At 54.0% G+C, this 57,547-nt stretch carries 53 protein-coding genes and 2 tRNA genes (2 of these 55 cut by a window edge); 33 read left to right on the top strand and 22 right to left on the bottom strand.

What is annotated here, in order from left to right; translation table 11 throughout:
• From Q4544_RS09605 to Q4544_RS09595, 3 genes are all read right to left on the bottom strand, one after another.
• Positions 1-557: the 5' portion of a hypothetical protein gene (locus tag Q4544_RS09605; protein WP_303505702.1), read on the bottom strand. The gene continues 55 nt to the left of window position 1, outside the view; only the first 557 of its 612 coding nucleotides appear in the window; it begins with the start codon at positions 555-557; the stop codon falls past the left edge of the window.
• Between the two features lie 95 nt (positions 558-652).
• Positions 653-2,248, bottom strand: coding sequence for a phosphoglycerate dehydrogenase (gene serA / locus Q4544_RS09600; protein WP_303505699.1), 1,596 nt, complete (start codon positions 2,246-2,248; stop codon positions 653-655).
• 95 nt (positions 2,249-2,343) lie between these two features.
• Entirely contained in the window at positions 2,344-3,489 is a 1,146-nt protein-coding gene (locus Q4544_RS09595; protein ID WP_303505697.1) for a phosphoserine transaminase, read from the bottom strand.
• A gap of 228 nt (positions 3,490-3,717) precedes the next feature.
• Between Q4544_RS09595 and serB the strand changes: the two genes are divergently transcribed.
• From serB to Q4544_RS09570, 5 genes are all read left to right on the top strand, one after another.
• Positions 3,718-4,593, top strand: a complete 876-nt coding sequence (gene serB / locus Q4544_RS09590) for a phosphoserine phosphatase SerB (RefSeq protein ID WP_303505695.1) — start codon at positions 3,718-3,720, stop codon at positions 4,591-4,593.
• Between the two features lie 3 nt (positions 4,594-4,596).
• Complete coding sequence (locus tag Q4544_RS09585; protein WP_303505694.1) at positions 4,597-5,355, top strand: TSUP family transporter; 759 nt, start codon at positions 4,597-4,599, stop codon at positions 5,353-5,355.
• Positions 5,356-5,464: 109 nt separating this feature from the next.
• Positions 5,465-6,529, top strand: coding sequence for a bifunctional transcriptional activator/DNA repair enzyme AdaA (locus Q4544_RS09580; RefSeq protein ID WP_303505692.1), 1,065 nt, complete (start codon positions 5,465-5,467; stop codon positions 6,527-6,529).
• The gene (locus Q4544_RS09575) at positions 6,526-7,290 is read left to right on the top strand and encodes an isocitrate lyase/phosphoenolpyruvate mutase family protein (protein ID WP_303505691.1); all 765 of its coding nucleotides are present in this window, start codon (positions 6,526-6,528) and stop codon (positions 7,288-7,290) included. The genes Q4544_RS09580 and Q4544_RS09575 overlap by 4 nt, the downstream gene beginning before the upstream one ends.
• Before the next feature lie 60 nt (positions 7,291-7,350).
• Positions 7,351-7,845, top strand: a complete 495-nt coding sequence (locus Q4544_RS09570; protein ID WP_303505690.1) for a DUF2478 domain-containing protein — start codon at positions 7,351-7,353, stop codon at positions 7,843-7,845.
• On the opposite strand, the gene Q4544_RS09565 is transcribed toward Q4544_RS09570, so the two are convergent.
• From Q4544_RS09565 to Q4544_RS09555, 3 genes are read right to left on the bottom strand one after another with little or no spacing between them, the layout of a single operon-like run.
• Positions 7,835-8,632, bottom strand: coding sequence for an iron chelate uptake ABC transporter family permease subunit (locus tag Q4544_RS09565; protein ID WP_303505689.1), 798 nt, complete (start codon positions 8,630-8,632; stop codon positions 7,835-7,837). The genes Q4544_RS09570 and Q4544_RS09565 overlap by 11 nt on opposite strands.
• Complete coding sequence (locus tag Q4544_RS09560; RefSeq protein WP_303505687.1) at positions 8,625-9,365, bottom strand: metal ABC transporter ATP-binding protein; 741 nt, start codon at positions 9,363-9,365, stop codon at positions 8,625-8,627. The genes Q4544_RS09565 and Q4544_RS09560 overlap by 8 nt, the downstream gene beginning before the upstream one ends.
• Positions 9,362-9,838, bottom strand: a complete 477-nt coding sequence (locus tag Q4544_RS09555; RefSeq protein WP_303505686.1) for a transcriptional repressor — start codon at positions 9,836-9,838, stop codon at positions 9,362-9,364. Before Q4544_RS09555 ends, Q4544_RS09560 begins: the two co-directional genes overlap by 4 nt.
• 87 nt (positions 9,839-9,925) lie before the next feature.
• Here Q4544_RS09555 and Q4544_RS09550 point away from each other — a divergent pair, with 87 nt between their 5' ends.
• The 5 genes from Q4544_RS09550 to Q4544_RS09530 all read left to right on the top strand — a co-directional run bounded on the left by Q4544_RS09550 (position 9,926) and on the right by Q4544_RS09530 (position 17,026).
• The gene (locus Q4544_RS09550) at positions 9,926-10,852 is read left to right on the top strand and encodes a zinc ABC transporter substrate-binding protein (RefSeq protein WP_303505684.1); all 927 of its coding nucleotides are present in this window, start codon (positions 9,926-9,928) and stop codon (positions 10,850-10,852) included.
• 126 nt (positions 10,853-10,978) lie between these two features.
• Positions 10,979-12,016, top strand: coding sequence for a glycosyltransferase family 2 protein (locus Q4544_RS09545; protein WP_303505682.1), 1,038 nt, complete (start codon positions 10,979-10,981; stop codon positions 12,014-12,016).
• Between the two features lie 33 nt (positions 12,017-12,049).
• Complete coding sequence (locus Q4544_RS09540) at positions 12,050-14,284, top strand: glycosyltransferase family 2 protein (protein ID WP_303505680.1); 2,235 nt, start codon at positions 12,050-12,052, stop codon at positions 14,282-14,284.
• Between the two features lie 85 nt (positions 14,285-14,369).
• Positions 14,370-15,368, top strand: a complete 999-nt coding sequence (locus Q4544_RS09535) for a hypothetical protein (RefSeq protein ID WP_303505678.1) — start codon at positions 14,370-14,372, stop codon at positions 15,366-15,368.
• 14 nt (positions 15,369-15,382) lie between these two features.
• On the top strand, positions 15,383-17,026 hold the full coding sequence (locus tag Q4544_RS09530; RefSeq protein WP_303505675.1) for a cyclopropane-fatty-acyl-phospholipid synthase family protein: 1,644 nt from the start codon (positions 15,383-15,385) through the stop codon (positions 17,024-17,026).
• Here the strand turns inward: Q4544_RS09530 and Q4544_RS09525 are convergent.
• Together Q4544_RS09525 and Q4544_RS09520 are read right to left on the bottom strand one after the other, a co-directional pair.
• Positions 17,023-18,042, bottom strand: a complete 1,020-nt coding sequence (locus Q4544_RS09525) for a LacI family DNA-binding transcriptional regulator (RefSeq protein WP_303505673.1) — start codon at positions 18,040-18,042, stop codon at positions 17,023-17,025. The two genes, Q4544_RS09530 and Q4544_RS09525, sit on opposite strands and share 4 nt — an antisense overlap.
• Before the next feature lie 92 nt (positions 18,043-18,134).
• A tRNA-Arg gene (locus tag Q4544_RS09520) sits at positions 18,135-18,211 on the bottom strand.
• 187 nt (positions 18,212-18,398) lie between these two features.
• Here Q4544_RS09520 and Q4544_RS09515 point away from each other — a divergent pair.
• The 4 genes from Q4544_RS09515 to Q4544_RS09500 all read left to right on the top strand — a co-directional run bounded on the left by Q4544_RS09515 (position 18,399) and on the right by Q4544_RS09500 (position 21,541).
• On the top strand, positions 18,399-18,695 hold the full coding sequence (locus Q4544_RS09515) for a hypothetical protein (RefSeq protein WP_303505671.1): 297 nt from the start codon (positions 18,399-18,401) through the stop codon (positions 18,693-18,695).
• A gap of 146 nt (positions 18,696-18,841) precedes the next feature.
• Entirely contained in the window at positions 18,842-19,624 is a 783-nt protein-coding gene (locus tag Q4544_RS09510) for a porin (protein WP_303505669.1), read from the top strand.
• Positions 19,625-19,769: 145 nt separating this feature from the next.
• Entirely contained in the window at positions 19,770-20,876 is a 1,107-nt protein-coding gene (gene aroC / locus Q4544_RS09505) for a chorismate synthase (RefSeq protein WP_303505667.1), read from the top strand.
• Positions 20,876-21,541, top strand: a complete 666-nt coding sequence (locus tag Q4544_RS09500; protein ID WP_303505666.1) for an HD domain-containing protein — start codon at positions 20,876-20,878, stop codon at positions 21,539-21,541. The genes aroC and Q4544_RS09500 overlap by 1 nt, the downstream gene beginning before the upstream one ends.
• Here the strand turns inward: Q4544_RS09500 and Q4544_RS09495 are convergent.
• Positions 21,530-23,023: an AMP-binding protein gene (locus tag Q4544_RS09495; RefSeq protein ID WP_303505664.1), complete on the bottom strand. Its 1,494-nt coding sequence runs from the start codon at positions 23,021-23,023 to the stop codon at positions 21,530-21,532. The genes Q4544_RS09500 and Q4544_RS09495 overlap by 12 nt on opposite strands.
• 124 nt (positions 23,024-23,147) lie before the next feature.
• On the opposite strand from Q4544_RS09495, the gene Q4544_RS09490 reads away from it, so the two are divergent.
• Positions 23,148-24,071, top strand: a complete 924-nt coding sequence (locus Q4544_RS09490) for a DMT family transporter (protein ID WP_303505662.1) — start codon at positions 23,148-23,150, stop codon at positions 24,069-24,071.
• A 75-nt stretch (positions 24,072-24,146) separates the two neighbouring features.
• On the opposite strand, the gene Q4544_RS09485 is transcribed toward Q4544_RS09490, so the two are convergent.
• The gene (locus Q4544_RS09485; RefSeq protein WP_303505660.1) at positions 24,147-25,016 is read right to left on the bottom strand and encodes a branched-chain amino acid aminotransferase; all 870 of its coding nucleotides are present in this window, start codon (positions 25,014-25,016) and stop codon (positions 24,147-24,149) included.
• A 173-nt stretch (positions 25,017-25,189) separates the two neighbouring features.
• Between Q4544_RS09485 and Q4544_RS09480 the strand changes: the two genes are divergently transcribed.
• The 6 genes from Q4544_RS09480 (at position 25,190) to dxs (ending at position 30,440) form a co-directional block, all read left to right on the top strand.
• The gene (locus Q4544_RS09480) at positions 25,190-25,687 is read left to right on the top strand and encodes a MarR family winged helix-turn-helix transcriptional regulator (RefSeq protein WP_303505658.1); all 498 of its coding nucleotides are present in this window, start codon (positions 25,190-25,192) and stop codon (positions 25,685-25,687) included.
• Entirely contained in the window at positions 25,684-26,385 is a 702-nt protein-coding gene (locus Q4544_RS09475) for a response regulator (protein ID WP_303505656.1), read from the top strand. The genes Q4544_RS09480 and Q4544_RS09475 overlap by 4 nt, the downstream gene beginning before the upstream one ends.
• Positions 26,386-26,455: 70 nt before the next feature.
• Positions 26,456-27,385 (top strand): histone deacetylase family protein, encoded by a 930-nt coding sequence (locus Q4544_RS09470; protein WP_303505654.1) that lies wholly within the window; start codon positions 26,456-26,458, stop codon positions 27,383-27,385.
• Entirely contained in the window at positions 27,382-27,624 is a 243-nt protein-coding gene (locus Q4544_RS09465) for an exodeoxyribonuclease VII small subunit (protein WP_303505652.1), read from the top strand. Before Q4544_RS09470 ends, Q4544_RS09465 begins: the two co-directional genes overlap by 4 nt.
• 1 nt (position 27,625) lies before the next feature.
• Complete coding sequence (locus Q4544_RS09460) at positions 27,626-28,495, top strand: polyprenyl synthetase family protein (RefSeq protein WP_303505650.1); 870 nt, start codon at positions 27,626-27,628, stop codon at positions 28,493-28,495.
• A 16-nt stretch (positions 28,496-28,511) separates the two neighbouring features.
• A complete protein-coding gene (gene dxs / locus Q4544_RS09455) occupies positions 28,512-30,440 on the top strand; it encodes a 1-deoxy-D-xylulose-5-phosphate synthase (RefSeq protein WP_303505648.1) in 1,929 nt (642 codons plus the stop codon).
• A gap of 53 nt (positions 30,441-30,493) precedes the next feature.
• Here dxs and Q4544_RS09450 read toward each other — a convergent pair whose 3' ends face one another.
• The 3 genes from Q4544_RS09450 to Q4544_RS09440 all read right to left on the bottom strand — a co-directional run bounded on the left by Q4544_RS09450 (position 30,494) and on the right by Q4544_RS09440 (position 32,188).
• Positions 30,494-31,348: an SDR family oxidoreductase gene (locus Q4544_RS09450; protein ID WP_303505646.1), complete on the bottom strand. Its 855-nt coding sequence runs from the start codon at positions 31,346-31,348 to the stop codon at positions 30,494-30,496.
• A 91-nt stretch (positions 31,349-31,439) separates the two neighbouring features.
• A complete protein-coding gene (locus tag Q4544_RS09445) occupies positions 31,440-31,874 on the bottom strand; it encodes a DUF1810 domain-containing protein (protein WP_303505644.1) in 435 nt (144 codons plus the stop codon).
• A 20-nt stretch (positions 31,875-31,894) separates the two neighbouring features.
• Positions 31,895-32,188, bottom strand: coding sequence for a SelT/SelW/SelH family protein (locus Q4544_RS09440; RefSeq protein WP_368411265.1), 294 nt, complete (start codon positions 32,186-32,188; stop codon positions 31,895-31,897).
• Between the two features lie 170 nt (positions 32,189-32,358).
• On the opposite strand from Q4544_RS09440, the gene ade reads away from it, so the two are divergent.
• The 3 genes from ade to Q4544_RS09425 all read left to right on the top strand — a co-directional run bounded on the left by ade (position 32,359) and on the right by Q4544_RS09425 (position 36,060).
• Positions 32,359-34,167: an adenine deaminase gene (gene ade, locus Q4544_RS09435; protein ID WP_303505742.1), complete on the top strand. Its 1,809-nt coding sequence runs from the start codon at positions 32,359-32,361 to the stop codon at positions 34,165-34,167.
• Positions 34,164-35,642, top strand: a complete 1,479-nt coding sequence (locus Q4544_RS09430; protein WP_303505641.1) for an AMP nucleosidase — start codon at positions 34,164-34,166, stop codon at positions 35,640-35,642. Before ade ends, Q4544_RS09430 begins: the two co-directional genes overlap by 4 nt.
• A gap of 130 nt (positions 35,643-35,772) precedes the next feature.
• Complete coding sequence (locus Q4544_RS09425; RefSeq protein ID WP_303505639.1) at positions 35,773-36,060, top strand: HU family DNA-binding protein; 288 nt, start codon at positions 35,773-35,775, stop codon at positions 36,058-36,060.
• 66 nt (positions 36,061-36,126) lie between these two features.
• On the opposite strand, the gene Q4544_RS09420 is transcribed toward Q4544_RS09425, so the two are convergent.
• Both Q4544_RS09420 and Q4544_RS09415 read right to left on the bottom strand, forming a co-directional pair.
• On the bottom strand, positions 36,127-37,518 hold the full coding sequence (locus tag Q4544_RS09420; protein WP_303505637.1) for a PLP-dependent aminotransferase family protein: 1,392 nt from the start codon (positions 37,516-37,518) through the stop codon (positions 36,127-36,129).
• Positions 37,519-37,568: 50 nt separating this feature from the next.
• A complete protein-coding gene (locus tag Q4544_RS09415) occupies positions 37,569-39,578 on the bottom strand; it encodes a molybdopterin-dependent oxidoreductase (RefSeq protein ID WP_303505635.1) in 2,010 nt (669 codons plus the stop codon).
• Between the two features lie 247 nt (positions 39,579-39,825).
• Between Q4544_RS09415 and Q4544_RS09410 the strand changes: the two genes are divergently transcribed.
• The 5 genes from Q4544_RS09410 to msrA all read left to right on the top strand — a co-directional run bounded on the left by Q4544_RS09410 (position 39,826) and on the right by msrA (position 42,803).
• Complete coding sequence (locus Q4544_RS09410; protein WP_303505633.1) at positions 39,826-40,539, top strand: cytochrome c biogenesis CcdA family protein; 714 nt, start codon at positions 39,826-39,828, stop codon at positions 40,537-40,539.
• A gap of 12 nt (positions 40,540-40,551) precedes the next feature.
• Positions 40,552-40,956: a thioredoxin family protein gene (locus tag Q4544_RS09405; protein WP_303505631.1), complete on the top strand. Its 405-nt coding sequence runs from the start codon at positions 40,552-40,554 to the stop codon at positions 40,954-40,956.
• A 57-nt stretch (positions 40,957-41,013) separates the two neighbouring features.
• Positions 41,014-41,766 (top strand): SDR family NAD(P)-dependent oxidoreductase, encoded by a 753-nt coding sequence (locus Q4544_RS09400; RefSeq protein WP_303505629.1) that lies wholly within the window; start codon positions 41,014-41,016, stop codon positions 41,764-41,766.
• A gap of 96 nt (positions 41,767-41,862) precedes the next feature.
• Complete coding sequence (msrB, locus tag Q4544_RS09395) at positions 41,863-42,306, top strand: peptide-methionine (R)-S-oxide reductase MsrB (protein ID WP_303505628.1); 444 nt, start codon at positions 41,863-41,865, stop codon at positions 42,304-42,306.
• Complete coding sequence (gene msrA / locus Q4544_RS09390; RefSeq protein WP_303505627.1) at positions 42,303-42,803, top strand: peptide-methionine (S)-S-oxide reductase MsrA; 501 nt, start codon at positions 42,303-42,305, stop codon at positions 42,801-42,803. Before msrB ends, msrA begins: the two co-directional genes overlap by 4 nt.
• A 4-nt stretch (positions 42,804-42,807) precedes the next feature.
• Here msrA and queG read toward each other — a convergent pair whose 3' ends face one another.
• From queG to mtgA, 3 genes are all read right to left on the bottom strand, one after another.
• A complete protein-coding gene (queG, locus tag Q4544_RS09385; protein WP_303505626.1) occupies positions 42,808-43,875 on the bottom strand; it encodes a tRNA epoxyqueuosine(34) reductase QueG in 1,068 nt (355 codons plus the stop codon).
• Positions 43,876-43,941: 66 nt separating this feature from the next.
• Positions 43,942-44,607, bottom strand: coding sequence for a glutathione S-transferase family protein (locus Q4544_RS09380; RefSeq protein WP_303505625.1), 666 nt, complete (start codon positions 44,605-44,607; stop codon positions 43,942-43,944).
• A gap of 89 nt (positions 44,608-44,696) precedes the next feature.
• Positions 44,697-45,422: a monofunctional biosynthetic peptidoglycan transglycosylase gene (mtgA, locus tag Q4544_RS09375; protein ID WP_303505624.1), complete on the bottom strand. Its 726-nt coding sequence runs from the start codon at positions 45,420-45,422 to the stop codon at positions 44,697-44,699.
• Between the two features lie 347 nt (positions 45,423-45,769).
• Here mtgA and Q4544_RS09370 point away from each other — a divergent pair, with 347 nt between their 5' ends.
• The gene (locus Q4544_RS09370; RefSeq protein ID WP_303505623.1) at positions 45,770-47,200 is read left to right on the top strand and encodes a uracil-xanthine permease family protein; all 1,431 of its coding nucleotides are present in this window, start codon (positions 45,770-45,772) and stop codon (positions 47,198-47,200) included.
• Positions 47,201-47,274: 74 nt separating this feature from the next.
• Here the strand turns inward: Q4544_RS09370 and gltB are convergent, their stop codons facing one another.
• Entirely contained in the window at positions 47,275-51,813 is a 4,539-nt protein-coding gene (gene gltB / locus Q4544_RS09365) for a glutamate synthase large subunit (protein ID WP_303505622.1), read from the bottom strand.
• Positions 51,814-51,958: 145 nt separating this feature from the next.
• Complete coding sequence (locus Q4544_RS09360) at positions 51,959-53,392, bottom strand: NAD(P)-dependent oxidoreductase (protein WP_303505620.1); 1,434 nt, start codon at positions 53,390-53,392, stop codon at positions 51,959-51,961.
• Between the two features lie 216 nt (positions 53,393-53,608).
• On the opposite strand from Q4544_RS09360, the gene Q4544_RS09355 reads away from it, so the two are divergent.
• The gene (locus Q4544_RS09355; protein WP_303505619.1) at positions 53,609-54,412 is read left to right on the top strand and encodes an undecaprenyl-diphosphate phosphatase; all 804 of its coding nucleotides are present in this window, start codon (positions 53,609-53,611) and stop codon (positions 54,410-54,412) included.
• 39 nt (positions 54,413-54,451) lie between these two features.
• Here the strand turns inward: Q4544_RS09355 and Q4544_RS09350 are convergent, their stop codons facing one another.
• A complete protein-coding gene (locus tag Q4544_RS09350) occupies positions 54,452-55,432 on the bottom strand; it encodes a complex I NDUFA9 subunit family protein (protein WP_303505618.1) in 981 nt (326 codons plus the stop codon).
• Between the two features lie 328 nt (positions 55,433-55,760).
• Between Q4544_RS09350 and Q4544_RS09345 the strand changes: the two genes are divergently transcribed.
• Positions 55,761-55,846, top strand: a tRNA-Leu gene (locus Q4544_RS09345).
• Between the two features lie 54 nt (positions 55,847-55,900).
• Here Q4544_RS09345 and Q4544_RS09340 read toward each other — a convergent pair.
• Positions 55,901-56,869, bottom strand: a complete 969-nt coding sequence (locus Q4544_RS09340) for a carbohydrate kinase (protein WP_368411263.1) — start codon at positions 56,867-56,869, stop codon at positions 55,901-55,903.
• A 225-nt stretch (positions 56,870-57,094) separates the two neighbouring features.
• Here Q4544_RS09340 and Q4544_RS09335 point away from each other — a divergent pair, with 225 nt between their 5' ends.
• Positions 57,095-57,547: the beginning of an asparaginase gene (locus Q4544_RS09335; RefSeq protein ID WP_303505616.1), read on the top strand. 492 nt of this gene lie beyond the right edge of the window; the window shows 453 of its 945 coding nt (coding positions 1-453); the start codon lies at positions 57,095-57,097; the stop codon falls past the right edge of the window.

The raw sequence follows: 57,547 nt of genomic DNA, 5'->3' as shown, positions 1-57,547 counted from the left end.
TGCAGGGCATCATAATTCTTTTTAGGACTATCTTTGAATGCATATGCCATACCCGCAAAAGCAAGGAACGCAGGAAACAAGCCTTTTAACTGATTTTGAGCCCCAAAAATATTTAGGTAAACAACAAAATGGCAAAGGACGAGCATTAGGATCGCTCCTCGGATCGATCTGTCGGTCAGTTCTTTCGTGATGCTCTTTGATCTATAAAAAATCGACAGGGCTCCTCCGAAAATCGTAGAGCCAACTGCGAATTGTTTGGCCGTCACCTGCGGTGCGCCGCCCTCAGTCATGAGCAATACAACTGCACCAAAGTAAAACCCAAGCATCAGAAATATCAGTAAACGATATTGCCACGGCTGGCCTTTGACACTTGGGAAACAGCCAAAGTGCCACATGCCAAGCCCCAACAACACGGAAAACGTAAGACGAATATTCATGTCAGGAAAACTGGTCGGGTTTTCGTAGCGCGTTATCCAAATCACAATGAACATGGCGAATGGCGGAATAAGTATAGTTTTCGCTTTCGCCAGCGGAATTACGTGAAGTGGGCTTGCCATTAAAAATCTCATTCATTCAATGCCCGCACCCTACAACGCAAAATGCCGCCCCGAAAGGGCGGCATTCCGTAGGTTTAGTAAGGTGTTAACCGAAATTAGACGTCAAAACGCAGGGTTTTGATTTGGCGGAATTTGCCGGTGTCTTTCAGTTTGCCCTGAACGTCCGCAGGGACTTCGGCGTCAACGTATAGCAGGGCGATTGCGCCGCCGCCGACTTCGGAACGACCCAATGTGAAGTTCGCGATGTTTACACCGTTTTCACCCAAAGTCTGACCCAGAGTACCGATGATGCCCGGAACGTCTTCGTTGGTGGTGTAGAGCATGTGCTCGCCGATCTCGGCGTCAACGTTGATGCCTTTGATCTGGATGAAGCGTGGCTTGCCATCAGAGAAGACAGTACCCGCAACCGAACGCTCGCGATCAGCCGTGACAACAGTCACTTTGATGTAGCCATCAAATGCGCCTGCTTTGTCTTGGTTGGTTGTGGAAATCTGAATGCCGCGTTCCTTGGCGATCACAGGTGCAGAGACCATGTTCACGTCAGGGTTTGCTTTCTTCATGATACCCGCGATGACAGAGCAGTTCAGTGCTTCGAGGTTCATTTCAGAAACAACACCGTCGTATAGGATGTTGATTGCTGTGATTGGCTCGTCTGTCATCTGACCGGCGAAGGCACCAAGGTGATCCGCCAGTTTGATCCATGGACCCATGATTTTCGCTTCTTCGGCGGTCACGGATGGCATGTTCAGCGCGTTTTCAACGGCACCGGTCAGCAGGTAGTTGGACATCTGCTCTGCGACTTGCAGGGCGACGTTTTCTTGTGCTTCGGTTGTTGCGGCACCGAGGTGCGGTGTGCAGACAACGTTTGGCAGGTTGAAGAGTGCGTTTTCTTTTGCAGGCTCTTCGGCGAAAACGTCGAATGCCGCGCCAGCCACGTGGCCGGATTTTAGCAGTTCTGCGAGTGCCGCTTCGTCAACCAGACCACCGCGGGCACAGTTGATGATGCGCACGCCTTTTTTGGTTTTCGCAAGGTTCTCTGCGGACAAGATGTTTTCTGTCACGCCTGCGATGAATGGGACGTGCAGAGTGATGAAGTCAGAGCGCGCGAGCAGATCATCTAGTTCAACCTTTTCAACGCCCATTTTGTCTGCTTTTTCTTCAGACAAGAACGGGTCAAACGCGATGACTTTCATTTTCAGGCCACGGGCACGGTCGCACACGATGCCACCGATGTTGCCTGCGCCGATCACGCCAAGGGTTTTGTTGGTCAGCTCAACGCCCATGAATTTGGACTTTTCCCATTTGCCAGCGTGTGTGGATTCAGACGCTTCTGGGATTTGACGTGCCACTGCGAACATCATTGCAATCGCGTGTTCTGCGGTTGTGATCATGTTGCCGAATGGCGTGTTCATAACGATCACGCCTTTTTTGGAAGACGCTTCTTTGTCGACGTTGTCAGTACCGATACCCGCGCGGCCAACAACCTTTAGGTTTGTTGCTGCTTCTAGGATGGTCGGTGTGACTTTGGTCGCAGAGCGGATTGCAAGACCATCGTATTGGCCGATGATTTCAGCCAGTTTCTCTTTGTCTTTGCCAAGCTCTGGCATGAAGTCCACGTCGATGCCACGATCGCGGAAGATTTGAACCGCGGTTTCAGACAGTTTGTCGGATACAAGTACTTTAGGGGCCATGGTTTTGGTCCTTTATTTGGGGTCGGGGCGGTGGGGTAAAACCCCACCCTACGATTGTGGAATTTGGTAGGGTGGGGTTCTACCCCACCACCACGTTAAGCTTGTGCTTCGATTTCAGCTTCGAAGGCCCATGCGAGCCATGGCAGCATGGCTTGGATGTCAGCAGTTTCGACAGTACCACCACACCAGATGCGCAGACCTGCTGGCGCGTCACGGTATGCACCGATGTCTAGCGCGATGTTCTCTGCCTCTAGGCGTTTTGCAACGGCTTTGGCGAAGGCTGCACCGTCTTGGATGCGGTCATCTGTGAACTTGAGGCAAACAGAGGTGTTAGAGCGATTTGCATCGTCTTCGGCCAGGTTTGCGATCCAGTCGTTGGCGTCGCAGAAATCAAATACGGCTTGTGCGTTTGCATCGGCGCGGGCGATCAGACCTTTTAGGCCGCCCTCGGAGCGTGCCCAATCCAGAGCGAATAGGTAATCTTCGACAGCCAGCATAGATGGCGTATTGATTGTGGCGCCGGTAAAGATGCCTTCGATCAACTTGCCGCCTTTGGTCATGCGGAAGATTTTTGGCAGAGGCCATGCTGGTGTGTAGCTTTCCAGACGCTCAACAGCGCGTGGAGACAGAACGATCACACCGTGGGCCGCTTCGCCGCCCAGAACTTTTTGCCAAGAGAATGTGGTGACATCCAGTTTGTCCCAATCCAGATCCATCGCGAAGGCCGCTGATGTCGCGTCGCAGATGGTTAGGCCAGTGCGGTTGGCGTCAATCCAATCCGCATTCGGAACGCGAACGCCGGATGTTGTGCCGTTCCAAGTGAAGACAACGTCGTTGTTGAAATCAACAGAAGCAAGATCAACGATCTGGCCATAGTCTGCGATTTTCGCTTCGGCCTCGATTTTCAGCTGTTTGACAACATCTGTCACCCAGCCTGCGCCAAAGGATTCCCATGCCAGCATTTCAACTTTGCGTTCACCCAATAGGGACCACAGAGCCATTTCAACCGCGCCAGTGTCAGACGCAGGAACGATGCCGATTTTGTAATCTGCGGGGATGCCCAGAACTTCGCGGGTGCCTTCGATGGCATCCTTCAGCTTGGCTTTGCCAACAGCTGCGCGGTGGCTGCGACCCAATGGGGCGTCAGCGAGTTTGGACAATTCGAATGTAGGGGGTTTGGCACATGGGCCAGAGGAAAAACGCGGGTTTGCCGGGCGCGCTGCCGGTTGCTGAGTAGCCATTTCTGGTATCCTTACAGATAAATGCCCTTCGTTGGGGAAGGGTGTCCCGCCGCTGCTCTTAGAGAGGTTGGCTGACTCGGGCAACAGGGAAAATGTGGGGATGCGGCGGTTTAACGCTAAAATGCGACGGTGCAGGTTTACGATCGGAAACACGGCCTCAGACTGGTATTTCTGATTTGCCTGCGATAATGGGCCATGGAATTATCGGTCTTTTAGGGAAATCACCCCATGTTTATCGCCACGCTTCTGACCTCTCCTTCCGCACCGTCTTTGGACGCTGCGATTGTTGAAAACCTGCGCAATGCGTGGGGTGGCGGCGAGGCGCAGTGGTTGGCCACTGGCGAAGCGGCGGAGTTTTCTTTGGCGGGCAAGCCTGACAACCAGTGGGATGTCTGGGCAGACCTGCAAAAGCTGGGTGTTGATCTGATCATCCTGCCTGCTGAGGGTCGTAAGAAAAAGATGCTGCTGGCCGACATGGACAGTACGATGATTCAACAGGAATGCATTGATGAGCTGGCGGCAGAGGCAGGCGTTGGGGAGCGTGTGTCAGAGATCACCGCCAAAGCGATGAACGGTGAGCTGGATTTTGAAGGCGCTATTGATGAACGCGTTGGTCTGTTAAAAGACCTGCCCGAAGGCATCATCGACCATGTTCTAAAGACACGGATCGACTTTATGCCGGGCGGCAAGGCTTTGGTGCAAACCATGAAAGCCAATGGCGGTTATGGTGCGCTTGTGTCAGGTGGGTTCACCGCTTTCACAGCGAAGGTTGCGTCAGAACTTGGCTTTGATGAAAACCGCGCGAATACATTGGAAATTGCTAACGGCACCCTGACAGGCAAGGTCGTGCGCCCCATCCTTGGCCGTGAAGCCAAGCTAGAAGCGTTGGATGAGATCACCGCAAAGCTGGGCATCTCTCGCGAAGACGTTCTGGCGGTCGGCGATGGAATGAACGATCTGCTGATGCTGCAAAATGCCGGAGTTGGTGTTGCGCTTCATGGCAAACCAGCGCTGCAAGCGGAATGCGATGTGCGCATCAATCACGGCGACCTGACAGCGCTGCTGTATCTCCAAGGCTACGCCAAAAACGAATTCGCGGCCTAAGTCGTGTTTGAGGTTTCGCTCGACATTCTGCTGATGCTGCTGGCCGCTGGTTTTGCAGCTGGTTTTGTCGACGCGATTGCCGGTGGTGGTGGGTTGATCACGGTTCCGGTTTTGCTGCTGACGGGTGCAAATCCAGTCACGGCCCTGGCCACAAACAAAGTGCAGGGCGTCTTTGGTGCGGCGACGGCGGCGCTATCATATGCGCGCGGCGGGCATGTTGATTTGCGCAGCCAAGCGGTCCCGGCGGTGATTTCATTCTTTGCCTCAATCGCAGGCGCGCTGCTGGTCACGAAACTGCCGACCAATCTGATCATGATCGTTCTGCCGATTGTGCTCGTAGCGATCGCGGTGTTCTTTGCCACCAAGAAGGGGTTGGACGACCGCGACCGCATACGCCGGATGGCCCCGGTTGTGTTTATGGCGACGATGGTGCCTTTGATCGCGGCCTACGATGGGTTGCTTGGCCCCGGGACCGGCAGCTTTTTCATGTTGGCTTTTGTGTCATTGGGCGGCTACGGCATCCTAAAGGCTACGGCCCATACGAAATTGCTGAACTTCGCTTCCAACGCAGGGGCGCTATTGGCTTTTGCTGTGGTGGCCACACCTTGGTGGATGACCGGACTGGCGATGGGTGTCGCGCAAATCTTTGGAGCGCGGCTTGGGGCGAAACTGGCACAACGCATTGGATCGAAACTGATCAAACCGTTGCTTGTGATCACCTCCCTCGCTCTCGCCATAAAGCTGCTGTGGGATATGGTGTAAAACATCCCTGCTTCACCTTTCTAAAAATACTCAAATTCTGATCCATCAAATTTACATCCACGCCCGATTTTAGGCGGCTCGTTACAGCGACTCAGTCTAAGCTGGGGGCATGATGTTTGACTTACCAAATCACGACACGCTGTATGCGGCCCTGTGTAACCGCGATGACACCTATGAAGGGCGCGCTTGGGTGGGGGTTTCCTCGACCGGTATTTTCTGTCGATTGTCCTGCCCTGCCCGCAATCCAAAGCCGGAAAACTGCCAATTTTTCGACTCTGTTGGTGCCTGTATCGAGGCTGGGTTTCGCGCCTGTAAACGCTGCCATCCTTTGGCGCCCATGGCCAAGGCCGAACCGGTGATTGAGCAACTGCTCGCCGCCTTAGAAATCCGCCCAACCTATCGCTGGAGCGAGGGTGACGTGACCCGTATGGGATTAGATGCGTCAACAGTGCGGCGGGCCTTTAAGCGGCATTTTGGGATGACGTTTTTAGAAATGGCGCGGCAACGGCGGTTGCGCGAGGGGTTCACAACCTTGGCCAAGGGTGGTCCCGTGATAGAGGCGCAGTTGGACGCCGGGTTTGAAAGCCCGAGTGCGTTTCGAACGGCTTTTGGTAAGTTGCTTGGCCAAAGCCCCGGCAGTTTTGCGCAAGATGCATTGTTGCGGGCGGACTGTATTGATACGCCTTTGGGACCGATGGTGGCCGTCTGTGACAAGCACGCGCTGCATTTGCTGGAATTCGTAGATCGCAAGGCCTTGCCCGGTTCATTAAAGAAATTACAGACCTATGCCAAAGGATCGCTTGGGTTTGGGCGGTTTGGGATTACGGATCAAGTCGCTGCCGAGCTGGATGCCTTTTTCAGCGGGAATAGTGCCGAATTTCGGGTACCCCTTGCCTATCATGGGTCCGCGTTCACCAAAGACGTTTGGCAGGCGCTGCGCGAAATTCCTGCTGGTGAAACGCGGTCTTATTCGGATATGGCTGGATTGATCGGTCGCCCCTCTTCGGTGCGGGCTGTGGCGCGGGCGAATGGGGCTAATCAGATTGCTTTGATTGTACCCTGTCACCGGGTGATTGGCGCGGATGGTTCTTTGACCGGATACGGCGGGGGATTGTGGCGCAAGCAGCGGCTGATAGAACTTGAACAGGCCTATAGGGATAAATCAGCAGCATGACACAGGCAGAACTGGCGACCGCTTTTGCAGAGATGCACCAAAAGGGAAACCCTTTGGTGCTTTACAACATTTGGGATGCGGGATCGGCGCGGGTGATTGTCGAGGCGGGCGCAAAGGCCGTTGCGACAGGCAGCTGGTCTGTTGCTGCGGCGCAGGGTTTTGACGATGGTGAGCAGATGCCGCTGGAGATCGCCCTGATGACAGCGAACCGCATTTGCAAAACGGTTGATGTGCCGGTGTCTTTGGATTTCGAGGGTGCTTATGCGGTTGGTCCGACTGCGGTTGCGACTAATGTGACACGTGTGCTGAAGCTGGGTGTTGTCGGGATCAACTTTGAGGATCAGATGATCGGCGGCAAGGGGCTGCACAAGCTTGAAGATCACGTGAAACGCATCAAGGCCGCGCGCGAGGCGGCAGAGGCCTTTGGCGTAAAGCTTTTCATCAATGCGCGGACGGATGTGTTCTTGCGGGAGCCAAACCGTGATTGGCATGCGGGTTTGATGCCGCAGGCAATGGAACGCCTGGCGGCCTATGCAGAGGCGGGTGCAAGCGGCCTGTTTGTGCCGGGTCTTGTGGACGGTGAATTGATTGGTCGGATTTGCGAGGAGTATGCGCTGCCGGTGAATGTAATGCGCGTGCCGGATTCGTTGCCTTTGGCGGAATTGAGTGAGCTTGGCGTGTCGCGGATCAGCCATGGGCCAGGGCCGTTTCGCCTGGCGATGCAAGATTTGGCGCTGAGCTATATCGCGGGCATGACCTAAGGTCGCTGGCAATTCCAACACCAGCCCTTATATCTGATCGCAGCAATAAGGACGCAGCGCATGAAAATCGCCTATACCATGACCGAAGGCAAAGGGGACTTGGACCAAGTTCTTTATCGTTTTGCACAGGAACAGCTGGCAAAGGGTGTCGATGTTTGTGGCGTGGTGCAGGTGAATACAGATCGGGATGATTGCCCGCTGTGTGACATGGACGTGCAGGTCTTGCCGGACGGGCCGACCATTCGGATTTCGCAAGATTTGGGACGCGAGGCCAAGGGCTGCCGGCTGGATCCAGAATCGCTGGAGCAATCGGTTGCCGAGGTGAACAAGCGATTGACTGCGGATGTGGCTTTGTTGGTGCTGAATAAGTTCGGCAAACACGAGGCCAATGGGCGCGGCTTTCGCGATACGATTGCGCAAGCTATGGCGCTGGATGTGCCGGTGGTGTGTGGTGTGAACGGTTTGAACCGCGAAGCGTTTGAGGCGTTTTGCGGTGGTATGGCTGAATTCGTTGCGCCAACGCCAGAGGCATTGGCCAATTGGTTTAATCGGTAGACGCGCGGAATCGACCCGAAATAAGCCCAATAATGAACAATCCCGCCGCCACGCAGACAATGCTGGGGCCGGTTGGGGTGTCGTAGATATAGCTCATTCTTAGGCCCAAAACGGCGGCAAGTGCGCCGAGTATGGCCGCGATGACCGCCATGGATTCAGGTGTGCGGGACAGTGGTCGGGCGGCGGCGGCGGGGATGATCAGCATCGCCACAATCAGCAATACGCCGACAACTTTGATCGCCACAGCAACCACAACCGCAAGACAGACCGTTAGGATCATTTGTTCCCGGCGCGGGTCAATGCCACTGGCATTGGCGAGGTCAGCATTTAGGGTTGAGGTAAGCAATGCAGACCAGCGCGCCACCATCAAAGCGACCACAAGCGCGGCACCGATCCAGATGACGGCGAGGTCAGATTTTGACACTGCAAGAATATCGCCAAAGAGATACGCCATGAGATCAAGCCGAACCCCTTGAAGGAAGCTGACAGCGACAAGGCCCAAGGCCAAGGCAGAATGCGCCATCACGCCAAGGAGTGTGTCCATAGCATACCCTTTGCCGGACAGAACCGAAACGGTGACGGCCATGATCAGGGCGACAGCGAGTGCTCCGGTAAAGACCGAAAGAGAAAGTGCCAAAGACAGCGCGATGCCAAGGATGGCAGCGTGGCTGGTGGCATCGCCGAAATAGGCCATGCGCCGCCAAACGACGAAACATCCCAATGGAGCGGCAGCCAAAGCCACGCCAATGCCCGCCAGCGTGGCACGGATTAGGAAATCATCAAGCATGGGTGCAGCCCTCGTGGTCGTCGTGGTCGTGGCTGTGGTCATGGTCGTGGCGGTATAGGGCCAAGGCGCCATGGGTGCCGGTTCCAAACAGCGCGCGGTACTCTGGGGCAGAGGCCACAATATCCGGTGCGCCGTGACAGCAGACATGACCGTTGAGACAGATCACGCGGTCGCTTGCGCTCATGACGACGTGCAGTTCGTGGGAGACCATGAGAACGGCGGCACCTAGGTCTGTGCGCAATTCTTCGATAAGGCGATAGAGGGCGGCCGAACCGGGCTGATCGAGGCCAGTGGTTGGTTCGTCTAGGATCAAAAGCTGTGGCTTTTCCAATAGGGCGCGCGCAAGAAGCACGCGTTGGAATTGACCGCCGGACAGGGCAAACATCTGCTTGTCATGCAGATCGTTTGCGCCAACACGATCTAGGACGCTGTCGATGTCTTGTTTACTGCGACGTATTGGAAGGGATAGGAACCTTTGCACGGTGATTGGAAGCGTTGGATCAATGTGCAGCTTTTGCGGGACGTATCCGATGCGCAACTTCGGTTGGCGCGTGACTTTTCCAGTTTGTGGTTTGACGGCCCCAATGAGTGCCTTGAGCAAGGTCGACTTGCCAGAGCCATTCGGCCCCACAATCGTGACAATCTCGCCTGAATTGATGTGAAAATCCACCTGGCGCAGGGCAATGTGTCCACCCATTGCGACGGTCATGTTTTGCGTTTCGATCAGGCTCATTCAGCGGGGGCCTGACAGTTTGGGCAAAGGCCCTCGGCCTCTATCACTGTGGCCTCGATGGCAAAGCCGATGTCTTTCGCTGCTGCGTTCAGGCCAGCGGCGGGGCGGCTTTCTGTTTCCACAACACGGCTGCAAGAACGGCAGATCATAAAGGCGGGTGCGTGATCCATACCGGGGTGGGCACAGGCGATGTAGGCGTTTAGGCGCTCGATCTTATGGACGAACCCGTTGGCCACGAGAAAGTCGAGGGCGCGGTAGATCACAGGGGGCTGCTTGCCCAAGCCTTCATCAGCGAGGGTTGGCAGGATGTCATAGGCGCCCATGGCCTTGTGTTCACCCAGCAGAATTTCAAGGACGCGTCGGCGCACCGGAGTGAACTGGAGCTTTTCAGCCGCGCAATGCGCTTCGGCCGCGGCAAGCGCATCGCCTACGCAGCTTGAATGATCGTGGTGATCAAAGCCATGAATTGTCATTTTAGCCCCCCGGCAGTTTCGGGGTTGATATAGTATAACATTTAGCCTAAATGCAAGGCCCTGTTACATCATCACACGGAGTTACGGATGTTTTATCGTATTGCGGCAACACTTTCCTTGATCGCGACGACGAGTCACGCAGAGGTTCCACAAGTCGTGACAGACATCGCACCAATCCATTCTTTGGTGACACGTGTGATGCAAGGTGTCGGTGAGCCTGAGCTGATTTTGCCACCGGGTATTTCCCCACACAGCTATGCCATGCGCCCATCCGAGGCGCGCGATTTGCAGGATGCGGATCTGGTGATCTGGATGGGCGAAGACCTGACGCCATGGTTGGAAGACGCCATTGAGAGCCTTGCCGGTGATGCGGAAACATTGGAGTTGCTGCACCTTGAGGGCACGCATCTGCTGGACAGCCGCGAAGAGGCAGTGTTTGGCGATCACCATGACGAAGAAGACGACGATCATGGGCATAATCACGGCCATGATCACGGGCATGACACCCACGATCCGCACGCTTGGCTTGACCCAAAGAATGCCCAGTTTTGGCTAGGTAAGATGGCGGAAAAGCTATCTGAAATCGACCCTAACAATGCTGAACTATACACAGTGAACGCCGCCGCTGCGACATCTGAGATTGATGATCTGACCGAGGTTTTGCGCAAAGACTTGGCGGATTTGACCGAGGCGCGGTTCATCGTGTTTCATGATGCCTATCAGTATTTCGAAAACGCCTTTGGCCTAAAGGCTGTTGGTGCGTTGCAGGTATCTGATGCGACTGCACCAAGTGCTGCGCGTTTGGCCGACATTCAGGCAGAGATTGCAGAACATGGGATAACCTGTGTCTTTGCAGAGCCGCAGTTTAATCCGGGCTTGATTGCGGCAGTGGCCGTTGACGGAGTGAAGTCTGGCGAGCTGGATCCGCTGGGTGCAAATTTGGCACCAGGACCGTCGCATTACTTGGCTTTGCTGCAGCAACTGGTTCAAAGCGCATCGGATTGCTTGAAGTAATTCAAGGTCAGTGTCGCCCGACGGACTCATCCGTGGGAATTGTCGATTGAAGATGTGGCCAATCCTTCATGTCATGATAGGATTGGGTCAAAACAGACAGGCACATCATTCGTGAGACTAATTTGCGTGACCACAGTACGGGACGAAGGCCCGTATCTATTGGAATGGATCGCCCATCATCGGGCAGCCGGTGTGACGGATTTTCTGATCTTTTCCAATGACTGTGACGACGGCACCCATGAGATGCTGAAAGCCCTGCAAATGGCGGGCATCGTGCGGCATGTTCCGCAGCGACGTGAAGCGGGGCAATCCATTCAGTGGCAAGCGCTTAAGGCTGCATGGAAACACAATCTGCTTAGCAAAGCAGATTGGATTCTGGTGTCTGATGTCGATGAGTTCATTAACATCAAAGTCGGCGAGCATCGGTTCGAGGATTTGATCACGGCTAGCTCTCCGGAAGCGGATGCGATTGTGCTGCAATGGCGTTTGTTTGGTCATAATGATGTGGTGGATTTGGTTGATGCGCCGGTGACGCAGCAGTTCACGCGGGCCATCCCAGAAGACGCGCAATATCCCATCGCTGCGACCCTTTGTAAGACACTATTCAAGCCCAATGGCCCGTTTAACATGCTGGGTATTCATCGCCCTAAGCAGAAAGACCTGTCAAAGGCACGGCGCCCAATCATGGTGGATGGTGCCGGGAAGTTCCTACCGCAAGAGTTCGCAATGGCGCAGGGGCGGATCTCATTGTACGGAATGGCACCCGGGCGGAACTTGGCTGAGATAAACCATTATGCGGTGCGATCGGCGATGGCGTTCATGTTAAAGCGCGCGCGAGGATTGCCGAACCGCAAGAAAGAGATCGGATTGAACTACTGGGTTGAGCGAAATTTCAACACGGTGGAAGATCGATCCATTGATGCGATGCGTCCAGCGACTGAGGCGCAGTTGGAGAAACTGCTGGCCCTGCCAGGGCTACGCAAGCTGCATGATCAGGCCGTTGCATGGCATCAGACGCAGTTTGATGCATTGATCTGCGATCCAGACAATCACAAATTGCTAACGCAGATCATCACTGCAGGCAGCAGCGAAGTCGTGCCCAAAAGTTTGCAGAAACGGCTTTTAGCGTGGTATCACCAAGCCCAACAGAGCAGTGAAGATTAAAGCCCGGTTAAGGGCAGAGCAGGTAAAAGGCCTATGCAAACCGCCTTTCGTCACTTTCAAATCGCGCATCAGCGCGTGGGACAAGCTGTCATTCTGGACGCTGTTGAAAACGGTGCCGGTGGGCGGATTTTCTTTACGGCTGGTAGTGACGTTGACGGGTTGGTTCCAGCGGCTGGTACGATCTTTGACAACATGCACACTGTTGGTGACGGGCTGATTGTCGATGCGGTTGGCGTTGATACCCCCACTGTCGAGATTGATGGCGAGCACTGCGATATCGCGCTGTCGCCGCGCCGGCTTGAGTTGCTGGAGGGCCTGAATGTTGGTTTGGCTATTCGCAATGGTCAAAGCGTTGAAATCACGCTGGATTGGCTGCGGTGGCATGTAGAGCACCATGGGATGAACGCCGCGCTGATCGTGGATCGCGCGGAAATGGGCAGTAATAGAGCCTATACGCGTGCTTTGAAAAAGGGCATCGCGCTGATCGCTGGCCTGAAGCAGATTGTTGTTGTTCAATATGATGTGCCGCTAGGTGATCCTGAATTACCTGCTGAACAGCATCCGTTTTGCGCACCTGATGCGCCGGGAAAAGACCGGATGGATATCCCATCCCCTGATCCGATGAAATCGCCGCTAGGTCAGTTGGGATTGTTCGAACTGTTGCGCCATCGGTTTTTGGATAAGGCGCGGGCCGTGGCGCAGCTGGATCTGACGGATTTGTTGGAACAGACCGAGGAAGGGTCTGTTTTTGATCGGGCGGTTCAGGCGCGGAATGGGGTGATCACGCTGATCGGATCCCATTGTTACCCGTGGCGCGTGCGCGATGATGATACATGCCATTTTGCCGATCATATCTGCCGGCAGTTTGATGCGGGCAAGCCGCGCCAACGGTGGTGCATTGCGCCAAGTGTTGCGGGTGAAAAGGCTGTGTGGCGATATGTGCGGATTGCCGGAGTCTCGCCCAGTCACAAGGAACAGGCGACATTTCTACGGTATATGGGGCTACGGCATCCGGTCGAGTCAGTGTCAAAGATCGTGCCAAAGACGTCATTGATTGAGGATGACGGGCTGCTGAATATGGCCGCCAATCATTGGTCGCACAAACCAGTGCGCATGCCGGTGATGAAGTCTCCTAAGGTGAACAAGAATAAGAATTCGGTCACGATCATCACCACGATGAAAAACGAAGGGCCGTTCATCTTGGAATGGATCGCTTATCATCGGGCGATTGGGGTCGATAACTTTCTGGTTTTCACCAATGACTGCACGGATGGCACCGATGACTTTCATGAACTGCTGCAAGCCAAAGGGATTTTGCAGCACCGCGATAACCCGTTTCATGACACGGGGCTGAAACCTCAGCACGCGGCGCTGCAGGCTGGTGAAAAGGAAGACATCATCAAGAACGCTGATTGGGTCATCTGCATGGATGTGGATGAGTTCATTAATGTGAAGACCGGTGATGGCACGTTGAAGGCATTGTTCAAGGCGGTGCCAAAGGCCAACATGATTTCAATGACATGGCGGTTGTTTGGCAATTCAGACATTCACGAATTTACGGACCAGCCGATCATTGGCGACTACACGCGGTGCGCCCATGAAATGACGCGCAAACCGCATCAGGCCTGGGGATTTAAGACCCTATTCCGCAATATTGGGCTGTTTAAAAAGCTGGGCGTTCATCGGCCAAAGGGGTTGAACCCACAGCTTTGGGAACAGATCAACTGGGTGAACGGTTCTGGCAAGGCGATGCCTAAGGAGTTTTTCCGCAATGCATGGCGCAGCACGCAGGAAACGGTGGGCTATGACCTGGTGTGTCTGAACCACTATGCGGTTCGGTCGGCCGAGAGTTTCTTGGTTAAGCGCGACCGCGGGCGGGTGAACCACGTGGACCGTGATCAAGGCCTCGCCTATTGGTTTCGGATGAACCACAACGTTGGCGAAGATACGTCGATCCAACGGATGCTGCCCGCGTTGCAGGTTGAGATGGATAAACTGTTGGCGGACCCAGAGATTAAGGCGATGCACGAACGCTGTGTTGCGGCGCATCGTGAGAAAATCGACGCGCTGAAGGCCACGGACAACTACGCCAAATTCTACCAAGACCTAACAGGCGAGCGAATGGAGCGGCTTTCTAAGTTGCTGCCGCATTTTGGGGCGAACGTGTTTTTGGCGGGGCCAGATGTGGTGCCGGATGAGGTGGCGTTAGAAGACCACCCCGAAGACTATTTCTTTACCGTTGAGCGGCAAGATACGACTGCGCATTAATTCCCCGTGCAAAGGCATAAGAGATTAGAGACAAAGGGAAACAGAACAACTAAACTGTTTCCAAAACAGGAACAAAGAGCAGGACATGGCGAACTTACCTGAAATCGCAAGCCTTTGGATTGGTGGAAACCTGTCTTGGCTTGAGCAGCTTTGCCTGAAATCCTTTGCGGATCAGGGACACCATATTACGCTGTATAGCTATGAGCCGATTAGCAACCTTCCTGAAGGCGTGCACGCTGGCGACGCAGAGGCGATCTATCCGTCAGAGCCGATGTATCGTCACGCCGTGACGGGCAGCCCTGCTATTCATGCGGATTTCTGGCGCATGCGCCTCTTGCAAAAAACGAATAAGATTTGGGTCGATGCCGATGTGCTGTGCTATCGGCCCTTTGACTACGAACAAGAGCATGTTTTTGGCTGGGAAAAGAAAAACCTAGTGTGCAACGCGGTTTTGGGATTGCCCAAAGACAGCCCGACGTTGGTGAAAATGATTGAGTTCTTTGAAGACCCCTATGCGATTGGACCTTGGCTGAAACCACATCAGCAAGCCGAACTAGAGGCTGAACGGGATAAGGGACACCCCGTGCATATGACCCAGCAGGAATGGGGTTTTACCGGACCGAAGGCGGTATCGTGGTTTTTAAAGCAGACCGGAGAGATCGAAGCCGCACAAGACGCGTCTGCATTTTATGCAAAGACCTTTAAGGACCGAAATCACTTTATCCTTAGTCGGCACACCCCAGAAGACAGCTTTACCGACGCGACGCGTGGCGTGCATTTGTGGGCCCGTCGCCTAAAACCGCGCTTGCGTGACGCCGAAGATAACAAACCAAGGCGTGGATCATTTCTGGACCGCATGCTTTCCAAGCATGAGATTGATCGAAAGGCCGCGCCTATACCTGCAAAGCAAGTGAAGCTCTTTGGTAACAGCGATGACCCGAGGTTTCGGGCCATGTTGGCGATTGAAGCATTGAAGGACGACGAACCAATCGCACAGCTTGCCAAGAACAATAACGTGGAAACGAAAGACATCCGCGAATGGCGTGCGCAGCTGGTTTCGAATGCCGCCAAGTTGTTTCAGTGAATGGGAGAGGCGATATGACCATCAATCCCAGCAAACTGGATTTCTCGATGTTCGGCACGGCCGACTACGTGAATATCATCCTTCAACGATCCGATGTTTTGCGTGGGATCAAGGGAAGCGGCCAGTTGATCAGCCAATGGACCAAGGGCGAAAACGAAGTTCTGGCGCAGATTGCGGCCGAAGAGAACTCGCTTTTGGCGCAACGCGCAATGGAAGATATTGCCGAAGAATTTGAGTCGTTGTTTGAGGTTCTGAATACCAAAGCACCGAAACGGATCGCCGACATCGGCTGTGGTTATGCGTTCTTTGATTTGGTCGCGGCGCAAAAGTTTGGAGCGACCGTTGATCTGATTGATCTAGAGCAGAACGACAAACGCCAATTCGGTTTCGCCGAAGAGGCTAGCGCCTATTCGAACCTGCAAAAAGCTGTGCAATTTCTGACGCAGAATGGAATCGATCCTGATGATGTGACTGCGACGAACCCAGAAAAGGGTGACGTTGAAGCAATTGAACCTGTCGATTTAGCCGTTAGCCTTTTGGCCTGCGGGTTTCATTTTCCTGTCGATGTTTACATGGATTTCTTTGCCAACAACGTCGCCCCCGGTGGGCGGATTATATTGGACATCCGCAAAGCCAAGCAAAAGGACCAACTGGCCAAGCTGGAAACGCTGGGCAAGGTCACGACGCTGAGTGAATTGGGCAATCGCATCCGGGTGATGGTGCAAAAGCCCGAAGCGGAAGAAGACGTTGGCCTGTCATTGCTGAGCAAGAGCGATTGGAAAGGCCACCTAGCAGATCTGGGTGAACGCGAGGGGTTCTTTGAGGAGTTGGGCGATCAACACTCTGCTCTATACGTTAGCAAAGGCGACACGCTGATTGTAACCTTTGAAAACCTCGACCATGTGTATGATTTCACGAATGATCGGATGCCTTGGGGCTATGGCTTTGTCACAGGGCGGGGTTGGTCGATGTTGGGCATGATGGCCCATGATTGGACATGGTATCGGGACGATGCGGTGTTTGATTTCTTTGATCGGCTGCGCGACGAAGGGTTCTTTGATCAGTTCAAAAAGGTTGTCTTTTATGGGGCGTCGATGGGGGCCTATGCTGCGGCGGCCTTTAGTTCAGCGGCACCGGGCGCAACAGTGATTTTGATCTCTCCGCAGGCGACATTGGATCGCGAGATTGCGCCGTGGGAATACCGATATGTGAAGGCATGGCGACGTGATTTCACCGGGCGGTATGGATATGCGCCGGATTTGCTGAATTCAGCCAAAGACGCGTATCTATTCTATGATCCGCGGATGCCGCAGGATGCGATGCATGCGACATTGTTCCAAGGCGAGAATATCCGCCGGTTCCGGTGCAAGTTCTTTGGCCACCGCATGGCGTCGCTTTGGGTGCAAATGGGCGTGCTAAAGCCAGTGATTGATGGCTGTCTGAACGGAACGTTGACCACAACAGCTTTCTACACGCTGATGCGCAAGCGTCACCAAACGGGCCGCTTTATGCGTGAGTTTTTGGATACGCTAGAGGCAAAGGGCAATCCGCGTCGGATTGCCTATTACTGCGAAGCCGTATTGAAGCGCCGTCGCGGACCTAAGTTCCGCAAGGCGCTTTTGAATGCGAATGCTGCGATGAAAGCGAAACGCCGTTAACGGCGTTTCAGCGTATCCCCAAAGGCAATCTTGGGCGAAAGCTCTACAATATTTTCCGTGGGCTCGTTGTTGACACGCGCGGCAATAATTTCTGCTGCTTGACGCCCGGATTCACGACGGCACGCATCCATGCTGGCCAATCGACGCGGCAATCCCTCGAGCAGCTCAACACCGTTGAATCCCGCAAGGCCGATTTGGCCTGGAATATCGATACCCTGCTCCAAAAGGTACAATAACCCACCTGCCCCAATCATATCGTTGGAGTAATAGAGGAAATCGAGTTCGGGCGAGCGCTTTAGAATAGCTTCCGTCATTTCACGCCCTTTAACGAGCGCAGAGCCGCCAGAATAGAATTCTTGATCTTCAACCTCGACACCACCTTTGGCCAATGCCTCGGTGAAACCTTCGAACCGTTTCCGCGCGCGGTGATCCAACGGCATCTTTGTGCCAAGGAAGCCAATCTTGCGGTAGCCAGCCTTTAGAATCGCTTTCGCCATCTCGCGCCCAGCGCGGCGATGCGAAATACCGACGGCTGCATCAACGGGCGTGCCGTCCACATCCATGATCTCGACCACTGGAATGCCAGCGGCGCGCATCATGGCCTTGGCCGCATCTGTATGTTCCAGACCCGCGATGATCACCCCTGATGGGCGCCATGACAGCATTTCATACAGAACCTTTTCTTCCTTTTCAGGAATATAATCGGTGACGCCGACCACGGGCTGCAAATCAGTTTCTTCCAATACTTCACTGATTCCGCCCAAAACCTCTGGGAAAACCATGTTGGACAGAGATGGAATGATAACAGCAACAAGGTTCACGCGTTGGCTGGCCAAGGCACCGGCGATTTTGTTGGGCACATAGCCCAGCTCTTTCGCGGCCTTTAAAACACGTTGCCGCGTTGCGTCTGACACATCCCCTCTGTTTCGTAAAACGCGACTAACTGTCATTTCAGAAACGCCGGATGCTTCGGAAACATCACGCAGGGTGAGAGAGCGGTGTTCGTCTGTTGCCACGTATGAATTCCTTTGTCGGTTATCCCCATGTTATCGCGAGGCTTTGACAATGATCAAGCACGACACGCAGAGGCGTGATGTTTTGATCACATTGGCGACCCCGGCAGGATTCGAACCTGCAACCTGCCCCTTAGGAGGGGGCTGCTCTATCCAGTTGAGCCACGGGGCCGTCCTAATCGTGGGTAAAACATTCCTGCACCAAGTTCAAAGGTGATTTGCATTAATTGCGCGGGTCACGAAAATGCTCATCCTGTTCCCAAAAGTGTGAATGGATTTCCTGCGCATAAGGGTAGTAAAGGCGCACCTCGAGGCCCATTTCTAAGAGGCCATACGGCTCATACGAAGAAGGAAAAATCATGACTCGCCTAGGAAAATACTCCGTGGGCGGCGCGATGGCGGCATTGCTCGTCCCTCTCACGCTAACCGCACCGGCGGTAGCCCATACTGCAGACCAACAAAATGATACGTTTTTTACCCTCGCTGGGGTGACATCCGTTTCGCAAGCACGCTCTGGACACGAGCTGCGACAGCAACCCTATGCCCCAGACGGGACGCCAATTTGGTTCCACCTCTATTACGGTGATCCGGATTTCGTGGAATTGCAGCACGAATCCCGTCGCCAAACATACACGTTCGACATAACCGCAGACTAACCTCGTATAACCTCTTCGGTTTATGTTGCAGAACCAGCACCCATTCGGGCGCTGGTTCAAAAAACTAAATAATTTCATAAGTTTACACTTTTTCGTCTCAGAATTTTTTTCTACCCAAGAGGCAGAACAATTCTGGGACTAAACTCGTGAAAACTAAAATATTACTCACTGCGGCATGCCTTGCCGCGGCAGGAAACTTGCATGCTTTTGAACTGGAAAGCACGGAGCTAACGCTAGGTACCGGCAAGCTACAAGAGGTGGATGGTTTTGGCATATCGACCCGTAATGAAAGCATTGCCGGGGCTGTCAATTTGAACCTGACGGAAAACCTGGACCTACGGTTCGGCATAACCCACGCGGACCAAGGCGATTTCTTTCCTACGTTGGACATGACCGTATTCTCGCTAACTGCGATGCAGCACCTGACTGAAGGCTTGGCAGTCGGCGCATTTTGGGATCGTACGAAATTTTCTGATTCATTTGGAAATAGCACCATCGACCACTACGGAATCGAGGCAAGCTATACTTACAAAAACCTAACCCTAACCGGCTTTGTGGGCCAAGGGGATTACAAGATGATCTCCGAGAAAAGCGATGTTGCCGGCTTAAGCGCCGGATACGCATTTGCAAACGGCCTAGATGTGGGTGCGTTTTACCTACAGGAGAATTCGGACTTTATTGGTGATCAAGAAGCTTATGGCATTACAGTTGGCGTCGAGTTGACTGGCCCAGCGCAAACACCCGTTTACTTAAACGCCTCCCTTGGGCGCACCGACGGTTTTCTTGGCGTAGCAGATCTAGCACGCGTCACACTAACCGTTCCGTTTGGCGGCAAGGCTCGCAACGGACGTAAACCGGTTCACGGACACTCGGTTGAAATGGACTCCTTCTCTTACTTCAACCACGTCTCGAACCCGACCGGCTTCTAAGATTTCATGATTTTCAAAGCGCCGAGCATCCAGGCGCTTGAAAGAAAAGGTCACGCTGCGCCCCCGCAGTGTGGCCTTTTTCGCGAAAGGCTTTTCCCTCGGTCGCTTTGGCGATAAAGGGATAGGCGAAATCAGGAGAATGCCCATGTCCGTCAACAGCTTTGGCCATCTGTTCCGCGTCACCACTTGGGGTGAAAGCCACGGTCCCGCTTTAGGAGCGACCGTTGATGGCTGTCCGCCGAATGTGCCGGTGACCCCAGAGATGCTGCAAGTGTGGCTGGATAAACGTCGGCCCGGGCAAAACAAGAACACCACGCAGCGGAATGAACCCGATGCGGTGAAAATTCTGTCGGGTGTGTTTGAGGGCAAGACCACCGGGACGCCTATTCAGCTGATGATCGAAAACACCGATCAGCGTAGCCGAGATTATGGCGACATTTCTCAGACGTTCCGCCCCGGACATGCGGACATCACCTACCACCAAAAATACGGCAACCGTGACTATCGTGGCGGTGGGCGCTCTTCGGCGCGCGAAACTGCAGCTCGAGTGGCAGCTGGCGGCGTGGCGCGCGAAGCGATCAAAGCGCTGGTGCCGGGTCTCGAGATCAAAGGGTTCATGAGCCGCATGGGTGATGTGACCATTGATCGGGATGCCTTTGATTGGGATGCCATCGACCAGAATGATTTCTGGATTCCAAATGGTGCGGACAAAGCGCAAGAATGGGAAGATTACCTGCAAGCCCTGCGCAAGGATCACAACTCGGTCGGGGCCGAGGTTGAGGTTGTGGCGCGTGGCGTGCCCGCAGGCATTGGCGCGCCGGTCTACGCAAAGCTGGATACCGATCTGGCAGCGGCGATGATGTCCATCAACGCGGTCAAAGGTGTTGAGATTGGCGAAGGCATGGCCGCGGCTCGTTTGAAGGGCACCGAGAACGCTGATGAGATATTCATGGGGAACGATGGCCAGCCGGTATATTCGTCTAACCACGCTGGCGGTATTTTGGGTGGTATTTCCACCGGTCAAGATGTGGTTGTACGCTTTGCGGTGAAACCGACGTCTTCAATCTTAAGTCCGCGCAAATCAATCCGTATTGATGGATCACCTATTGAAGTCGTGACAAAAGGTCGTCACGATCCCTGTGTTGGCATCCGCGCGGTCCCTGTGGCCGAGGCAATGATGGCCTGCGTTATTTTAGATCATTTATTACTGCACCGTGGTCAGATCGGTGAAAATCAGGGCAAAATCGGTTGATGAAAAAACTACGTGCGCAGCTGCGCGAGATTATCAAAGTCGAGATGGCGCAAGACCCCGCGCATGACATTTTGCACTTGGATCGCGTTTGGGCCCAAGCGCGCCGCATTGCCAAAGATGAAGGCATCAAAGATCGGCGCGTTCTGCTTGCAGCAGCTTACCTGCACGACTTGGTCAACTTGCCCAAGGACTCGCCCAATCGCAAACAGGCCTCGACCCTATCAGCGGAAAAAGCAGAGCCTATTTTGGCAAAACTTGGTTATTCCGACGATGAGATCAAAGCCGCGCAACACGCCATCAAAGCGCATAGTTATTCGGCAGACATTCCTCCCGAAACCCGCGAAGCCGAAATTCTACGCGATGCAGATCGGTTGGATGCGCTAGGCGCAGTGGGAATTGCCCGGACGTTCATGGTTGCGGGCACAATGGACCGCCCACTGGCCGATCCTATTGATCCATTCGCGGCCAATCGGCGATTGGATGATCAGCTTTGGTCAATTGATCACTGGCATCTCAAGCTGCTGCAATTGCCAAACGAGATGAACACAAGGAAAGGCCGCAAGATCGCGCGTAAACGTGCCAAATTGATGCTGGCCTATCTGGTGCAGCTATCCAAGGAAATGGACACCAACCTGCCAGATCACTGGGCTGACTTACTGAAATAAATTAGCGTAGGTTTCACGCAGCGCTTTCTTTTGCACCTTACCCATTGTGTTGCGCGGCAGCTCGTCAACGATGATCACCTGTTTGGGTTGTTTGAATTTAGCGAGCGCTGCCTCTAGCGCTGCCAAAATGGCGTCTGGTGTTGTGGTACCGACAACCACCGCAACAACGGCCTCGCCGAAATCCCGATGCGGCACGCCGATGACTGCGCTTTCCACCACGCCATTCAGTTCGTCGATCAGGCTTTCTACTTCTTTCGGATAAACGTTAAAGCCGCCCGTTATCACCAGATCTTTTTCACGACCCACTATCGTGACGTAGCCATCTGCATCAATCTTGGCCAAGTCGCCGGTGATGAACCAACCATCGTCCATCAATTCTTCGGCGGTTTTTTCTGGCATCTGCCAATAGCCTTGAAACACATTCGCCCCACGTACCCAAAGCACACCTGTATCGCCATTTGGTACTTCTGCACCTTCTGCCATTACCTTGGCCTCGACCCCAGGTAGGGGGAAACCCACGGTGCCTGCGCGGCGCTCCCCGACATAGGGGTTTGATGTGCTCATATTGGTTTCAGTCATGCCATAGCGTTCCAGGATACGGTGACCTGTACGGGCCTCCCATGCGGCATGTGTGTCCACCAACAGCGGTGCCGAGCCTGAGATAAACAGCCGCATATTCGAGGCACGTTCTGCATTCAGGCGGGGATCATCCAGCAAGCGTGTGTAGAACGTCGGAACACCCATCAGGGCCGTTGCATTTGGCATTGCCTCAAGAATGGCATCGGCATCAAACTTGGGTAGAAACACCACAGAAGCACCGGACAACAGGGCGACATTTGTTGCCACAAATAGCCCATGCGTGTGAAAGATTGGTAGCGCGTGGATCAACACGTCCTGTTGTGTGAATTGCCAATACTCGCGCAGCATCTCGGAATTTGACGACAGATTGCTATGGCTTAGCATCGCGCCTTTACTACGGCCTGTTGTGCCGGATGTGTACAGGATTGCCGCCAAGTCGTTGGCACCGCGCGCAACCGTCTGAAACTCATCGAATTGCTGCCGCCGTTCGATAAGCGTACCTTGGCCCGCAGCATCAAGGGTTAGCAATTCTGCGTCACCTTTCACGGCCTCAATGTCATCAAACTTAGCAGGATCGCACACCAGAACGCGCGGTGTCGCGTCCCCTAGAAAATACTCTAATTCAGAGACTGTATATGCTGTATTCAGCGGTAGAAAGATTCCGCCAGCCATAACCGTACCCAGATAAAGCTGTATGGATTCGATGGTTTTTTCCACCTGAACTGCAACACGATCACCCGGGATCACTCCACAGGCAACCAAAGCCGCGGCTGTTTTTTCCGCTCCTTTGAAAAGCGCTTGGAACGACACATCATCACGCCCGGGAATTTGCGCAAACCGGTCAGTTTCGCGCCCTTTGCAGGCAGCATATAGGCGCGATATAAGGTGGTTGTTCTCGTACATTCGCAGCTCCGATAGATTTGGCGCATTATTTTGCTGTATCAAGACAAAGCGCAAGTGCGCAGTTTGTCCTTGTTATTATTAACGACAAGGATCAGGTTCTCGCTGGTTACTGATAGGGGCAAACATGATGGTTTATCGCGGTATCTTACTCAAAATCACGGCGCTATTCCTATTTGCTATCATGGACTCGCTGATCAAAGCTTCGGCGCCTCATGTACCTGCATGGGAAGCAGTATTTTTCCGGTCCTTCTTTGGCATGCTGGTGATTGTAATCTGGTTGCTGAAACGCGGCCAATTGCGCACGGGCCTAAAGGTTAAAAGCCCGATTGGGCATTTCTGGCGAGGCTTAATCGGGACAACCGCAATGGTCCTTGGCTTTGCTGGGTTGGGCATTCTGCCCTTGCCTCAAGTTGTGGCCATCAGCTTTACAGCGCCGCTGCTCATTGTGATCTTCGCTGCAATGTTCTTGGGCGAGCAAGTGCGGGCCTTTCGCTTAACGGCGGTAAGCATTGGCTTGGTTGGTGTGGCTATCGTATTGTACCCCCGCCTGAAGGAATTTGACGGCAGTGGCCCGCAAGCTGTGTTGATGTTGGGAGCAATGCTTGTCTTAGGCTCTGCAGTGTTTCGCGCACTTGCACAAATCCACATTCGCCGCCTCGTGCAAACCGAGGAGGCCTCGGCCATTGTTTTCTACTTTTCCCTAACAGCAACGCTTTTATCGCTTTTGTCACTGCCTTTTGGCTGGGTCATTCCAACAAACCAAGAGATGATGTTCCTTGTGCTAGCCGGCCTTATCGGCGGAACTGCACAGATCTTTTTGACTTTGGGTTACAAATACGCCGAAGCCTCTCTGCTGGCACCGTTTGATTACGTTTCGATGATTTTCGCCGTTATTATTGGTTATTTTATCTTTGCTGAAATCCCAACGGTTTGGACTTTATCTGGATCATCCTTGATTGTTGTTGCAGGTATCCTGATCATTTGGCGCGAACACCAACTTGGCCTCAAGCGCGGTAAGGCACGCCCAACGATGACGCCGCAGGGATAAAGAACAGCCAGCCAAGCAAAGAAAAAGGCCGCCAAATTTTGGCGACCTTTCCAATTCTAAATTTGAACGCGACGATTACGCACGCACCATCGCTTCGTAAGTCTCAGCAATATCGCGTGTGATGTCGCCAACTTCGAACGTATGTTCGCCAATCTGACCAACAGGGGTGACCTCTGCGGCAGTACCAGTCAGCCAGCACTGTTCAAAGTCGCCCAGTTCTTCTGGCATGATGTGCCGCTCGTGTACTGTGATACCTTTGTCTTTCAGCACCGAAATAATCGTTTGCCGTGTGATACCGTTCAGAATGGCGTCTGGAATTGGCGTGTGCACTTCGCCGTCTTTCACGAAGAAAACGTTCGCGCCCGTCGCTTCAGCCACATACCCGCGATAGTCATAGAACAACGCGTCAGAGCAACCTTTTGCTTCAGCCGCATGTTTGGACATGGTGCAGATCATATACAGGCCAGCCGCTTTCGCCGCTGTTGGAATGGTCTCTGGGCTTGGGCGTTTCCATTTCGCGATGTCGAGTTTTGCGCCCTTCATCTTGGCGTCGCCGTAATAGGCGCCCCACTCCCAAACAGCGACGGCGACGCGTACTGGGTTTTTGGCCGATGCAACACCCATGTCTTCGCCAGCGCCGCGCCATGCAACAACGCGCACATAGGCATCTGTCAAACCGTTCGCTTCCAGCGCTTCGTATTTCGCCTTTTCAAGCTCATCAACTGTGTATGGAATTGGCATGTCCAAAAGCTCGCCAGATTTCAACAGACGCTCTGAATGCTGAACACTTTTAAAAATCTTACCATTGTAGGCGCGTTCGCCCTCAAACACAGAGCTGGCGTAGTGCATCGCATGGCTTAAGATGTGGACATTCGCGTCCCGCCATTCGACCAACTTACCATCAAGCCAGATTTTGCCGTCGCGATCATCGTATCCGCCCGCCATGGTGGTTCCTTCCGTGTTCAAGAACAAATTTTCAAATGTTGCGCAAATTAGGACCACTTCGGGCATAAAATGTCGCAAAAACTGGGATTCGCTACCAATTCACCCTTGGAGTGTCAACAAGGCTGACATAATGTAATTCGTGTAAGTTCGATTTATTGAGTGGAAATAACAAGATGGGCGAAACCTACGGCAGCGAAAGCCTGCTATTTCTAACCGACGAACAAATTCGACAGGGCATCGAAGCGATGTATTTCGCTTATCGCGGACTCACTTCGGAACCAGATCGAATCCTAGGCAATTTGGCTTATGGGCGGGCCCACCACCGGGCAATCCACTTTATCAACCGTGCACCGGGCACGACGGTCACCAATTTGTTGGAGATCCTCGGCGTAACCAAGCAATCGTTAAACAGGGTTCTGAGAACCCTGATTGAAGACGGCTTGGTTGAAAGCCGCGTCGGTAAAATCGACAAACGAGAAAGAAATTTGTTCCTGACCGAAACCGGCACAGCTCTAGAAGCTCGCCTTTCAGACGCACAGCGAACAAGAATGCGTTCAGCCTATCGCGATGCGGGCCCCGAAGCCGTGGCAGGATTTCGCAAAGTACTGGAGTCGATGATGGATACTGAACTGCGCCGAAAATACGCCTCTCTGCGCGAGACAAAATCATGATGGACATGCAACCGCATCTATTGATCGTTGACGACGACGAACGCATTCGCGGCCTGCTTCAGAAATTTCTGATGAGGAACGGCTTCTTGGTTACGGCAGCGCGTGATGCAGCCCACGCCCGGCGCATTTTGTCAGGGCTCGATTTCGATATGGTCGTGCTGGACGTTATGATGCCCGGCGAAGACGGTGTCAGCCTAACGCGTACAATTCGTGAAACCTCCACAACGCCCATAATGCTGCTAACGGCAAAAGGCGAAACTGAAGATCGGATCGAAGGATTGGAAGCGGGGGCAGATGACTATCTATCCAAACCGTTTGAACCCAAAGAGCTGCTTTTACGCATCAATGCCATTCTGCGCCGGATGCCGGAAAACACTGACGCGGATGCAACGCCCAAGGTTCTGAAGCTTGGCCCAAACCGCTATGACATCGAACGTGGCGAGATGTGGCGTGGCGAAGACTTGGTACGTTTGACGGCGACGGAAAACCAATTGATGAAGCTTTTTGCAGCCACACCAGGTGAGCCGATCAGCCGCTCCAAGTTGGTCGAGGATTTGGGTCGCGATCACGGTCAGGCACAAGAACGCGCCGTGGATGTTCAAATCACGCGTCTGCGTCGCAAGATTGAAACCGACCCAAAACAGCCACGCTATTTGCAAACGGTGCGTGGCGCTGGGTATATGCTCGCACCTGATTAAGAAGGGTCGCCGCTGCGCGGCGATGCCTTCGGCGAAGGTATTTTGATCAAGAAAAAGCCAGAGGTGTATTATGGCAACCGCGCTTTATTCCCATGACGATTGCTTAGCACATGTGACGCCGGATGGTCACCCCGAACAAGTGGCGCGGCTTACAGCTATCACCGATGAATTGGCAGGGTTTGACGCGTTAGATCGGCGCGAGGCCCCTGAGTGTACTGACGCTGATATTTTGCTTTGCCATCCACAAAGCTATTTGGACCGCATCGTGACTGAGTCCCCGGCGAGTGGATGGGTCATGCTAGACGGCGACACGCACATGTCACCCGGTTCGTTAACTGCAGCGCGCCGCGCAGTGGGTGCGAATATTGCCGCAGTAGATGCCGTTATGAGCGGTGACGTTACAAATGCCTTTGTGGCAACGCGCCCGCCCGGTCATCACGCAGAAACCGCAACGCCGATGGGCTTTTGCCTATTTGGCAATATCGCCATTGCCGCGCGTCACGCGATGGAGCGTCATGGTTTGTCGCGAGTCACAATCGTGGATTTCGACGTACATCACGGCAACGGAACACAAGCCCTGCTATGGAACGAACCCCGCGCGCAATTCTTTTCCAGCCACCAAAGCCCGCTTTGGCCCGGCAGCGGTGACGCCAATGAAACCGGTGGCCACAACAATATCTGGAACTATCCTTTGCCACCGCATTCAGGCGGTGCAGAGATGCGCAAAACCTATGAGCACGAGATTTTTCCAGCGATTGAGCGGTTCGAGCCTGAGCTGATCTTGATTTCCGCAGGCTTTGACGCCCACGCAGACGATCCACTGGCTCAACTCAACTGGCAGACCAGTGATTTTGCATGGCTGACAGAACGCCTCTGCGACCTTGCGTCCAAGCATTGTCAGGGTCGCGTTGTCTCGACTCTTGAGGGCGGATATGATCTGAGGGCTTTGGCGGCTTCGGTCGCTGCACACGTGACAGTATTGATGGAGAAAGGCGCATGAGCGAGACGCCCGTTGCAGAGATGAGCTTTGAACAGGCCATGGCCGAATTAGAGCAGGTTGTTGGCCAACTTGAACGCGGCGATGTTGCGCTTGAGGACTCTATCAAATTGTATGAGCGCGGTGCTGCTTTGAAAGCGCGCTGCGAAGCGAAGCTGAAAGAAGCCGAAGAAAAAGTGGCCGCCATCACATTGGATGGCAACGGCGCGCCGAGCGGATTGAAACCGGTCGAAGGGCTGTAACGTGCTGAAAACAAGACTGTCAGAAAGCGCAACCGCAGTGCAGGCGCATCTGGATGCTGTGATGGCGCCAATGGGTGATTTGCCTGTGGTGCAAGCAATGCGTTACGCCAGTGCCGGCGGCAAACGTTTGCGGGCCTTTATGGTGCTGGAAAGCGCGCGGTTACATGACATTCCATTCGCACAGGCAATCTGGCCAGCAGCCGCGATTGAGGCGATGCACGCCTATTCCCTAGTACATGACGACCTGCCGTGTATGGACGACGACGACCTGCGCCGTGGGCAACCAACCGTGCATGTAAAATGGGACTACGCAACCGCCGTTTTAGCCGGCGACGCGCTGCAAACTTTGGCCTTTGAAATGGTCAGCCACCCGGATTGTTCGCCAAGTGCGGAAGTGCGTGCCAATCTAGCACTGACCTTTGCACAAGCCGCAGGTGCACGCGGCATGGTCTTGGGGCAAGCTTTAGATATGGCGGCGGAGACAGCGGTCACACCGCTAACGCTTGAAGAAATCACCACCCTGCAAGAGGGTAAAACGGGCGCATTGTTTGGCTGGTCCGCGCAATGCGGCGCGCGCATGGCGCAGGCGGATACAACACCGTTCAAACGTTATGCCGATGGGCTTGGCCTTGCCTTTCAAATTTGGGACGATGTCCTAGATATTGAAGGCGATGCAGACAAAGTTGGTAAAACCTTGGGCAAAGACCAGACGGCTGGCAAGGCCACATTTGTTTCGCTTTTAGGCATGGACGCGGCAAAAGCCCGCGCCAAAGAGCTGATCGAAGACGCCTGTGCCGCTCTGGACTCATACGGAAACAACGCCGAAACCTTGCGGGATGCGGCGCGCTTCGTTATCTCGCGGGATAGCTAATTAAAAAGGGCCAGCGATGTCTGCCAGACCCGACACACCGCTTTTAGACCGGGTGAACAAACCCGAAGATCTGAAACAGTTCTCTGATACAGAGCTGGCGCAGGTCGCACATGAACTGCGGCTAGAGACGATTTCGGCAGTGTCAGAAACCGGTGGCCACCTTGGCGCGGGTCTGGGCGTTGTCGAACTGACGACTGCGTTGCACGCGGTCTTTGACACACCTCGCGACAAGATCATTTGGGACGTTGGCCACCAATGCTATCCGCATAAAATCCTGACTGGCCGCCGGGACCGCATCCGCACCCTGCGTACAAAAAATGGCCTATCAGGCTTCACCAAACGCTCTGAATCCGTGTTTGACCCGTTCGGTGCAGCACATAGTTCCACCTCTATCTCGGCCGCTTTGGGCTTTGCCGTAGCACGAGATTTGGGCGGGCAATGCGAAGGTGGCCTTGGCGACGCGATTGCTGTTATCGGCGATGGTTCTATCAGCGCCGGCATGGCCTATGAAGCGATGAACAACGCGGGCCACTTGAGCAAACGCCTGTTCGTCGTGCTCAACGATAATGAGATGTCGATTGCTCCACCCGTTGGCGCAATGTCATCCTACCTGTCGCGCCTCTATGCGGGCGAACCGTTCCAAGAACTTAAAGCCGCAGCCAAAGGTGCGGTCTCCCTCCTACCAGAACCCTTCCGCGAAGGCGCAAAACGCGCAAAGGAAATGCTGAAAGGCATGGCCGTCGGTGGCACCCTGTTCGAAGAGCTTGGCTTTAGCTACATCGGCCCGATCGATGGCCACGATATGGACCAACTGCTGCCTGTCCTGCGCACGATGCACGAACGCGCCACCGGGCCTGTTATGCTGCACATAGTCACGAAAAAGGGCAAAGGCTACGCCCCTGCCGAAAACGCGCGTGACAAAGGTCATGCGACAGCAAAGTTCGATGTTGTCACCGGCAAACAGCACAAAGCGCCCTCAAACGCGCCAAGCTACACAAACGTCTTTGGTCAAACCCTGACAGAGCTGGCCGCCGAAGATGACAAGATCGTTGCGGTCACAGCCGCGATGCCAGATGGCACTGGCCTGAACCTATTCGCCGAGCGCTACCCAAGCCGTTGTTTCGACGTCGCGATTGCGGAACAACACGGCGTAACTTTTTGCGCAGCTTTGGCCGCTGGCGGAATGAAACCGTTCTGCACGATGTATTCCACCTTCCTGCAACGCGGCTATGACCAGATCGTACATGACGTCGCGATCCAAGGCTTGCCTGTGCGCTTTGCAATCGACCGCGCGGGTCTGGTTGGTGCGGATGGCGCAACGCACGCTGGCTCCTTTGACATTGCGTATCTAGCGAACTTGCCAGGCATGGTCGTGATGGCTGCGGCTGATGAGGCAGAGCTAAAACATATGGTCGCCACTGCCGCCGCCTATGACGACGGACCAATCGCTTTCCGCTACCCACGCGGTGAGGGCGTTGGGGTGGACCTGCCAGAAAAAGGTGAAATCCTGGAAATCGGCAAAGGCCGCATGATTAAACAAGGCCAACGCGTTGCTTTACTGTCCTTCGGCACGCGATTGGACGAAGTGAAGAAAGCTGCCGAGGCCCTAAGAGCCAAAGGCATCACGCCTACCATCGCGGACGCGCGTTTTGCCAAGCCGCTTGATGCCGACATGATTCTAGACCTTGCGCAATCGCATGAGGCGTTGATTACCATCGAAGAAGGCGCAGTTGGCGGCTTTGGCTCTCATGTGGCGCAGCTTTTGGCGGAACGGGGCGTGTTTGATGATGGCCTCAAGTATCGCTCTATGGTGCTACCGGACGTCTTTATTGACCATGCCAGCCCAAGCGACATGTACGACACCGCCGCAATGAATGCAGAGCATATCGTTGCCAAGGTCTTGGATACGCTGGGTATTGCACAAATCGGAAGCCAAAGCGCCTGACCGAAAGGCCGGGGCGTTGCCCCGGACCCCAAGGTATTTGGATCAAGAAAAAGCTAAGTGTTTTCTTCGGCAAGCATGGCCTCTAGCGCGGCCTTAAAGGTTGGATGCTTAAGCGTTACACCCAGCTCATCTTTGATGCGATCATTCCGAACGCGCTTGCTATCTGAATAGAAGGTCCGTGCCATTGGGCTCATCTTAGCGGTTTCAAACGGCACCGCGGGCGGGGGCTCCATCCCTAGCAATTTGGCGGCATATTCGATCACCACCTCCGGCGGCTGCGGATCATCATCACAGACGTTATAAACACGCCCCGGGTTTGGCTGCGCAATCGACGCGGCAAGCACCTGCGCGATGTCATCCACATGCGTGCGGCTGAAGACTTGGTTTTTCTTAATCACACGCTGAGCAATCCCTTTGCGCAACTTGGCAAACGGGCCACGCCCCGGCCCGTATATCCCAGCCAAACGGAACACATGCACCGGAAGGCCGGTAATATCCAACCATTCGCGTTCTGCTTTGACACGACGTTTGCCGCGTTCGGTTGCGGGATCAAGCGCACTCTCTTCGTCAACCCAACCACCATCGTGATCGCCATAGACACCTGTTGTGGACAAATACCCTACCCACTCCAGCTGATTTTTCACAGCCTCGATAGCCGCCCGACCTTCGCTTAAAATCGGATCACCGGCTTCGTCTGGGCCAGCAGAAGTCAGCACATGGGTCACACCGCTTAAAGCTTGCGACAAATCACAAGGCCAAAGCAGGGGTTCAACACCTGCCGCCTCTAACAAGGCGAATTTTTCGGGTTTGCGGGTGGTGCCAATTACGCGCCAACCTTGTGGAACCAACAATGCCGCAAGCGCCTGTGCTGAAAAGCCGTGGCCCAGTGAAAGAAGTGTCTTTGTCATGCGCGCCAAACTGCGCAACCCTTAACAGGTTTGCAAGCCCCCATTCACCTTTCCAAAAATACTCCCGCCGGAGGCATCTGACCAAACAACTCTACGCACTTGGCTCGGCCAAAGCCGCCTTGGTTGCGGCACACCCATGGCCACCAAAAAACGTATCAAGCAGATCCTTAAAAACATCCGGCGCGCCGGGAACTTGCGCAAACAAGGTTGCCATACTGCGCAGCTTCTCTGCATCAACTGGACCCAAAATCGCCTCTGGGCTTTTGTAGCCATGCATCATCAACGCCATACACATTTCGACCAGACGCACGCCCAATACAGGATGTGCCAGATACTGCGTGGCCTCTCGTAAATCCGCCAGACCATAGTCGACCGCACGTTTTGATTTGCCCAATTGACGAAGCTGCGGCAGCTCCCACCACATCCAATGGCTCAGTTTCAAACCCATTCGCAGTTCCGACAACGCCTTTGCATGTGTCAACTTTTGTGGGTTTAGAAATCGGTCTAGGTCATTGGGTTTGGCCATATCGCTCCTATCGTAGCGGTTTAAACGTGCTTACGGTCAATATGCCCCAAGTCTTTGCTTGGGTCGATCACATCCCTGATCCGGCTCTTCAATTCTTTAGCCTCGGGAAAGCCACCATCGCGTTTTCGTTCCCAAATCAGGCTCTGATTCACCGTTATTTCAAAAACACCGCCAAGGTCATCTGGCACAAGCGTTACGCCGCCTAAGTCGTTTTGAAAGGTGGAAAGCAGTTCTTGCGCCATCCAACTTGCGCGCAACAGCCAATTGCAGCCCGTACAATAGGTAATTTGTACCTGTGGTTTTGCCTCAGCCATCGCAGCGCCCTCTTCTGTCATTCAATGCGTCATTTAACGAAATTCCAACATGTTTTCCAAGCAGCCATAAACCCAGCTATCAAAGCTTCAGTTTTGTTTTGAAACAGCTTTTGCAAGCACGCCCTACGGCCTCTGCTTGATCCTGCGCGGGCATCATGCCAACGTGGGTCATGGAGCATACCACTTTAAAATCTTGGGCCGACTGCGCCCCACATTTAGTTGCCGTCGCCGCAGGGCGCGCCGCGGCTGATCTAGTTATTCAAAACGGCCAATGGGTGAACGTGCACACGCGCGAAGTGTTGCCAAATCATGACATTGCCATAGCCAACGGCCGCATCGCATTTGTTGGTGCAGATGCAAGCCACTGTATTGGCGACACAACCGAAATCATCGACGCTGAGGGGCGCTTTATGATCCCCGGCTTGTGTGACGGGCACATGCATGTAGAAAGCGGCATGTTGACGCCTGCGGAGTTTGCGCGTGCTGTGATCCCCCACGGCACGACATCAATGTTCACCGACCCCCATGAAATCGCCAACGTACTTGGGCTCGAAGGTGTACGTATGATGCATGATGAGGCGTTATTGCAGCCCATCAATATGTTCACCCAAATGCCCAGCTGCGCGCCCAGCGCGCCGGGACTCGAAACCACAGGTTTTGAAATCTCCCCCGAAGACGTGGCAGAGGCCATGAGCTGGCCCGGCATAATCGGGCTGGGCGAGATGATGAACTTTCCCGGGGTGATCAACGCTGATCCAAAGATGTTAGCCGAAATCGCCGCCACTCAGAACGCAGGCAAAACAGTTGGCGGGCACTACGCGTCACCCGATCTGGGGCCCGCGTTCCATGCCTATGTTGCCGGTGGCCCAGCGGACGACCACGAGGGCACTTGCGAAGCCGACGCCATTGCGCGCGTTCGCCAAGGCATGCGATCCATGATGCGCCTCGGGTCGGCATGGTACGATGTCGAAAGCCAGATCACCGCTATTACGGAAAAAGGCTTAGACCCACGCAACTTCATTCTCTGCACAGATGATTGCCACAGCGGAACCTTGGTGAATGACGGCCACATGAACCGTGTCGTTCGCCATGCAATTGAATGCGGATGTGATCCATTGATCGCCCTGCAAATGGCAACAATCAATACTGCCACACACTTCGGATTAGAGCGCGAACTAGGCTCTATTACACCCGGAAGACGGGCAGATGTGATCCTGACGAGTGATTTACGTGCCCTACCAATTGAACACGTCATTGCATGCGGTCAGACCATTGCGAAGGTCGGTGAATGCCTCGTCGACTGCCCGCACTACGGTTGGCCAGACCATGCGCGCCAAACCGTGCATATTGGGCGCCAGCGTGTTGCGGATGACTTTATTGTAGCTGCTCCAAGTGGTGCAAACCGCGTTACAGCAAATGTAATCGGTGTGGTTGAAAACCAAGCGCCAACCAAAGCATTAACCGCTGAATTACCTGTCAAAGATGGCCGCGTTCAAATGGATGTGCAAAACGACGTCTGCCAAATCGCCCTCGTCGAGCGGCACCGCGCACTTGGCACCACGACCAACGGGTTTGTGAGTGGCTTTGGCTACACTGGCAAAATGGCCATGGCTTCGACCGTTGCCCACGACAGTCACCACATGATCGTCGTGGGTACTGATCGCGAAAACATGGCGCTGGCTGCAAATCGCCTTGGAGAGGTCGGCGGAGGTGTGACCGTATTCAAAGACGGCAACGAATGCGCATTGGTCGAATTGCCGATTGCCGGCCTAATGTCCGACCAACCCGCAACTGAAGTCGCCACCAAAGCCCAAAAGATGGTCGAAGCCATGGAAGCTTGCGGCTGCACGCTTAACAACGCCTACATGCAGCATTCATTACTTGCATTGGTCGTTATCCCAGAACTCCGCATTTCCGATCTCGGCCTCGTTGATGTAACTAAATTTGAAATGACCGACGTTATACAGGCCCATACATGACACCTACTGAAATTGTTCTCCAATCTCCTTCTGTCAAAACACCAGAGGCATTCACCAACGCCAAAGCTGCGGTCGACCGCCTGTGCGAGTTATATGAAACAGCAACCAGCTTTCTATGCCGCGAGTTCACCGAAGCACTGGCAAAAGGCCCAAGTGGCGGACGCGTGCGTGCCTTTTACCCGGAATTGAGGATAACAACGACCAGCTTCGCCAAGATCGACAGTCGCTTGTCTTTTGGTCACGTGGCCGAGCCGGGCGTCTACGCAACCACAATCACGCGGCCCGACCTGTTTCGGAATTACCTAGAACAACAGATCACGTTGCTTATCGAAAATCACAACGTGGCTGTTGTGGTTGGTGCCTCGGACACGCCGATCCCTGTTCATTTTGCCGTGGCGAATGATGAAACCATCACGGTACCGCAAGACGGTGCCGCGGATTTCACCCTACGCGACGTTTTTGATGTACCGGACCTTTCCACAACCAATGATGACATCGTGAATGGCGTTGCTGAAACGCCAGAAGGCTGCGCAAAACCTCTTGCACCCTTTACGGCACAGCGTGTGGATTACTCCCTCGCCCGCCTGTCACATTACACGGCCACCGCTCCCGAGCATTTCCAAAATCACGTGCTCTTTACCAACTACCAATTCTACGTTGCCGAATTCGAAGCCTACGCACGCAAAATGCTGGCCGACCCAAAGAGTGGCTACATCAGCTTTGTCTCAACCGGGAATGTCGAAATATTCGATGCCGAAACGGAAATCCCGGCGGTAGACAAACAACCACAAATGCCAACCTATCACCTGACCCGAAAAGACGGCTCTGGCATTACCCTTGTGAACATTGGCGTTGGTCCTTCGAATGCGAAAACAGCGACCGATCACATTGCCGTTCTGCGTCCTCACGCGTGGCTGATGGTCGGCCATTGTGCAGGCCTGCGAAATTCTCAAAGCCTTGGCGATTTCGTCCTCGCCCACGCCTATCTGCGCGAAGATCACGTTCTGGATGATGACCTTCCGGTTTGGGTTCCGATCCCGGCCTTAGCCGAAGTTCAAATCGCACTTGAGCGCGCCGTTGCCAATGTCACCAAGCTGGATGACTACGATCTGAAACGCGTCATGCGAACCGGCACTGTTGCCACCATCGATAACCGCAACTGGGAATTGCGCGAGCATGCTGGCCCCGTTCAGCGCCTCAGCCAGTCTCGGGCCGTTGCTCTAGACATGGAAAGCGCGACAATTGCCGCCAATGGCTACCGATTTCGCGTTCCATACGGAACTTTACTCTGCGTCAGCGACAAGCCTCTGCACGGCGAACTTAAGCTGCCAGGAATGGCCTCAGACTTCTATAAGACACAGGTCGCACGCCATTTGATGATCGGAATTCGTGCCATGGAGTCCTTGCGCGAAATGCCGCTTGAACGCCTCCATTCTCGGAAATTGCGGTCTTTTGACGAGACTGCGTTCCTCTGACCAGCGGGAAAGGGCAAAAAATGCACGATTTTGCGCGAATGAATGCAGCATTTCGTTGTCTTCGCCCTTTATATTCCGTTAAATGCCGCCCATGAGGCCCAAAATACGGGCAAGACAAGGAGACCAATAAATGGCAAAGCCGATGACAAAGACCCAACTCGTAGCAGCTCTGGCTGACGACATGGGCGCCGACAAGAAATCCGCTGGTGCTGCCCTGGACGCAGTTTGCGCCCTGATCACTCGCGAAGTGTCGGCTGGCGGCGCTGTGACCCTGCCAGGCGTAGGCAAAATCTATTGCCGTGAGCGTCCTGAGCGTATGGTTCGCAACCCTGCGACCGGCGAACAGATCAAGAAAGAAGCTGATAAGGTCGTAAAAATGACCATCGCCAAAGCGTTGAAAGACAGCGTTAACGGCTAATCAGATCTTCCGATCTAAGGTTAAAGAAGGGTCGCCTGTTTTGGCGACCCTTTCTTTTTTCCAGCGTTATTGAATTGACGCATTCAAAACCAAACGCAGCTGCTTCAACCCTTCGGCCAGCTCGGTTTCATCAAATCCGCAAAACCCTAACAGCAACCCATTATATCGCGCCAGACCCAAGCAATATTGTGAAAGCGCTTCGATCTCTAGGCCCTGTGCCCGCGCCCGCTGGGCAATGTCTAAATCCTGAAGCTCTTTGTTCAAATGAAACGCGATCTGCATCCCTGCCTGATGATCCACAAAGCGCCCGACATCCGCGAAATCCGAACGCAACGCTTCAGTCAATACAACTCGTCGCTGCCCGTAAATCCGTCGCACCCGTCGCAGGTGCCGATAGAACTCACCAGTCCGCATAAATTCTGCCAAGGGCGCCTGCGGCATCAAGCTCGCCCGCGCTCCAAATCGCCTTTGCGTCGCGGCAACCTGATCCAACAACGCCATCGGCACAATCGCGTATCCCAAACGCAACCCATTGGCGAAAATCTTTGAGAAGCTGCCGATGTAAATCGTACGGCTCAACCCATCAATACCCGCCATCGCTGGAATTGGGCGCCCCGCATACCGAAACTCGCTGTCATAGTCGTCTTCAATAATCCAACGATCCCCTGACTGCGCCCATTGTACAAACCCAGCCCTCCGTTGCGGAGACATCGAACCACCCAGCGGAAACTGCTGCGAGGGCGTCAACACCGCAACCTTCGCAGCTGTGGGTAAGCCCGCACCTTGACCGTCAGAGGACAAATACACAGGCATCAGGTGTTGCGACCGTACAAACTGCGTCAATGGGCGAAAGCCGGGGTCTTCTAACGCCACGGCATCACCCACGACACAAAGGCTACGCAGACACAGCTCCAACGCATCACTGGCCCCAGCCGTCACGATGATCTGGGCCGGGTCCACAGAAAGGCCACGCCAATCTGCCACATGCTGCGCAATCGCCGCCCGCAACCCTTCGTGACCAAACCTCGGCATGCTGCCCAGCATCTCTTCTGGCGCACGTCGACACAAGCGCGCCACTGCTTTGCCCCAGCTCCGATGTGGAAAAAGCCGCATATCCGGCTCGCCCGGACGAAAGGCTCGCATCACACGTGGTTTAACAGAAGTCGCAACCTCAACCGCCTGACGCGCGGGCAAACTTAAAGCGCCAATATCACAGACGACAAATCCTGCCCCCTGCCGCCCTTCGATATACCCCTCTGCCACAAGCTGGTCATAGGCATTCACGACAGTCGACCGCGAGGCCCCCACATCCGCAGCAAAGGTGCGTGTCGGTGGCAACAATGCCCCGGCAGCAAGATCGCCGGACTTAATCTTTTCACGCAAAGCAATCGCGATTTGCTCAAAGACTGGGATCCTTGCTTCTCGATCCAAAAGAATGGGTAACGATACCGGGCGCATAAATTGGTCTGTTTGTTCAGGTTATTTTCCTACAAATAACCTATTCCGATTTACCTAGCCCGAACATCCACAAATGTATCGTTATAGGCCGCACCCTTAATCAGATCGCACCGGCTACTGGATGAGATCAGCGCATTCACGGTTAGCCCTGTTGCACTTGTCTCCCGCCACGCACCCTTGGGTAGGTAAACCACCCCGGGCTGCATCGCCTCAGAGACCTGCACCCGCGCTGAAACCTCTGCCAAGTCATTCCAAATGACCACCTCAGCCCCATTTTCTAACCCGCGTACAGCAGCATCCTCTGGGTGCATCTCCAAGGTTTCGCTGCCAATCGAGGCCGGGCTTCCCCCGAACGTCGCATTGATCCGCTTGTCCGAAGATGGCGTAACCAGCATCAAAGGAAGATCACTATCCACCGGCTGATACATCGGCAATCCAGCAGAAAATTCAGTCTCTAACTCAGCCGAAAATAGCTCTATTCGACCGGATGGTGTCTGCGGCTTAACCGTATCGCAAAGAATATTCTCCGCCCCCGCAACACCGCCCATTTCCAGCGCTTGATCTACCGGCACGTCGCTCGGCGCGATACCTAGATCAGCCATAGCCTCATCCATCAACTGAACGTCACTGACCGCAAATTCAGGTTCATCAAACCCAAACCGCGCCGCCAATCGACGAAAGATTTCCGTATTCGGTAGGCTCTCTCCAACCGGCGCGATCACCGGCGCGGCGCGTTGTACATAGTTCTGCCCATAGGCCCCAAAAATGTCGTCATGTTCGAAATGGCTCGCCGCTGGCAAAATTACATCACACAATGCCATTGAATCCGTCATCACCACATCACAGCCAACCACAAACACATCATCCTGAGACAAGGCCTTGATCATTTGCACCTGATCCGGATGCGTCGCCACGGGATTGTGGTTGTAGATCATCACAGCTTTGATCGGCGTCTCTTGTTCTTGATCCAACAAAACCTTGCTCACATCCAAGATGTTGAACACCCGCGCAGGCACAGCCCGCAAATGGTCGCTCTGCAATTTGGCCGAGGTCTTCGTGACATGCCCACCAGATTTTGCAACGATCCCGGCCCCCAAACGGCCATGCTGCCCCGTCAATGCATTCAGCGCCATTGCCGCGCGCAACGCCGCACCACCGGATGCGCTACGTTCTATCCCCACACCAACCGACGTCGCCATCGTTTGCGCTGAACTGATCCAATCAAGCAACGTGTCAAAGTCTGCCGCAGAAATCCCGCACAATTCCACCACATCCTGCACGCCATACTGCCGCGCATGATCCAGATAATCATCTGCACCCAAAACCCAATCATACATAAACGCGTGGTCCAATGCGCCTCGCGCCTCAAGCGCTGCGGCCAAGGCTAAACCTAGCACAACATCCGTCCCCGGCTTTATCTGCAGAAACAAATCACACTGCTGTGCTTGCTTGATCCGCTTGGGGTCAATCACAACCACCTTCGCTCCATTGTGCCGCGCCTCTTTCAGAACCCGCGTGAAATGCAGGTTCGACACCGTCACATTGTTCCCCCAAATGATAACAAGATCACTGTGCAACACCTGCTGTGGCGGCATCCCCGGCGCCGCACCATATAGGCTCGAATAGGCCGCACCACGCACGCCACCGCAAAGTGGGCCGCGATCCAAATCACTGGCACCCAACCGGTTAAAGAAACGTCGATCCATCGACCCACCGGCCAACTCCCCATGAGGCCCCGCATAATTCAATGGCAGAACAGCCTCAGGTCCATGCGCCGTAATCGCCTTAGAAAACCCGTCATAGACCAAATCCAACGCCTGATCCCAACTGATCTGCACAAACGCGCCATCAACCCGCCGCATCGGATACCGCAAGCGCCGCTCCCCATGCACGAAATCTACATAAGAACGCGCCACCTTGTTGCAGATCACACCACCGGTATAGGGGTTCGCATCCGATCCACGCACACGCGTGATTTCACCCGCATTCACCTCGACCGACAGGCTACAAGTATCCGGGCAATCTAACGGACAAACACTGGGCAATACGTCAAACGACATGGCAATCTCATTTTTTCAAACCAAAGACACGCCAGACTAGCGCCAAATAGGTTCATCAAAAATATCCAAAATTGAACATTTATACCAAACCAATTTTATCTTTCCAAAAATACTCCGGGGGTGAATTGCAGGGAAATGCAATTTCCCAGCAAAGAGGGGGCAGCGCCCCCTTACTCACACGCAATGTTGATCGACGCATCAAAAGCTACACCATGACAAAACCCCATTAATTCGGCATCTTGCGCATATGGAACTGATTTTTGCATATGCCGCAGGTTTGCTCACCTTAATCAACCCCTGCGTTTTGCCGGTGCTGCCCATCGTCTTGGCAACTTCCCTAAACGCCAGTCGCCACGGCCCGCTAGCCGTCGCTGCAGGCCTCAGTCTGTCTTTTGTTATTCTCGGTGTAACCGTCACCGCATTCGGCCACGCCGTTGGCCTATCTGTGGACGACATTTCGCGCGCCGGTGCTCTTGTGATGATCGTTTTCGGTATCGTGCTCTTAGTGCCTCGTGCCTCATCCGCGTTTCAAACCGCAACCGCAGGTGTCGCCACCCGCGCCGATAGCCAGCTCGACACCGTTGATCGCGCCACCTTACGGGGCCAATTCATCGGCGGCCTACTGCTTGGCGCAGTCTGGAGCCCCTGCGTTGGCCCAACCCTAGGCGGCGCAATTTCTCTTGCCAGCCAAGGCGAAAACCTCGGCTTTGCATCCGCCATCATGGTGGCCTTTGCCTTTGGCGTTTCAACCATCGTATTGGCCCTCGGCTACGGGGCCCGCAGCGCATTACAACGCCGCCAAGCCGCCATGCGTAAAATCGCCAAAGCCTCGCGCCCCATCATGGGCATCGTCTTTATTGCCGTCGGCGCGATGCTCTTTTTCCAACTACATCACTATGCCGAGGGCTGGCTACTCGATCACATGCCGGCTTGGCTTGTTGACCTCTCTGTCTCTTTGTAAGGAGTATCTCGTATGAAACGTCGCTCATTTCTTGCCCTCGCGGCAGCCGCCTCGCTGCCCAGCATCAGCTTTGCCGCCGCAGACTACACACCCGGCCTCGTCAAAAAACACCTCGCAGCAGGCGACACTGTTTTCCTCGATTTCAAGGCCAGCTGGTGCTCCACCTGCAAAGCGCAGGAACGCGTCATTGATGCATTGAAAAAGGCAAACCCGGCCTATGACGCCAACATCGTCTTTATCGCCGTTGATTGGGATCAATATGGCAACTCCGATTTGGTCAAAGACATGAGAATCCCGCGCCGCTCCACACTCGTCGCCATCAAAGGCGATAAGGAACTCGGGCGTATCGTGGCTGGCACAAGCAAATCTCAGATCAAAGCTTTGATGGATTCCGCCCTAAACGCGGCCACAGCGTAACCAACGTTGCCGCAACTGAAATGATGTGTCACTCCTTCTGAAAAGAGGGAGGGCCACATGGCACATAAAATCGCACTCATCACCGGTGCCGCGCGAGGCATCGGTCTCGCGACAACCAAACTGTTCGCAGCCCAAGGCTGGCACGTCGCCATGATTGACCGCGACGAAGCAGAACTAACCGCAGCCGCAGCCACAGTCGAAAACGCCCTACCTGTATATTGTGATGTTTCAGACCCACAATCCGTCACCGACATGGTCGCCCGGGTCAAATCCCACTTTGGCCGCATAGACGCCGTGGTAAACAACGCTGGCATCGCGGAATTCGGTCCCATCCAAGACACAGATTTCGCCATGTGGCGCCGCGTGATGCAAACAAACCTTGATGGCGTTTTTCTTGTGTCTCAAGCCACCACGGAAGCCCTCAAAGAAACCAGCGGCGCCTTCGTCAACATCGCCTCAATCTCTGGTCTGCGTGCCTCCACATTGCGTTTAGCTTATGGCACCTCCAAAGCTGCCGTCATTCAATTCACCAAACAACAGGCCGCCGAACTCGGCGAATTCGGCATCCGTGCCAACTGTGTCTGCCCCGGACCCGTGCGCACAAAACTCGCCATGGCCGTCCACAGCCAAGAGATCATTGATGCTTACCACGACGCACTACCGCTAAACCGTTACGGCACAGAATCCGAAATCGGCGAAGTCATCACCTTCCTCTGCTCTGACAAGGCCAGCTATGTCACCGGCCAAACCATCGCAGCAGATGGCGGATTTGACAGCACCGGCGTCGGCCTTCCAGCCTTGCGCAGCTAGCCCAATCACGCCTATGTCAGCCGCATGTAATAACCATTTGAATTCCCCGCGCGCGCTCCATCTAATAGAGACCGCAACCAAGAACGGAGACCCAATGTGAGCCAATATCGCAAAGATCCCGACGTCATCCAAACGCTGACCGACGAACAATTCTGGGTCACGCAGGAAAACGGCACTGAACGTCCGGGCACGGGTAAATTGTTGAAAAACAAAGAACCGGGCATTTACGTCGATGTCGTTTCAGGCGAACCGCTGTTTGCCAGTTCTGACAAATACGAATCCGGCTGCGGCTGGCCCAGCTTTACCAAGCCCATCGACAATGTCACGGAACACCATGATTCCACTCACGGCATGGTGCGGGTCGAAGTGCGCTCAAAACACGGCGACAGCCACCTTGGTCACGTCTTTCCAGACGGTCCCGCAGATCGCGGCGGCCTACGCTATTGCATTAACTCTGCCTCTCTACGTTTCGTCCATCGTGACGACATGGAGGCCGAAGGCTACGCAGCCTATCTTAACCAAGTAGAGGACATCTCATGAGCGAACGCGCAGTACTTGCAGGCGGCTGTTTCTGGGGCATGGAAGACCTGATCCGCCGCCAAAAAGGCGTGCTGACAACGCGCGTCGGTTACACCGGCGGTGACGTCCCAAACGCGACCTATCGCGACCATGGCACCCACGCAGAAGGGATCGAGATCACCTTTGATCCCGACCAAACCACTTATCGCAACATTCTGGAATTCTTCTTTCAGATCCACGATCCAACCACCGTGAACCGCCAAGGCAACGATGTTGGCACATCCTATCGCTCAGCGATCTACTACGTTGACGACACGCAAAAAGCCGTGGCCCTGGACACCATCGCAGATGTCGATGCCTCTGGCCTTTGGCCCGGCAAAGTCGTGACCGAAGTCGAACCGGTCAGCGATTTCTGGGAAGCCGAGGATTACCACCAGGACTATCTGGAAAAGAACAAAGGCGGCTACACCTGCCACTTCCCGCGCCCAGATTGGGTTCTCCCAAAACGCAGCGGATAAAACTCTAGGCTGCGGCGTCTTTCAGGCGCCGCAACGCCCAGCGCGCAGCATCCGCCACGGTCTCGTCCGTATCCATAGCTAGCGCTTCGACCTGCGGCACATAGCGGCCAATCCCCGAGTTTCCCATCGCATACAACACATTGCGCACAAAGCGATTGCGCCCAATGCGCTTGATCGGCGATCCCGAAAACTTCGCCCGAAACGCGGCATCATCCAACGCCGCTAGCTCAGCCAACGGTGGCGCCACCAATTCATCGCGCGCATGGTACCGCACTTCACGCGCCTCAACGGCAAACTTGTTCCACGGACAGGCAGCCAAACAATCATCACAGCCATAAATCCGATTGCCCAACATCGGCCGCAGCTCTTCATCCACCGGGCCATGATGTTCAATCGTCAGATAGGAAATGCACCGCCGCGCATCAATCTGGTTAGGCGCAGGAAACGCCCCCGTTGGGCAAGCATCCAAACACGACCGACACGAACCACAATGATCAATTTCAGCTGGATCAGTCTCTAATTCAACGGTCGTAAACACCGATCCAATAAAGAACCAAGACCCCAAGTCCCGGCTCACCAAATTGGTATGTTTCCCCTGCCAACCCAGACCAGCAGCCTGCCCCAACGGTTTCTCCGGCACCGGCGCAGTGTCAACAAACACCTTAACCTGCGTCGCGTCACCCGTCTCGGCAATCAACCACCGCGCCAATCGCTTCAGGCGCTTCTTCACCAAATCATGGTAATCTTTGTTCTGCGCATAAACCGAGATCGCCCCGCGATCCGCCATCCCATGCACATCCGTCGGATCATGCTCAGGCGTATAGCTTTCCCCCAACATGATCACCGACCGCGCTTCGGGCCACAACGCGGCCGGATCAGATCGCCAATGCACGCGCTCCGCCAACCAACCCATCTGCCCGTGATATCCAGCCTCTAGAAAACCACCCAATCCGGCAGGAACCTGCGGCACAGAATCCGGGCGACAGATACGGCACAGGTCAAACCCAACCGCCTCAGCCTCTGCCACCAACCGCGCCTTCAAATCCACAACCGCGTCCTTTTTCTTGACCAAAATACCTTCGGGGGTGAATTGGCCAGAATGGCCAAGAGGGGGCAGACAGCCCCCTCCGATACCCTATCAGAAATCCAGATCGGCGTAATGCGGAGGCGGCGGAAAGCCCGGCACTTGATCCGCGAGAATGGACCGGAACGCAGGCCGCGACTTAATCTTGGCGTACCAATCTTTCACCGCTTCGGATCGGTTCCAATCCACATCACTGATATAATCCAAGCACGACAAATGCGCCGCGGCCGCAAAATCAGCCAAGGTCATCTGATCACCCGCCAACCAACGACGATGATCCAACAACCACGCCATATAGTCCAAATGATACTTAATCGCCTTGGCGCCGGCCTTCACGTTTTTACTGTCCGGATAGCCAGAGCCTTGAACCTTCTTGTTCACCCGCTCATACAGCAGCTTGCTGGTCACCTCGTGATGAAACTTGTCATCAAACCAACTCACCAACCGACGTACCTCATACCGTGCTTCTGCACCTTTCGGCATCAAGGATGGCTCTGGATAGGCCTCTTCCAAGTACTCACAGATCGCGGCACTTTCGGCCATCGTCTGCGTATCCAACTTTAGAACGGGCACCTTGCCCGCTGGGTTGCGGCGCAGAAAGTCCGGGTCTTGCTCCCAGTACCGCTCTTCCACCAACTCGCATTCAATCTTTTTCTCAGCAAGGCTAAGACGCACTTTGCGACAATAGGGCGATAGGGGAACATGGAACAAACGAGCCATTACAGAACCAATATTTTAAGAAGTTTCATCCTAATTGCCGAATTCCCCCGCAGGTTTCAACAAGCGATTGCTGTCAGCTCGGCGTATTCTTACTCAAAACAGCGGGCGCGCCCGTCTCTCGCAATGGTCGCAGCCCCATCCATAATGGACGCCGCACGCCGCGTTTGCGCCTTGCTCAACCCATTGGGCGAACGCCGCTTGGGGTTAGGAAGCACCATCGCCAACCGTGCTGCTTGGCTGGCTGACAGCACCTCGGGACCAACACCAAAATAATGACGCGAGGCCGCTTCTATTCCAAACACACCCTCGTCAAACTCGGCCACGTTCAAGTAAACCTCCAAAATGCGCCGTTTGCTCCAAGCCATTTCGATCACCGGCGTAATCCCGGTTTCCAATGCCTTCCGCACCCAACTGCGCCCCTGCCAAAGATACACGTTCTTCACCACCTGCTGACTGATCGTCGACGCACCGCGTCCCGCACCGTCTTCAATCGCCGCCCGGATCGCATTTACGTCAAAGCCCCAGTGATCGCAGAAATTCGCATCTTCGGCCGCGACAACGGCCCGCGACATCACGTCAGCCACGTCCTCGATCGGTACCCATTGGTGATCCAACCGCCCAAGTCGCGACTTCTCAGAATACATCGTCCAAGTGATCGGCGGGTTCACAACCGTGAAAATCAAGATGGCAAAGATAAACAGCGACACAGACCAAATCGCACCTCGAAACGCAATCCGACGTACGCGCCGCTTTTGCCGCGCGCGCCACGTTTCTTTTGGCGCTTTAGTCTTTTTCTTTGCGGTTTTCTTAGCCATCTACCGTGCCCTGCTCTGCCCAATTGGATAGTCCGAGCCACCCCGCGACGCAAGCATCGCAACACATTCCACATCCTGCAAGCCGCGCAAAAATCATGCAATTGCAGGCCCCAACACCGCTTATCTGCCTAAAATTCAGTCATGTAGCCCGAAGCACACAGTCCTCACAAACCGGTCTGGTTGCCTTGACGGAACGGGCAGCGGTAGGTCTCAATCTTAGCACTAGCAGAAGTAAAAGTAGGTTTGGACCGGGTTAAGCTACTAATATATCTCCATTTTAATTGGGTCCAGACATCACCACGCCAGCAAAAAGGCTGGCACTTACCTTCATAGGGGGAAGGCAAAAGATGGCTGATACTTCAATTGGGACACCAGAACAGCTCAGAGATCCAAACTTCACACCGGCCCTAAACCGCGCAATTCCACTGGGAATTCAGCACGTTTTAGCAATGTTCGTGTCAAACGTGACGCCGGCAATCATCATCGCAGGCGCTGCTGGATTTGGCTTTGGCTCAGACGCCGGGGCGCAGGGCTTCCCGGACATGACATACCTCATTCAGATGTCGATGCTCTTTGCGGGCATCGCCACGCTGTTTCAAACAATCGGCTTCGGCCCAGTTGGCGCACGCCTACCCATCGTCCAAGGCACCAGCTTTGCGTTTATTCCAATCATGGTGCCTCTCGTGGCCGGAAAAGGGGTAGAGGCACTACCCGCCCTCTTCGGCGGCGTGATCATCGGGGGGCTCTTCCACGCCCTAATCGCAACCTTCATCGGTAAAATCCGATTTGCCTTACCGCCACTCGTCACCGGACTTGTCGTCACGATGATCGGTCTCGCATTGGTCAAGGTCGGAATTCAATACGCAGCAGGCGGCGTTCCGGCGATCAACGCACCGGAATATGGCTCGCTCCTCAACTGGTCCGCAGCGCTCGTCGTGATCTTTGTCACGCTAGGTCTCAAATTCTATGCCAAGGGCATGCTCTCTGTTTCCGCCGTCGTGATCGGCATCTTGGTCGGATACGTCTACGCATTACTGATGGGCATGGTCACCTTTGATGGCATCGCAACCAGCTGGAGCCGCGCCGCAAGCTTTGCCTTCCCAACACCGTTTAAATACGGGTTCGAGATTAGCATCGCCGCAGTTGTGGGCTTCTGCCTAATGGCCTTCGTATCAGCCGTTGAAACCGTGGGCGATGTCTCTGGGGTGACAAAAGGCGGTGCAGGACGCGAGGCAACAGAGGCTGAAATCCAAGGCGCAACCTACGCAGACGGTCTCGGTTCAGCGGTTGCTGGCATCTTTGGCGGCTTTCCAAACACCTCGTTCAGCCAAAATGTCGGCCTGATCGCAATGACCGGCGTCATGAGCCGCCATGTGGTCACCATCGGTGCAATCTTCCTGATTATCTGTGGGCTGATCCCAAAAGTGGGCGCACTTATCCGCACCATTCCAATCGAGGTTCTGGGCGGCGGCGTCATCGTCATGTTCGGTATGGTGGTCGCGGCGGGTATTTCGATGCTGTCAGATGTGAATTGGAACCGCCGCAACATGGTGATCTTTGCCATATCGCTATCAGTCGGCCTTGGCCTGCAGCTTGATCCCAAAGCGGTTCAATATCTACCAGACACGCTGCGCGTCCTAATGACCAGCGGTCTACTTCCAGCAGCGACACTGGCAATCGTACTGAACCTGATCCTGCCCGAAGAACTGTCAGACGAATCCACCGACGAAGTGTCAGGTGGCCTATCTGGCAAAGGCGAAGGGTCACTTGGCAACTAAGACCTGCACACATCACCAAAAGCAAAAGCCCCGCAGTTTCCTGCGGGGCTTTTCTATGTCTTTATTCGCTTGGATCACTCAGCAGGGATCGCCGTGTTCTCTTCACTAAGTGGATGCGGCAAGTTGTTCAGCATCTCGGTAGAGCAAACCTGAACAAAGTTGGCCTTCTCAACATCCCAATGCTGCAGAATGTCCGCTGCTTTACGCGAGCCTGTTTCCGCCAAGTGACGCTCGATCAAACCTTTCAGCTGATCTTCCCAATGCGCCACGGTCACAGGGCAAGTCACCAGCGTCTCCATATTCATCAGTGGCACGCTTGTGCCCTCTGGATCGTATAGATACGCCATACCACCGGTCATACCCGCGCCAAAGTTGGCACCGATTTCACCCAAGATCACAGCAACACCACCGGTCATGTATTCACAACCACAGGCGCCACAACCTTCGATAACGACCTTCGCGCCAGAGTTCCGAACCGCAAAGCGTTCACCGGCACGGCCTGCTGCAAACAGGTAACCATCCGTCGCACCGTACAGAACTGTGTTACCAATGATCGTATTCTCTGCAGCCACCAACGGCGAGTTCATCGGAGGACGCACCACAACAGTACCGCCCGACAGACCCTTACCAACATAGTCGTTGGCATCGCCTGTCACTTCGATCTTTAGACCAGGCGCCGCAAAGGCACCTAGCGACTGACCAGCAGAACCAGAAAGCTTAACGGTCAGGTGATCTTCTTGCAGCGTGTTTCGCATGCCAAAGTTCTGAACGATGTGGCTCGAAGTACGTGTGCCCACAGTCCGGTGCGTGTTCTGCACCGCGTAAGACAATTGCATCTTTTCGCCGTCCTTCAGGAACCGCGCCGCATCGCGCACGATTTCAGCATCCAGCGTATCAGGCACAACATTGCGCTCTTTGTCACGGTTGTAGACGATCTCGGATGCGCCATCGACAGTGATCAACAGCGGGTTCAAATCCAGATCATCCAGATGCGCAGACCCACGTGAAACCTGAGCCAACAAATCAGCACGACCGATGATGTCATCCATCGAACGGGCACCGATTTCGGCCAGAATTTCACGCACTTCCTGTGCATAGAATGTGATCAGATTCACAACCTTATCCGCAGTCCCTGTGAATTTCGCACGCAGCGCGTCGTCCTGCGTACACACACCCACTGGGCAAGTGTTGGACTGACACTGGCGAACCATGATGCAGCCCATCGCGATCAGCGCCGCTGTCCCAATACCGTATTCCTCGGCACCCAGCATCGCTGCCATGACGATGTCACGACCAGTACGCAAACCACCATCGGTCCGCAAAGTCACACGCTCACGCAGGTTGTTCATCGATAGAACTTGATGCGCTTCGGTCAGGCCCATTTCCCATGGCAGACCCGCGTGCTTGATTGAAGTCGCCGGAGATGCGCCGGTGCCGCCGTTGTGACCTGAAATCAGGATCACATCCGCCTTTGCCTTCGCAACACCCGCCGCAATCGTACCCACGCCGGACGATGCCACCAGTTTCACGGTCACTTTCACAGTTGGGTTGATCTGTTTCAGATCGTAAATCAACTGCGCAAGGTCTTCGATCGAATAGATGTCATGATGCGGAGGAGGTGAAATCAATGTCACACCCTTGGTCGAGTGACGCAGACGTGCAATCAGGTCAGTAACCTTCATACCCGGCAGCTGACCACCCTCACCCGGCTTCGCGCCTTGGGCTACTTTGATTTCCAGCTCTTCACACTGGTTCAGATATTCCGCAGTCACACCAAAACGGCCGGACGCAACCTGCTTAATCTTCGCAGATGGGTTGTCGCCATTTGGCTCCGGTACAAAGTGCGCCGGATCTTCGCCGCCCTCACCAGAGTCAGACTTCGCACCAATCCGGTTCATCGCTACGTTCAGCAACTTATGCGCCTCAGGTGACAACGCACCCAAAGACATACCCGGAGTAACGAAACGCTTACGGATAGATGTGATCGATTCAACTTCTTCGATTGGAACCGCTTTACCCAAAGGCTTCACGTCCAACAAATCACGCAAATGGATCGGCGGGTTCGACTGCATCTTAGCCGAATACTGCTTCCACATCTCATAAGAGGCGCGGTTACACGCCGCCTGCATCATATGCATGGTCTGCGCTTCCCACGCGTGTGTCTCACCAGACTTACGCGCTTTGTAGAAGCCACCAACCGGCAACACTTTGCTATCCGCAAGGAAGCCTTTCGCATGTACTTCTTCGGCTTTGCGCTGAATACCGGAAACACCGATCCCAGAAATCCGCGAGGTCATACCAGGGAAGTACTCGGCACACATCGCACGCGACAGACCAACAGCTTCAAAGTTCAAACCACCACGATAAGACGAGATCACAGAAATCCCCATCTTCGCCATGATCTTCAACAGACCCGCGTCGATTGCCTCACGATACCGTGCAATCGCCGTTGTCAGATCAACGTCCAACAATCCGCGCTGAATACGATCTGCCAGTGAATCTTCTGCCAGATAGGCGTTCACAACAGTCGCACCCGCGCCAATCAGAACCGCAAAGTAATGCGGGTCAATACATTCAGCGGATTGCACGTTCAAAGAACAGAACGTCCGCAAACCTTTGCGTGTCAAATGGCTGTGCACAGCAGAGGTCGCCAAGATCATCGGCATCGCAACACGATCCGTACCTTGGTTCTTATCGCTCAGAACAATGTGACCTGCGCCCGAACGCACCGCATCTTCTGCCTCGGCCCGAATACGCTCAAGATTGTCACGCAACGCGCCAGCTTTAGCATCTACAGGGAAGGTACAGTCGATCCGAATAACCGTATCATCAAACGCTTCTAGCAGCGCTTCAAACTGGGCATTCCCAACAAATGGGCTGTCCAACATGATGATTTCGGTTTGCGACCCATCTTCGTCTAACACATTCTTCAAGTTTCCGAAACGCGTCTTCAACGACATCACGCGGTATTCGCGCAAACTGTCGATCGGAGGGTTCGTGACCTGAGAAAAGTTCTGACGGAAGAAGTGGCTCAATGGGCGATACTTATTGGACAGAACCGCACTCGGGGTATCATCCCCCATAGAGGCCAACGCTTCTTTCGCATCCTCTGCCATCGGTGCCAGAATTTGCTCAAGCTCTTCGATAGAATAGCCTGCCGCAATCTGACGTTGGCGCAAATCCGCACCAGTGAACAATGGCTTTTCAGTTACCTTGCTCAGCTCTGTGTCCAGATCACGGATTTTGCCAACCCAATCACCATACGGACGCGCGTTCGCCAATTTGTCTTTCAGCTCAGTGTCGCGGTACAGCTTGCCGTCAACCTTATCGACCGCAATCATCTGACCCGGACCAAGCGCGCCTTTTTCAACAACATTGGCTTCGTCGATTGGCACCATACCTGCCTCTGAGCCAGCGATCAGCAGACCGTCACCAGTTACGACATAGCGCATCGGGCGCAGGCCGTTCCGGTCAAGACCAGCACACACCCAGCGACCATCCGTCATCGCCAACGCGGCTGGGCCATCCCATGGTTCCATAACAGAGTTGCAATAGGAATACATGTCGATCCAGCTTTGCGGCAGTTCAACCGCTTGCTTGGACCAGCTTTCAGGAACCAGCATGGTTTTCGCCATAGGTGCCGAACGACCAGCACGCACGAATACCTCAAACACACCATCTAACGCAGCAGAGTCAGACGCACCGCTTGGAACGATTGGTTTGATGTCTTCGGCCAAGTCACCAAAGTAATCCGATGCCATGCGGATTTCGTGGGACTTCATCCAGTTAACGTTACCCTTCAGCGTGTTGATCTCGCCGTTATGCGCAAGCATGCGGAACGGCTGCGCCAACCACCACTGCGGGAAGGTGTTTGTGGAATACCGCTGGTGATAAATCGCGAATGTGGATTCAAACCGCTCGTCCATTAGGTCTGGGTAGAACACCGCAACCTGCTCGGCCAACATCATGCCTTTGTAGATGATCGAACGACAAGACAGCGACGCCAGATACAATCCACCAATGCCAGCTTTTTGAGCCGCTTTTTCAATGCGGCGACGGATCACATAAAGCTCACGCTCAAATGTGTCTTCGTCCACACCTTTGGAATTCGAGATCAGGATTTGCTCAATCTCAGGACGGGTCGCGTTTGCCTTCTCACCTAGGCAGGTGATGTCGACAGGCACGTGACGCCAACCGTAGATGAAATAACCCATCCGCAGAATTTCTGTTTCGATGATGGTCCGGCATTTTTCCTGCGCACCAAAATCAGTACGCGGCAGGAACACCTGACCAACAGCAACCAATTCGTCTTTGCGCGGCTCGTGGCCTGTGCGCTTAATCTGGTCATAGAAAAACGGAACAGGAATATCCACGTGGATACCCGCGCCGTCGCCAGTCTTACCATCCGCGTCAACCGCGCCACGGTGCCAAATTGCTTTCAGCGCGTCGATACCCGCCTCAACAACTTTGCGGCTCTTCTTGCCGTCCACGGCAACCACAAGGCCAACACCGCAAGAGGAGTGCTCTTCGGATTCGTTATACAGACCATTCTCGGCCATGTACTGACGCTTGGCTTCTTCTGAGCGTACCCAGTTTTCATCGTATTTTGTCATGTCTTAACCCTTCCCTAACTCGGTAGGTCAATCTTGATGCCCGTCTCAAAGAGGTCCGCTGTTGCGATGTGACCGAACTTTGTTTCAAGCGAATTGTACGTTTGAGGCCGTGAAACGTACGTTTCGTACGTTTCACGGATGCGATTTATTCAGCAGCGATGCCTTTTACGGTTTCAAACCGTTTCAGGATTGCCTCGGCGCAGTCACGACCATCACGGATCGCCCAAACAACCAAAGACGCGCCCCGCACGATGTCACCCACCGCGTAAACGCCATCTAGATCCGTCGCGCCCGTTGTGAATTCTGCTTTCACAGTACCCCAACGTGTTACGGCTAAATCCTTTTGATTCCAAAGAGTTGGCAGGTCTTCTGGCTCAAAGCCCAGCGCCTTGATGACCAGATCCGCCTCTTCGACGTAGTCCGCGCCCTCAATCACTTCTGGGGATTGGCGACCAGATGCATCTGGTTGACCCAAACGCATTTTCTGAACCATCACGCCATTCACAGCATCACCGGTAAAGCCCTTAGGTGCCGCAAGCCATTCAAAAATAACGCCTTCTTCCTCAGCGTTCTGCGTTTCACGCTGCGAACCCGGCATATTTGCGCGGTCACGGCGATACAGACATTTGACGCTCTCAGCACCCTGACGGATCGCGGTACGAACACAGTCCATAGCCGTATCACCACCACCAATCACAACGACCTTCTTGCCTTTGGCATTCAGCTCGCCGCTTTCGATTTCTGGAACGGTGTCACCAAAGCTGAGGCGGTTGGAGGCAGACAGATAATCTAGCGCTTTTACAATACCTTGTGCGCCAGAACCTGGGCCCTGAAGATCGCGAGACTTGTAAACACCTGTCGCGATAATCACAGCGTCATGCGCTTTGCGGATCTCGTCAAACGTGATGTCTTTGCCAACTTCAATGTTCAACTTGAAGGTCACGCCGCCCTGCACAAGCTGCTCGTGGCGACGCATCACAACGTCTTTTTCCAGCTTAAAGCCCGGAATACCATAAGTCAGCAAGCCGCCAGAACGATCATAGCGATCATAAACGGTCACCTGAACACCCGCACGACGCAGGAAGTCAGCTGCCGCTAGACCACCAGGGCCGGCACCAATAATCCCAACAGATTCAGCACGTTCCACAGATGGAGACGCTGGTTTCACCCAACCGTTTTCCCATGCTGTATCGGTAATGTATTTCTCGACAGACCCAATGGTCACAGTGCCATGGCCGGATTGCTCAATAACGCAGTTACCTTCGCACAGACGGTCCTGCGGGCAAATACGGCCACAGATTTCAGGGAACGTGTTTGTTGCTTGGCTTACTTCATAAGCCTCTTCCAAACGCCCCGTCGCCGTCAGGCGCAGCCAATCTGGGATGTTGTTATGTAGAGGACAATGAGATTGGCAATACGGAACACCGCACTGCGAACAACGGCTCGCCTGCTCTTCAGCCTTCGCAGTCGCGTAGGCGGCATAAATCTCATTGTAGTCTTTATTGCGTTCATCAGCGGCACGTTTTGCGGGCATATCCCGTTCAACGTCTACAAATTTCAGCATTGGTTGCTTCGCCACAGCGGCTGCCTCCTGCAATTCCTCGGTCTGGCCTGTGTAAACAAAGCGCACGGTGGATAAAAGTCAGAACTGGTGACCTATTTTCACTTTTTTTATGGGATTTCCATTCGGGAGCGTAAATTTCTTAATTTTTTATGACCGAATCGGACTTAAATGCGCTCTACCAATATTTTCCACCTGTATTATACGGAGATTCGGTAATCTTTGGATTTTTGAATGGCACTTTATCACCTGATTCTATTAGCGGTTATCCAAGGGATCACCGAATTTCTTCCGGTTTCTTCATCCGGACATCTTATCTTGCTTCCAAACGCGTTGGGTACCGCAGACCAAGGGCAATTTCTTGACGTCTCGGTACATGTCGGCACTTTAGGCGCAGTCATTCTTTATTTCTGGACAGACGTTAAAACTGCCATATTAGGCGTTCCTGCATTGCTAACAGGTCAACTGTCCCACCCCGGCGCAAAGCTGGCATTATTGCTTATCATCGCAACAATTCCAGTAATGGCCGTTGGATTGATACTTGCAAAGACCGGCCTAGACGACATGATGCGGTCCATCGCGGTGATCGGCTGGGCCATGCTAGGCTTTGGCATCTTGCTCTGGTTTATGGATCGGCGTGAGCGCTCGGAAAAAGCATCCCGGGATTGGAACCTAAAAGACGCGATCATTCTAGGCCTATGGCAGGCAGTTGCTCTAATTCCCGGCACGTCTCGCAGCGGGATCACGATCACGGGCGCTAGAAGCCTAGGGTACGACCGTGAAAGCAGTGCACGCCTCGCCATGCTGATGAGCATCCCAACGATTATCGCCAGTGGCGGATACTTGTTGATGGATACCGGCTTTGACCTGACAGCTCAGGAACTAAAGGATGCAGCAATTGCGGCATTCCTTGCGTTTTTATCCGCGCTCTTAGCGCTGAAGCTGATGATGAAGCTTTTGCAATCCGTTAGCTTTACACCCTATGTGATCTATCGCGTGATCCTTGGGCTTATCTTGCTGGTCATTGCGTACACATAAAAAAACGGGCCGCTAGGCCCGCTCATTTATTCAGTAAACTTAAGCTTCAAGATTCTTAGCTGAATCTTTGATTGCATCGTATTGGCCCGATGGACGGAACCGCCACAAATAGTCAGGCAGTACTGTGCTGGCAGGGGTCGCAACGATACCAAGGTCAGCCAAAGTTTTCGCATCTTCTGCAACGACGTTATCCGACTTTAGCAACTTAACTTGGTCGCGTGTTAGCACCGTGTTGGAAAACAGGCCAAGCGTAAGCGACTGCAGCATATCAAAAGCAAAACCCATAATTCCACCGACAAAGAACGGCAGATTAATGACCAGCTTGCGGCGGTGAATAACGGAAAGCATATCGCCGATCAGGCCTGATAGCGTTTCAACATCAGGGCCACCAAGCTCGTAAGTACCAGTCGCATTACCCAGAATGCCCTGCACTGCCGCTTGAGCTACGTCATCCACATACACCGGTTGGAATTTCGTATTGCCGCCAACCAATGGCAAAATTGGACCAAGCTTTGTCATAGAGGCGAAGCTGTTAAAGAAGTCATCCTCTGGGCCAAAAACAACGGATGGGCGCAGGATCATCGCGTTTGGCATATGTTCTAGAACACCCACCTCGCCCAGCGCTTTGGATTGCGCGTATTCACTTGCAGATGCTTCACTCGCGCCAATTGCAGAGAGATGCACCATGGTGGTGATGCCTGCAGCTGCAGCTAAACGCGCGATACGTTCAGCACCTTCATGCTGCACGGCATCGAATTTGTTTTTACCGCTTTCGGCCAAGATGCCCACGCAATTAACCACAGCATCTGCACCGTCCATGGCTTGTGCCACGGATGCGTCATCGCGGATGTTACACAGCACCGGCTCTACCTGTCCAACCGCACCATAAGGTTTGACGTGCATTGCCTCGTTCGGGCGACGCACAGCGACGCGCACACGCCAGCCCTCTTTGGCCATTCGGCGCGCAATGTAGCGCCCGACAAAGCCAGAGCCGCCATAAATGGTAACAAGTTTCGACATGGGAGGCCTCCGCAATCTGAAATCTAATCTTGAAATACCTGCGAGGGAGCCAAGGAACAAGCATCAAAACAGGCTAATTCATCAGAATTCGATTAGATTTGGGGAACATCAGAGACTTGATTAGATAATCCCTGTAACACGGCGCGCTTTGTTCTTTAGGATTAGTCCCTTTGGATTCCGCTAAGAAATTCTGTTTTTCACACTCTTTCAAACACTTAACATTCTCAAAGCAGCTGAGATTGTCACAGTTAGTAGAATGGCTAAAAACTTCAAAAACTGCGTTGACTCCTTGAGTGCATAGCTCTAAATCCCGCTTCACGACATCTGTGCCCAGATGGCGGAATGGTAGACGCGCTAGCTTCAGGTGCTAGTGTCCGCAAGGACGTGGAGGTTCGAGTCCTCTTCTGGGCACCACTTTGCCAACACTTTTAGAATCCATTTCAAGCAAGCGCTTGATGCGTTTCAGCTTTAGAAGACGTCTGCGCGTCGTGGCGGTTGTGCTCCGGCACGTGCGACGGAAAAGGCTGCGCATTTCGCTGCATGCCCGAGGGCTTTGGAGAGCTGCGCATCAGTCAGTTCGCTCAGCTTAGATTTGTCCAACATATCTTCGTAGTGCATAGCGGTTAGGAAACCACCGTTGAACGTATCCCCGGCACCAACCGTATCCACAACTTTGACTTTCTCAGACGCCACAAAAACCGGATTTTTGCCTTGGCGGTATGCCGTAGCGCCCTTGGCACCCTCTGTGAACAGCACAACTTTCGAGCCACTATTTAATAACTCTTGAATAGCTGCGTCGATGTTTGGCGCATCTGGGTATAGCCATTCCAAATCTTCGTCCGAGGTTTTTACGATGTCTGTCAAAGCGAGCATTTTGGTCAAGCGTGCACGATAGACGGACTCATCTTTGATGAATGCCGGTCGAATATTTGGGTCCATCATCACAACGCGGCCCTCAGCGTTGTGTAGTAACAGATCAGCATAACTGTCCGCCGCTGGTTCGCTGATAAGGCTGATACCGCCGAAAAATAGGGCGGTTACTTCAGCAGGGATCGTCGGTAGCTGACAGGACTCGATCATTCTGCCCGCAGTATTCTCGTCATAAAAGTTGTAGGAAACAACACCGTCAGTCACATCCACAAAGGCAAGCGTGGTGGGGCGATCGCTTTGGACAGCCCAATCAAGTCCGACGTTGCTATCGGCTAAATGATCCTGGATCAGGCGGCCAAACTGGTCATGCGATATTCCGGTGACAAACTGAACCGGCACATCCTGCCGACCCAAAGCAACTGCAGTGTTCATCACGGCACCGCCTGGAGCAGGTCGCAACATAGAGACGCCATCGACTTCGGATGGCAGCATATCAATCAGGCATTCACCGGCACACAGGATCATATCAACCTCGTCTTGTAGCCACTTGTTGTCGTCCGAACCCATAACGTAAGCCGGGAACTTGTCTTCTTCAATTTTCGAAAAGCAGCCGATCTTAGCAAAATGCCCAACTGTTAACGCTAACACTTTTGTCGTTTTGCATTTTCGTTTGCAAGAGGCAATCCGGTTTGCGCCGCAAATTCACTAGCAAAGGTCTGCATCGCCACCCCCAGCTTCAAGGTTAACCACTCATAGCTGGAGTAAAAGCACATATTACCTTAAGCACGGCGTATGAAAGTTCTTTTGATCCATTCAGGTGGCACGATTGGGATGATCCAAACGGCCGAAGGTTTTGCACCGAAACTCGGCGTCGTTGAGGATGCCCTTAAGCACATTCAAAATTCCGGGTCGTTTGAAGGCTCCGCGGATGTGCATATCCTTGAACCACTGATCGACAGCGCAAATGCTGGGCCAGAAGATTGGTCGCGCATCTCCACAGTGATCGCTGATGCACATGACGCCTACGATGGATTTGTCATAACCCACGGCACAGACACACTGGCCTATACTGCCGCCGCCCTGTGCTTCGCGCTGGAAGGGTTAGATAAACCCGTCATCGTTACAGGATCAATGTTGCCGTTGACTGTCCCCGGAAATGATGGGGAGCGGAACCTGCTAGACGCATTGCGTGCCGCGACAACTGCACAAGTTGGCGTTTGGGTGCAATTTGCGGGGCAACGATTG

Origin of the sequence: Cognatishimia sp. 1_MG-2023, from assembly GCF_030548175.1 — a bacterium.
Classification (GTDB): domain Bacteria; phylum Pseudomonadota; class Alphaproteobacteria; order Rhodobacterales; family Rhodobacteraceae; genus Cognatishimia.
The sequence above is the reverse complement of the archived record's forward strand: the minus strand, read 5'-3'. Positions and strand labels throughout refer to the sequence as shown.

Excerpts from the sequence above, each read along its gene's own strand:
- Q4544_RS09420 (WP_303505637.1), bottom strand. The coding sequence starts at position 37,518 with ATGCGCCCGGTATCGTTACCCATTCTTTTGGATCGAGAAGCAAGGATC.
- Q4544_RS09580 (WP_303505692.1), top strand. The coding sequence starts at position 5,465 with ATGATGTTTGACTTACCAAATCACGACACGCTGTATGCGGCCCTGTGT.
- Q4544_RS09515 (WP_303505671.1), top strand. The coding sequence starts at position 18,399 with ATGACTCGCCTAGGAAAATACTCCGTGGGCGGCGCGATGGCGGCATTG.
- Q4544_RS09480 (WP_303505658.1), top strand. The coding sequence starts at position 25,190 with ATGGGCGAAACCTACGGCAGCGAAAGCCTGCTATTTCTAACCGACGAA.
- Q4544_RS09575 (WP_303505691.1), top strand. The coding sequence starts at position 6,526 with ATGACACAGGCAGAACTGGCGACCGCTTTTGCAGAGATGCACCAAAAG.
- serA (WP_303505699.1), bottom strand. The coding sequence starts at position 2,248 with ATGGCCCCTAAAGTACTTGTATCCGACAAACTGTCTGAAACCGCGGTT.
- Q4544_RS09535 (WP_303505678.1), top strand. The coding sequence starts at position 14,370 with ATGGCGAACTTACCTGAAATCGCAAGCCTTTGGATTGGTGGAAACCTG.
- Q4544_RS09445 (WP_303505644.1), bottom strand. The coding sequence starts at position 31,874 with ATGGCCAAACCCAATGACCTAGACCGATTTCTAAACCCACAAAAGTTG.
- serB (WP_303505695.1), top strand. The coding sequence starts at position 3,718 with ATGTTTATCGCCACGCTTCTGACCTCTCCTTCCGCACCGTCTTTGGAC.
- Q4544_RS09425 (WP_303505639.1), top strand. The coding sequence starts at position 35,773 with ATGGCAAAGCCGATGACAAAGACCCAACTCGTAGCAGCTCTGGCTGAC.
- Q4544_RS09405 (WP_303505631.1), top strand. The coding sequence starts at position 40,552 with ATGAAACGTCGCTCATTTCTTGCCCTCGCGGCAGCCGCCTCGCTGCCC.
- Q4544_RS09380 (WP_303505625.1), bottom strand. The coding sequence starts at position 44,607 with ATGGCTCGTTTGTTCCATGTTCCCCTATCGCCCTATTGTCGCAAAGTG.
- Q4544_RS09490 (WP_303505662.1), top strand. The coding sequence starts at position 23,148 with ATGATGGTTTATCGCGGTATCTTACTCAAAATCACGGCGCTATTCCTA.
- Q4544_RS09500 (WP_303505666.1), top strand. The coding sequence starts at position 20,876 with ATGAAAAAACTACGTGCGCAGCTGCGCGAGATTATCAAAGTCGAGATG.
- Q4544_RS09400 (WP_303505629.1), top strand. The coding sequence starts at position 41,014 with ATGGCACATAAAATCGCACTCATCACCGGTGCCGCGCGAGGCATCGGT.
- Q4544_RS09410 (WP_303505633.1), top strand. The coding sequence starts at position 39,826 with ATGGAACTGATTTTTGCATATGCCGCAGGTTTGCTCACCTTAATCAAC.
- ade (WP_303505742.1), top strand. The coding sequence starts at position 32,359 with ATGGAGCATACCACTTTAAAATCTTGGGCCGACTGCGCCCCACATTTA.
- Q4544_RS09450 (WP_303505646.1), bottom strand. The coding sequence starts at position 31,348 with ATGACAAAGACACTTCTTTCACTGGGCCACGGCTTTTCAGCACAGGCG.
- Q4544_RS09595 (WP_303505697.1), bottom strand. The coding sequence starts at position 3,489 with ATGGCTACTCAGCAACCGGCAGCGCGCCCGGCAAACCCGCGTTTTTCC.
- Q4544_RS09415 (WP_303505635.1), bottom strand. The coding sequence starts at position 39,578 with ATGTCGTTTGACGTATTGCCCAGTGTTTGTCCGTTAGATTGCCCGGAT.
- Q4544_RS09550 (WP_303505684.1), top strand. The coding sequence starts at position 9,926 with ATGTTTTATCGTATTGCGGCAACACTTTCCTTGATCGCGACGACGAGT.
- Q4544_RS09465 (WP_303505652.1), top strand. The coding sequence starts at position 27,382 with ATGAGCGAGACGCCCGTTGCAGAGATGAGCTTTGAACAGGCCATGGCC.
- Q4544_RS09565 (WP_303505689.1), bottom strand. The coding sequence starts at position 8,632 with ATGCTTGATGATTTCCTAATCCGTGCCACGCTGGCGGGCATTGGCGTG.
- dxs (WP_303505648.1), top strand. The coding sequence starts at position 28,512 with ATGTCTGCCAGACCCGACACACCGCTTTTAGACCGGGTGAACAAACCC.
- mtgA (WP_303505624.1), bottom strand. The coding sequence starts at position 45,422 with ATGGCTAAGAAAACCGCAAAGAAAAAGACTAAAGCGCCAAAAGAAACG.
- msrA (WP_303505627.1), top strand. The coding sequence starts at position 42,303 with ATGAGCGAACGCGCAGTACTTGCAGGCGGCTGTTTCTGGGGCATGGAA.
- Q4544_RS09530 (WP_303505675.1), top strand. The coding sequence starts at position 15,383 with ATGACCATCAATCCCAGCAAACTGGATTTCTCGATGTTCGGCACGGCC.
- Q4544_RS09560 (WP_303505687.1), bottom strand. The coding sequence starts at position 9,365 with ATGAGCCTGATCGAAACGCAAAACATGACCGTCGCAATGGGTGGACAC.
- Q4544_RS09475 (WP_303505656.1), top strand. The coding sequence starts at position 25,684 with ATGATGGACATGCAACCGCATCTATTGATCGTTGACGACGACGAACGC.
- Q4544_RS09440 (WP_368411265.1), bottom strand. The coding sequence starts at position 32,188 with ATGGCTGAGGCAAAACCACAGGTACAAATTACCTATTGTACGGGCTGC.
- aroC (WP_303505667.1), top strand. The coding sequence starts at position 19,770 with ATGTCCGTCAACAGCTTTGGCCATCTGTTCCGCGTCACCACTTGGGGT.
- Q4544_RS09495 (WP_303505664.1), bottom strand. The coding sequence starts at position 23,023 with ATGTACGAGAACAACCACCTTATATCGCGCCTATATGCTGCCTGCAAA.
- Q4544_RS09540 (WP_303505680.1), top strand. The coding sequence starts at position 12,050 with ATGCAAACCGCCTTTCGTCACTTTCAAATCGCGCATCAGCGCGTGGGA.
- Q4544_RS09470 (WP_303505654.1), top strand. The coding sequence starts at position 26,456 with ATGGCAACCGCGCTTTATTCCCATGACGATTGCTTAGCACATGTGACG.
- Q4544_RS09350 (WP_303505618.1), bottom strand. The coding sequence starts at position 55,432 with ATGTCGAAACTTGTTACCATTTATGGCGGCTCTGGCTTTGTCGGGCGC.
- Q4544_RS09430 (WP_303505641.1), top strand. The coding sequence starts at position 34,164 with ATGACACCTACTGAAATTGTTCTCCAATCTCCTTCTGTCAAAACACCA.
- Q4544_RS09555 (WP_303505686.1), bottom strand. The coding sequence starts at position 9,838 with ATGACAATTCATGGCTTTGATCACCACGATCATTCAAGCTGCGTAGGC.
- Q4544_RS09485 (WP_303505660.1), bottom strand. The coding sequence starts at position 25,016 with ATGGCGGGCGGATACGATGATCGCGACGGCAAAATCTGGCTTGATGGT.
- Q4544_RS09355 (WP_303505619.1), top strand. The coding sequence starts at position 53,609 with ATGGCACTTTATCACCTGATTCTATTAGCGGTTATCCAAGGGATCACC.
- gltB (WP_303505622.1), bottom strand. The coding sequence starts at position 51,813 with ATGACAAAATACGATGAAAACTGGGTACGCTCAGAAGAAGCCAAGCGT.
- Q4544_RS09340 (WP_368411263.1), bottom strand. The coding sequence starts at position 56,869 with ATGGGTTCGGACGACAACAAGTGGCTACAAGACGAGGTTGATATGATC.
- Q4544_RS09570 (WP_303505690.1), top strand. The coding sequence starts at position 7,351 with ATGAAAATCGCCTATACCATGACCGAAGGCAAAGGGGACTTGGACCAA.
- Q4544_RS09370 (WP_303505623.1), top strand. The coding sequence starts at position 45,770 with ATGGCTGATACTTCAATTGGGACACCAGAACAGCTCAGAGATCCAAAC.